At 67.6% G+C, this 55430-nt stretch carries 53 protein-coding genes and 1 pseudogene; 18 read left to right on the top strand and 36 right to left on the bottom strand.

What is annotated here, in order from left to right; genetic code table 11:
• Positions 1-262: 262 nt before the first annotated feature.
• Both ACFOMP_RS10065 and epmA read right to left on the bottom strand, forming a co-directional pair.
• Positions 263-1540 carry a lytic murein transglycosylase gene (locus ACFOMP_RS10065; protein WP_289893558.1) on the bottom strand — a complete coding sequence of 426 codons (1278 nt, stop codon included), beginning with the start codon at positions 1538-1540 and terminating at the stop codon, positions 263-265.
• Positions 1541-1685: 145 nt separating this feature from the next.
• Positions 1686-2729 carry an EF-P lysine aminoacylase EpmA gene (gene epmA / locus ACFOMP_RS10060; RefSeq protein ID WP_379030009.1) on the bottom strand — a complete coding sequence of 348 codons (1044 nt, stop codon included), beginning with the start codon at positions 2727-2729 and terminating at the stop codon, positions 1686-1688.
• Positions 2730-2849: 120 nt separating this feature from the next.
• Between epmA and efp the strand changes: the two genes are divergently transcribed.
• Positions 2850-3416, top strand: a complete 567-nt coding sequence (gene efp / locus ACFOMP_RS10055) for an elongation factor P (protein WP_289893560.1) — start codon at positions 2850-2852, stop codon at positions 3414-3416.
• Between the two features lie 60 nt (positions 3417-3476).
• Here the strand turns inward: efp and ACFOMP_RS10050 are convergent, their stop codons facing one another.
• Positions 3477-3644, bottom strand: a complete 168-nt coding sequence (locus ACFOMP_RS10050; RefSeq protein ID WP_289893561.1) for a hypothetical protein — start codon at positions 3642-3644, stop codon at positions 3477-3479.
• Between the two features lie 114 nt (positions 3645-3758).
• Positions 3759-4787, bottom strand: coding sequence for an N-acetyl-gamma-glutamyl-phosphate reductase (gene argC / locus ACFOMP_RS10045; protein ID WP_289893562.1), 1029 nt, complete (start codon positions 4785-4787; stop codon positions 3759-3761).
• Positions 4788-5254: 467 nt separating this feature from the next.
• On the opposite strand from argC, the gene panB reads away from it, so the two are divergent.
• Positions 5255-6085, top strand: coding sequence for a 3-methyl-2-oxobutanoate hydroxymethyltransferase (gene panB / locus ACFOMP_RS10040; RefSeq protein WP_379030006.1), 831 nt, complete (start codon positions 5255-5257; stop codon positions 6083-6085).
• A complete protein-coding gene (gene panC, locus ACFOMP_RS10035) occupies positions 6082-6930 on the top strand; it encodes a pantoate--beta-alanine ligase (protein ID WP_379030004.1) in 849 nt (282 codons plus the stop codon). The genes panB and panC overlap by 4 nt, the downstream gene beginning before the upstream one ends.
• Before the next feature lie 56 nt (positions 6931-6986).
• Here panC and ACFOMP_RS10030 read toward each other — a convergent pair whose 3' ends face one another.
• From ACFOMP_RS10030 to ACFOMP_RS10020, 3 genes are read right to left on the bottom strand one after another with little or no spacing between them, the layout of a single operon-like run.
• The gene (locus ACFOMP_RS10030; protein ID WP_379030002.1) at positions 6987-8363 is read right to left on the bottom strand and encodes a sensor histidine kinase; all 1377 of its coding nucleotides are present in this window, start codon (positions 8361-8363) and stop codon (positions 6987-6989) included.
• The gene (locus ACFOMP_RS10025; protein WP_379030000.1) at positions 8360-9028 is read right to left on the bottom strand and encodes a response regulator transcription factor; all 669 of its coding nucleotides are present in this window, start codon (positions 9026-9028) and stop codon (positions 8360-8362) included. The genes ACFOMP_RS10030 and ACFOMP_RS10025 overlap by 4 nt, the downstream gene beginning before the upstream one ends.
• Entirely contained in the window at positions 9028-9333 is a 306-nt protein-coding gene (locus ACFOMP_RS10020; protein WP_289893568.1) for a PepSY domain-containing protein, read from the bottom strand. The genes ACFOMP_RS10025 and ACFOMP_RS10020 overlap by 1 nt, the downstream gene beginning before the upstream one ends.
• 224 nt (positions 9334-9557) lie before the next feature.
• On the opposite strand from ACFOMP_RS10020, the gene ACFOMP_RS10015 reads away from it, so the two are divergent.
• The 4 genes from ACFOMP_RS10015 to ACFOMP_RS10000 all read left to right on the top strand — a co-directional run bounded on the left by ACFOMP_RS10015 (position 9558) and on the right by ACFOMP_RS10000 (position 12613).
• Positions 9558-10301, top strand: coding sequence for a calcium-binding protein (locus tag ACFOMP_RS10015; protein ID WP_379029998.1), 744 nt, complete (start codon positions 9558-9560; stop codon positions 10299-10301).
• 154 nt (positions 10302-10455) lie between these two features.
• On the top strand, positions 10456-10830 hold the full coding sequence (locus tag ACFOMP_RS10010) for a YciI family protein (RefSeq protein WP_379029996.1): 375 nt from the start codon (positions 10456-10458) through the stop codon (positions 10828-10830).
• On the top strand, positions 10817-12070 hold the full coding sequence (locus ACFOMP_RS10005) for an RNA polymerase sigma factor (protein WP_289893571.1): 1254 nt from the start codon (positions 10817-10819) through the stop codon (positions 12068-12070). The genes ACFOMP_RS10010 and ACFOMP_RS10005 overlap by 14 nt, the downstream gene beginning before the upstream one ends.
• A 78-nt stretch (positions 12071-12148) precedes the next feature.
• Complete coding sequence (locus ACFOMP_RS10000) at positions 12149-12613, top strand: SRPBCC family protein (RefSeq protein WP_019353364.1); 465 nt, start codon at positions 12149-12151, stop codon at positions 12611-12613.
• Between the two features lie 42 nt (positions 12614-12655).
• Here the strand turns inward: ACFOMP_RS10000 and ACFOMP_RS09995 are convergent, their stop codons facing one another.
• A complete protein-coding gene (locus ACFOMP_RS09995) occupies positions 12656-13012 on the bottom strand; it encodes a Rieske (2Fe-2S) protein (protein ID WP_289893572.1) in 357 nt (118 codons plus the stop codon).
• On the bottom strand, positions 13013-14125 hold the full coding sequence (gene hppD / locus ACFOMP_RS09990; protein WP_289893573.1) for a 4-hydroxyphenylpyruvate dioxygenase: 1113 nt from the start codon (positions 14123-14125) through the stop codon (positions 13013-13015).
• A 123-nt stretch (positions 14126-14248) separates the two neighbouring features.
• Between hppD and ACFOMP_RS09985 the strand changes: the two genes are divergently transcribed.
• Positions 14249-14722, top strand: a complete 474-nt coding sequence (locus ACFOMP_RS09985; protein ID WP_379029993.1) for an Lrp/AsnC family transcriptional regulator — start codon at positions 14249-14251, stop codon at positions 14720-14722.
• A 108-nt stretch (positions 14723-14830) separates the two neighbouring features.
• Complete coding sequence (locus ACFOMP_RS09980; RefSeq protein ID WP_379030021.1) at positions 14831-15841, top strand: lysine-2,3-aminomutase-like protein; 1011 nt, start codon at positions 14831-14833, stop codon at positions 15839-15841.
• A 108-nt stretch (positions 15842-15949) separates the two neighbouring features.
• Here ACFOMP_RS09980 and ACFOMP_RS09975 read toward each other — a convergent pair whose 3' ends face one another.
• The 18 genes from ACFOMP_RS09975 to ACFOMP_RS09890 form a co-directional block, all read right to left on the bottom strand.
• Complete coding sequence (locus ACFOMP_RS09975; RefSeq protein ID WP_379029991.1) at positions 15950-16801, bottom strand: ATP-binding cassette domain-containing protein; 852 nt, start codon at positions 16799-16801, stop codon at positions 15950-15952.
• The gene (locus tag ACFOMP_RS09970) at positions 16798-17634 is read right to left on the bottom strand and encodes an ABC transporter ATP-binding protein (protein ID WP_379029989.1); all 837 of its coding nucleotides are present in this window, start codon (positions 17632-17634) and stop codon (positions 16798-16800) included. The genes ACFOMP_RS09975 and ACFOMP_RS09970 overlap by 4 nt, the downstream gene beginning before the upstream one ends.
• A gap of 3 nt (positions 17635-17637) precedes the next feature.
• A complete protein-coding gene (locus tag ACFOMP_RS09965) occupies positions 17638-18540 on the bottom strand; it encodes an ABC transporter permease subunit (RefSeq protein WP_289893544.1) in 903 nt (300 codons plus the stop codon).
• Complete coding sequence (locus tag ACFOMP_RS09960; RefSeq protein WP_289893543.1) at positions 18537-19544, bottom strand: ABC transporter permease subunit; 1008 nt, start codon at positions 19542-19544, stop codon at positions 18537-18539. The genes ACFOMP_RS09965 and ACFOMP_RS09960 overlap by 4 nt, the downstream gene beginning before the upstream one ends.
• Positions 19545-19616: 72 nt before the next feature.
• Positions 19617-21221, bottom strand: coding sequence for an ABC transporter substrate-binding protein (locus tag ACFOMP_RS09955; protein ID WP_289893542.1), 1605 nt, complete (start codon positions 21219-21221; stop codon positions 19617-19619).
• Positions 21222-21426: 205 nt separating this feature from the next.
• Positions 21427-22233 carry a 5-deoxy-glucuronate isomerase gene (iolB, locus tag ACFOMP_RS09950; RefSeq protein ID WP_379029987.1) on the bottom strand — a complete coding sequence of 269 codons (807 nt, stop codon included), beginning with the start codon at positions 22231-22233 and terminating at the stop codon, positions 21427-21429.
• The gene (locus ACFOMP_RS09945; protein WP_289893540.1) at positions 22230-22415 is read right to left on the bottom strand and encodes a hypothetical protein; all 186 of its coding nucleotides are present in this window, start codon (positions 22413-22415) and stop codon (positions 22230-22232) included. Before ACFOMP_RS09945 ends, iolB begins: the two co-directional genes overlap by 4 nt.
• A 9-nt stretch (positions 22416-22424) precedes the next feature.
• Complete coding sequence (iolE, locus tag ACFOMP_RS09940; RefSeq protein ID WP_379029985.1) at positions 22425-23321, bottom strand: myo-inosose-2 dehydratase; 897 nt, start codon at positions 23319-23321, stop codon at positions 22425-22427.
• Positions 23322-23331: 10 nt separating this feature from the next.
• Positions 23332-25161 carry a 3D-(3,5/4)-trihydroxycyclohexane-1,2-dione acylhydrolase (decyclizing) gene (gene iolD / locus ACFOMP_RS09935; RefSeq protein ID WP_379029982.1) on the bottom strand — a complete coding sequence of 610 codons (1830 nt, stop codon included), beginning with the start codon at positions 25159-25161 and terminating at the stop codon, positions 23332-23334.
• Positions 25158-27086, bottom strand: coding sequence for a bifunctional 5-dehydro-2-deoxygluconokinase/5-dehydro-2-deoxyphosphogluconate aldolase (locus ACFOMP_RS09930; protein ID WP_379029979.1), 1929 nt, complete (start codon positions 27084-27086; stop codon positions 25158-25160). Before ACFOMP_RS09930 ends, iolD begins: the two co-directional genes overlap by 4 nt.
• Positions 27083-27889 (bottom strand): TIM barrel protein, encoded by an 807-nt coding sequence (locus ACFOMP_RS09925; RefSeq protein WP_379029977.1) that lies wholly within the window; start codon positions 27887-27889, stop codon positions 27083-27085. The genes ACFOMP_RS09930 and ACFOMP_RS09925 overlap by 4 nt, the downstream gene beginning before the upstream one ends.
• A gap of 9 nt (positions 27890-27898) precedes the next feature.
• Positions 27899-28909 (bottom strand): Gfo/Idh/MocA family protein, encoded by a 1011-nt coding sequence (locus tag ACFOMP_RS09920; RefSeq protein WP_379029974.1) that lies wholly within the window; start codon positions 28907-28909, stop codon positions 27899-27901.
• Between the two features lie 24 nt (positions 28910-28933).
• A complete protein-coding gene (locus ACFOMP_RS09915; RefSeq protein WP_379029971.1) occupies positions 28934-30046 on the bottom strand; it encodes a Gfo/Idh/MocA family protein in 1113 nt (370 codons plus the stop codon).
• A gap of 3 nt (positions 30047-30049) precedes the next feature.
• Positions 30050-31060: an ABC transporter permease gene (locus ACFOMP_RS09910; RefSeq protein WP_289893533.1), complete on the bottom strand. Its 1011-nt coding sequence runs from the start codon at positions 31058-31060 to the stop codon at positions 30050-30052.
• A gap of 16 nt (positions 31061-31076) precedes the next feature.
• A complete protein-coding gene (locus tag ACFOMP_RS09905; protein ID WP_379029968.1) occupies positions 31077-32588 on the bottom strand; it encodes a sugar ABC transporter ATP-binding protein in 1512 nt (503 codons plus the stop codon).
• A 53-nt stretch (positions 32589-32641) separates the two neighbouring features.
• Positions 32642-33583 carry a sugar ABC transporter substrate-binding protein gene (locus ACFOMP_RS09900; protein WP_379029966.1) on the bottom strand — a complete coding sequence of 314 codons (942 nt, stop codon included), beginning with the start codon at positions 33581-33583 and terminating at the stop codon, positions 32642-32644.
• A gap of 248 nt (positions 33584-33831) precedes the next feature.
• Positions 33832-34863, bottom strand: coding sequence for a LacI family DNA-binding transcriptional regulator (locus ACFOMP_RS09895; RefSeq protein WP_379029963.1), 1032 nt, complete (start codon positions 34861-34863; stop codon positions 33832-33834).
• A 90-nt stretch (positions 34864-34953) separates the two neighbouring features.
• On the bottom strand, positions 34954-35253 hold the full coding sequence (locus ACFOMP_RS09890) for an alkylphosphonate utilization protein (protein ID WP_379030018.1): 300 nt from the start codon (positions 35251-35253) through the stop codon (positions 34954-34956).
• Positions 35254-35427: 174 nt separating this feature from the next.
• Between ACFOMP_RS09890 and ACFOMP_RS09885 the strand changes: the two genes are divergently transcribed.
• Genes ACFOMP_RS09885 through ACFOMP_RS09875 form a run of 3 tightly spaced genes read left to right on the top strand, consistent with a single transcriptional unit; the run spans position 35428 to position 38497 of the window.
• Positions 35428-36300: a YcaO-like family protein gene (locus tag ACFOMP_RS09885; RefSeq protein ID WP_289893528.1), complete on the top strand. Its 873-nt coding sequence runs from the start codon at positions 35428-35430 to the stop codon at positions 36298-36300.
• Between the two features lie 29 nt (positions 36301-36329).
• Complete coding sequence (locus tag ACFOMP_RS09880; RefSeq protein WP_379029960.1) at positions 36330-37757, top strand: hypothetical protein; 1428 nt, start codon at positions 36330-36332, stop codon at positions 37755-37757.
• Positions 37758-37771: 14 nt separating this feature from the next.
• On the top strand, positions 37772-38497 hold the full coding sequence (locus tag ACFOMP_RS09875; RefSeq protein ID WP_379029957.1) for a hypothetical protein: 726 nt from the start codon (positions 37772-37774) through the stop codon (positions 38495-38497).
• Here ACFOMP_RS09875 and ACFOMP_RS09870 read toward each other — a convergent pair.
• Positions 38494-40383 (bottom strand): BTAD domain-containing putative transcriptional regulator, encoded by a 1890-nt coding sequence (locus ACFOMP_RS09870; RefSeq protein WP_379029954.1) that lies wholly within the window; start codon positions 40381-40383, stop codon positions 38494-38496. The two genes, ACFOMP_RS09875 and ACFOMP_RS09870, sit on opposite strands and share 4 nt — an antisense overlap.
• A gap of 143 nt (positions 40384-40526) precedes the next feature.
• The gene (locus ACFOMP_RS09865) at positions 40527-41426 is read right to left on the bottom strand and encodes a DMT family transporter (RefSeq protein ID WP_379029951.1); all 900 of its coding nucleotides are present in this window, start codon (positions 41424-41426) and stop codon (positions 40527-40529) included.
• A gap of 145 nt (positions 41427-41571) precedes the next feature.
• Here ACFOMP_RS09865 and ACFOMP_RS09860 point away from each other — a divergent pair, with 145 nt between their 5' ends.
• The 4 genes from ACFOMP_RS09860 to ACFOMP_RS09845 all read left to right on the top strand — a co-directional run bounded on the left by ACFOMP_RS09860 (position 41572) and on the right by ACFOMP_RS09845 (position 45675).
• Positions 41572-42465 carry an AraC family transcriptional regulator gene (locus ACFOMP_RS09860; RefSeq protein ID WP_379029948.1) on the top strand — a complete coding sequence of 298 codons (894 nt, stop codon included), beginning with the start codon at positions 41572-41574 and terminating at the stop codon, positions 42463-42465.
• A gap of 199 nt (positions 42466-42664) precedes the next feature.
• Positions 42665-44365, top strand: a complete 1701-nt coding sequence (locus ACFOMP_RS09855) for an ABC transporter ATP-binding protein (RefSeq protein ID WP_289893522.1) — start codon at positions 42665-42667, stop codon at positions 44363-44365.
• A 335-nt stretch (positions 44366-44700) separates the two neighbouring features.
• Positions 44701-45288 carry an alcohol dehydrogenase catalytic domain-containing protein gene (locus ACFOMP_RS09850; protein WP_379029944.1) on the top strand — a complete coding sequence of 196 codons (588 nt, stop codon included), beginning with the start codon at positions 44701-44703 and terminating at the stop codon, positions 45286-45288.
• Between the two features lie 165 nt (positions 45289-45453).
• Positions 45454-45675: a hypothetical protein gene (locus ACFOMP_RS09845; RefSeq protein WP_379029941.1), complete on the top strand. Its 222-nt coding sequence runs from the start codon at positions 45454-45456 to the stop codon at positions 45673-45675.
• Positions 45676-45979: 304 nt separating this feature from the next.
• Here ACFOMP_RS09845 and ACFOMP_RS09840 read toward each other — a convergent pair whose 3' ends face one another.
• From ACFOMP_RS09840 to fliK, 7 genes are all read right to left on the bottom strand, one after another.
• Positions 45980-47095 carry an acetate/propionate family kinase gene (locus ACFOMP_RS09840; RefSeq protein ID WP_379029938.1) on the bottom strand — a complete coding sequence of 372 codons (1116 nt, stop codon included), beginning with the start codon at positions 47093-47095 and terminating at the stop codon, positions 45980-45982.
• On the bottom strand, positions 47092-48135 hold the full coding sequence (locus ACFOMP_RS09835) for a bifunctional enoyl-CoA hydratase/phosphate acetyltransferase (RefSeq protein ID WP_379030015.1): 1044 nt from the start codon (positions 48133-48135) through the stop codon (positions 47092-47094). The genes ACFOMP_RS09840 and ACFOMP_RS09835 overlap by 4 nt, the downstream gene beginning before the upstream one ends.
• A gap of 2 nt (positions 48136-48137) precedes the next feature.
• A complete protein-coding gene (locus tag ACFOMP_RS09830) occupies positions 48138-48509 on the bottom strand; it encodes a response regulator transcription factor (RefSeq protein ID WP_289893518.1) in 372 nt (123 codons plus the stop codon).
• Positions 48510-48606: 97 nt separating this feature from the next.
• Positions 48607-50409 carry an MFS transporter gene (locus ACFOMP_RS09825; protein WP_379029935.1) on the bottom strand — a complete coding sequence of 601 codons (1803 nt, stop codon included), beginning with the start codon at positions 50407-50409 and terminating at the stop codon, positions 48607-48609.
• Between the two features lie 241 nt (positions 50410-50650).
• Positions 50651-52606 carry an acetate--CoA ligase gene (gene acs / locus ACFOMP_RS09820; RefSeq protein ID WP_379029932.1) on the bottom strand — a complete coding sequence of 652 codons (1956 nt, stop codon included), beginning with the start codon at positions 52604-52606 and terminating at the stop codon, positions 50651-50653.
• 330 nt (positions 52607-52936) lie between these two features.
• On the bottom strand, positions 52937-53602 hold the full coding sequence (locus tag ACFOMP_RS09815; RefSeq protein ID WP_289893514.1) for a flagellar hook capping FlgD N-terminal domain-containing protein: 666 nt from the start codon (positions 53600-53602) through the stop codon (positions 52937-52939).
• An 8-nt stretch (positions 53603-53610) separates the two neighbouring features.
• Positions 53611-54741 (bottom strand): flagellar hook-length control protein FliK, encoded by a 1131-nt coding sequence (gene fliK, locus ACFOMP_RS09810; protein ID WP_379029929.1) that lies wholly within the window; start codon positions 54739-54741, stop codon positions 53611-53613.
• 126 nt (positions 54742-54867) lie between these two features.
• Here fliK and ACFOMP_RS09805 point away from each other — a divergent pair, with 126 nt between their 5' ends.
• Together ACFOMP_RS09805 and ACFOMP_RS09800 are read left to right on the top strand one after the other, a co-directional pair.
• Positions 54868-55119, top strand: coding sequence for a hypothetical protein (locus ACFOMP_RS09805; protein ID WP_379029926.1), 252 nt, complete (start codon positions 54868-54870; stop codon positions 55117-55119).
• A 63-nt stretch (positions 55120-55182) separates the two neighbouring features.
• Positions 55183-55430, top strand: a pseudogene (locus ACFOMP_RS09800) (hypothetical protein); the annotation flags it as partial.

The following is a 55430-nucleotide window of genomic DNA, read 5'->3' as shown; positions in this document are numbered from 1 at the left end:
CCTGCAGGTTGATCTTGACGATCTTACAGTGACACGACCGATGTTGCGACCGAGCTTTCGGGCATCTTGAGCTTGAGCTTGAGCTTGAGAAGTAGCAGCCATGAAGGCAACGAGACGGTCACGGATTCGGCTTGTTGCGGTTCAGAATAGAAGCTGTCCCGAAAACGTGAATTCTCGTGATAATGGAAATTATGTAAAGTAGATAGCTCCCGACGAGCGACAGCAACACTGCCATCGCTCGCCATTCCAGGACTTGGCTACCTCAGCCGCGACGCAATTGTTCCAGCAACACCGCCGAGGGTTCGCCCGTGACAGGCAAACCGCGCGAGGTCTGATAGGCCTTGATCGCGTTGGTCGTGTTGCTGCCGACATTGCCATCCACGCCTTGCGTGTCGAAACCGCGCACGGTCAGCAGCCGTTGCATTTCCTTGCGTTGCTCGATGCGCAGGCCGGGATGATCGGCCGGCCAGGGATTGGCCAGGCCCGGATAGCCCTTCAGCCGGTCCGCCAGATGCGAGACCGCCAGCGCATAGCTGTCGGCATTGTTGTAGCGCAGGATGGCGTGGAAGTTGCGGGTGATCAGGAAGGCCGCGCCCGAGGGGCCGCCAGGAATGATCAGCTCGGTCGAGGCGCCCGCCGGCGGCAGGGGGCGCGATGTCGCCTGCCGCACGCCCAGCGACTGCCATTCCGAGACGCTGCGGCGCTTGCCCTTGCCGGCAAGCCCGGTGTTGAAGCCGGCGGGCAGCGTGACCTCGACCGCAGCCGGCAAGCCGGCTTGCCAGCCGGATTTCGCCAGGTAATTCGCCGCCGAAGCCAGCGCGTCCGACGGATCGTTCGACCAGATGTCGCGTCGCCCGTCGCCGGTGAAGTCGACGGCATAGGCCAGATAGGTGGTCGGAATGAACTGCGTGTGGCCCATGGCGCCGGCCCAGCTGCCGGTCATATGCGCGGGGTCGATGTCGCCCGCTTGCAGGATGCGCAGCGAGGCCATCAGCTGGCTGCGGAAGAAGTCGCCGCGATAGCCCTCATAGGAGAGCGTCGACAGCGCCTCGATCAGCGGCAGGTCGCCGCGGCGCTCGCCATAGGTGGATTCCATACCCCAGACCGCGGCGACGATCTCCTTGTCGACACCATAGGTCGCCTCGACGCGGTTCAGCACGCCGCCATATTGCGCCAGCGCCGCGCGGCCGTTGTTCTGGCGCTTTTCCGAAACCGCGTTCTCGAGATATTCCCAGAGCGATTTCTTGAACTCGGCCTGGTTCTGGGAACGGCGCACCACTTCTGGATTGTAGGTCACGTCGCGGAAGGCGAAATCCAGCGTCCCGTCACTGATCCCCTGCGCGCGCGCATTGGCCTTGAAGCCCTGGATCCAACCGTTCAGCCCGGCCACCTTGGCAGGCGGCGGATTCTGATTGCGGCCCCATTTGATCTCTTGGCTCTGCTGGGCCACGCCGCCGGGCTGATAGATCCCGCCGGTGCATCCGCCCAGCACCAGCGCCAGAGCCGTCAAGGTGGCCGACACCCGCAATGAAAACCGCATTTCTACCCCTCGCTCGATTGTTTGGACCAGAGTAGCGGGGCCGTGAACAGGCTGGAAGGCGTAATCACAACCGTGGCAACAGCCCGCCCAACAAGCGCCGCCGGGCATTCGCTCCTGCCCAAGACATCCCGGGCCAGCGCCTGCCTTACGAAAGGGACGTCCAAAGAACCTCGTCGATCCGCGGCGCGCCGGTTGCCAGCATCACCAGCCGGTCGAACCCCAGCGCGCAGCCCGAGGCCGGTGGCATGAAGGCCAGCGCGGCCAGAAAATCCTCGTCCAGCGGATAACGCTCGCCATAGATTCGCGCCTTTTGCTCCATCTCCAGCAGGAAACGGCGGCGCTGCTCGACCGGGTCGGTGAGTTCGCCGAACCCGTTGGCGAGTTCTACCCCGCAGGCGTAAAGCTCGAACCGCTCGGCCTCGCGCGGCTCGTCCGCGGCGCGCCGGGCCAGCGCAGCCTCGGCGGCCGGATAGCGGTCGAGGATCAGCGGCCGGCCATGGCCCAGATGCGGCTCGACCTTTTCGACCAGCACCCGGGACAGGATGTCGGACCAGCCGTCATCTTCGGCCAGCCTTATCCCCTGCCCCTCGGCCTGGGCGCGCAGCGCCGCCGCATCGGTCTCGGTCCCGTCGCAGGTCGAAAGCAGGTCGATGCCGGCATAATCGCGGAACGCCTGCGCCACCGTCATCACCTCGGGCGTGGCATAGGGATCGCATTCGGCGCCGCGAAAGCGCAGCAACTCGGTGCCGGCACATTCTGCGGCATGCCGCAGATACTGCGCGCAATCATCGAAAAGGACACGATAATCCCGGCCGACACGATACCATTCCAACATGGTGAACTCGGGACTGTGCAGCGCCCCGCGCTCGCGGTTGCGCCAGACATGGCTGAAGGCGAAGATGCGCTCCTCGCCCGCCGCCAGCAGCTTTTTCATGGCGAATTCGGGGCTGGTGTGCAGATACATCGGCCGAGGCATCCCGTCATTGCCGATCTGCCGGGTCTCGAAGGCGTGCAGATGCGCCTCGTTTCCCGGACTTACCGCAAGGGCCAGCGGGTCGACCTCGGTGAAATCCTGCGCTTCGAGCCAGTCGCGGAGCGCGCGCTGGATGCGGTTGCGGGCCAAGAGCAGCGGCCGGCGCCCGGCATGGCGGTCTCGGTCCCACCACGGGCTTTCAAGGGCGGTTTTCATCGCGAACCTCGTTTTTCGCTGCTTGCGACTGGCGCGAGGCCGCGCGAGGCGCTAAGGGAACTCATCATCGCCGGCATAGCCGGCGCGTCGGAATTTGAAAAGCAGGCAAGGGAAACCGCCTTGAAAGTCATCGCCTCCAGCCTTCGCAAAGGCAATGTCGTCGAGATCGACGGCAAGCTTCATGTCGTCCTGACGGCGACGAACTTCCACCCCGGCAAGGGCACGCCGACCACCCAGGTCGAGCTGCGCCGCATCGCCGACGGCAACAAGGTCTCGGAACGCTGGAAGACCACCGAGCAGGTCGAGCGCGCCCATGTCGACGAACGCGCCTATAACTTCCTCTACGAGGACGGCGAGGGGTTCCATTTCATGGAGCCGGAAAGCTACGAGCAGGTCGTGGTCTCGCCCGACGTGGTCGGCGACGACAAGGTGTTCCTGGAAGACGGCATCAGCGTCTTCCTGCAGGTCCATAACGGCGTCGCCATCGCCATCGAACTGCCGCAGAAGGTCACCGTCGAGGTGGTCGAAACCGAGCCGGTGGTCAAAGGCCAGACCGCCTCGTCCAGCTACAAGCCGGCCATGGCGCATAACGGCGTGCGGATCATGGTGCCGCCGCATATCGGCGTCGGCACCAAGGTGATCATCAACACCGCCGACCTGACCTATGTGGAACGCGCCAAGGCCTGAGGTCTTGTCGATTGCATGACTGACGGGGCGGGGCCGCGGGCCCTGCCCTTTTTCTTGGCCTCAGTCGGCCGTTGCGGCCCCCACCGTGGCCCCGGCCACGGCGCCGACGGGGCCGGCCACGACCGCGCCGCCGATGCCTCCGGTCGCGGCGCGTTCGGTGGCATTGTCGCCGCAGCCGGCCAGTGCCAGCACCATGACGGAAGCGGCGGTCGCAAACAGGCTACGCATTCCCAATCCTCCTCTGGGGGCGGCGACATGCGCCGCCGCTCTGGCAACAAGACGCGCCGAGAAGGCCCGGGGTTCCCGGGAAAATTCGGAAGAATGCGCCGCAGGCCCCTGGGTTCAGGGAAAGATCGGCGCCAGCATCAGCCCTTCGGTTTCCGGCAGGCCGAGCATCAGGTTCGCGTTCTGCACCGCCTGCCCCGAGGAGCCCTTGCAGAGATTGTCGAGCGTCGAGACCACCAGCGTGCGGCCCGAGATGCGGTCCCCGGTCACGCCGATATGGCAGAAGTTCGAGCCCTGCACATGCGCCATTGCCGGCAATTGCCCGAAGGGCAGCACCACGACGAAAGGCTCGTCGGCATAGGCCGCCGTCAGCGCGGCATGAACCGCCTGCGCCTCGCCCTTCAGATAGCAGGACGCCAGGATGCCGCGGTTCACCGGCACCAGATGCGGGGTGAACTGGATCTGCACCGGCCGGCCGGCCAGCAGCGAAAACTCCTGGTCGAATTCGCCCAGGTGGCGGTGCTTACCGCCCTGCGAATAGCCGGCCACATCCTCGGAGCGCTCGGCGAAAAGCATGTTTTCCTTGAGCGAGCGCCCTGCCCCGGACACGCCGTTCTTCAGGTCGCAGATGATGTCGTCGAGGTCGATCAGCCCTGATCCGATCAGCGGCCGCAGCGCGAACTGTACCGTGGCGGCGTTGCAGCCGGTGCCGGCGACCAGTCGGGCGCCGCGGATCTGGTCGCGATAGAATTCGGTCAGCCCGTAGACCGCCTGCGGCTGGATCTCGGGCGCGGCATGGTCAAGCCCATACCATTTCAGATATTCCGCCGGGTCGCGCAGCCGGAAATCGGCGCCCAGGTCGACGATCTTCACGCTTTCCGGCAGTTGCCCGACCAGCGGCTGGCTCAGGCCATGCGGCAAGGCGCAAAACACCAGGTCGATGGCCGAGAAGTCGATCTCCTCCATCCGGACCAGGGCCGGCAGTTTCAGGTGCCGCAGATGCGGGAAGACCTCGGCATAGCCCTGCCCCGCCTTGCGGTCGGCAGAGAGCGCAGCGATCTCGATCCGGGGATGGGTGGCAAGGATGCGGACCAGTTCCGCGCCCGTGTAACCCGATGCTCCAAGGATGGCAGCTTTCAGCGTCATGTCTCGATCCCGAGGAACTGGCCGCAACGCGGCATCTGCGTTCGATGGACCCGCGCGAAGGGGCCTTGCAGCGGACTATGCCCGGGTCGGTTCGGTGTCAAGGAAGGTCGGCACTGCGGTCACGCACAGAACCTACAATTTATCTATGAATATATTATATCTATTTGACATTACTTAAATCATCGTCTGGTCACGCTCTGGCCGTCCGGCGGTTTCCGCCTCTTGCCATGCCGTGGCATCGTGCCGGGATGCAAGGCGAATGGGACGCGGATCTCCTGACCAGAACCCAAGATATTGCGATCAATGCCTTGATATAAAAGGCTTCATCGCGGATCTCCTGCAACCCGGACCAGCTCCTTCTTTTCATGCGCCTGGATCGCGCCCCGCCTCATTTTATTGCGAGACATCCCGGCGCGAATCCAATATTCGGGCACCGGCCGCCGCGGCCGAGGACAAGGGAGAGAGAGATGAGCGCGACCCCTGATCGTAAGGGCCGGCTTGGCCCCGGCGACATCCGTGCCCGCAAGGGCGTCGAGCCCGTGGTCTGCCTGACCGCCTATACCACCCCCATGGCCCGTCTCGTCGATGCGCATTGCGACCTGGTGCTGGTGGGTGACAGCCTGGGCATGGTGTTGCACGGCCTGCCATCGACCCTGGGCGTGACGATGGAGATGATGGTCCTGCATGGCCGCGCCGTGGCGCGCGGCAGCTCGCACGCCTGCATGGTGGTCGACATGCCCTTCGGCAGTTACGAGGAAGGCCCCGAGCAGGCTTTCCGCAACGCCGCGCGGCTGATGGCCGAGACCGGCTGTCAGGCGGTCAAGCTGGAAGGCGGCCGGCACATGGCCGAGACCGTGGCCTTCCTGGTGGCGCGCGGCATCCCGGTCATGGGCCATGTCGGACTGACGCCGCAATCGGTGAACACGCTCGGCGGCTACAAGGTGCAGGGCCGCGGCCATCACGAGGCCGACCGCATCGCCGGCGACGCCGCGGCGCTGGCCGATGCCGGCGCCTTCGCCGTGGTGCTGGAAAAGCTGCCCGCGGCGCTCGGCCGCCGCATCACGCAAGAGATCGCCGTGCCCACCATCGGCATCGGCGCGGGCGTCGATTGCGACGGCCAGGTGCTGGTGGTGGACGACATGCTGGGCCTGTTCTCGGAGTTCCGGCCCAAATTCGTCAAGCGCTATGCCGAACTGGGCCAGGATGCCGAGGCCGCAATCGCTGCCTATGCCGCAGAGGTGCGGGCCCGCAGCTTCCCCGGCCCCGAGCATGTCTTCGGCGAGGGCAAGCCGGAATGAACACGCCGATCGTCCGGCCGCTGGCCGAGCTGCGCGACAAGGTCCGCGACTGGAAATGCCGGGGCGAAACCATCGGCGTCGTCCCCACCATGGGGGCGCTGCACGAAGGGCATCTGAGCCTGGTCCGCGCTGCGAAGGCCGCTTGCGACCGGGTGATCGTGACGCTGTTCGTGAATCCGCGCCAGTTCAACAATGCCGAGGATTTCGCGAAATATCCGCGCACCGAACATGCGGATGCGGCGCTGCTCGGCCCCCTGGGCGTCGACCTGCTGTTCGTCCCGGACGGGAACGAGGTCTATCCGCCCGAGCACGCGACGGTGATCTCGGTCTCGGGCGTCACCGGGCCGCTGGAGGGCGCGCATCGCCCCGGCCATTTCGACGGCGTCGCGACGGTGGTGACGCTGCTGTTCAACATGACCCAGGCCGACCGCGCCTTCTTCGGCGAAAAGGACTGGCAGCAACTGCAATTGGTGCGGCGGCTGGCGCTGGACCTGAAACTGCCCATCGAGATCGTGCCCTGCCCCTGCGTGCGGGCCCCGGACGGGCTGGCGCTGTCCTCGCGCAACCAGCGGCTGACGCCCGAGGGCCGGTCCCGCGCCGCCGCCCTGCCCCGCACGCTGTTCGACGCGGCGCGGCGGATCGAGGCGGGCGAGCCGGCCGCCGGGACGCTGACCGCCGCGCGCGCCGAGCTGGAGGCGGCGGGGATCGGGCCGGTGGAATATCTGGAACTGCGCGACGGCGAGACGCTGCAGGCGCCGCAGCGCGGCCGTCCGGCCCGGCTGCTGGTCGCGGCCTGGCTCGACGGCGTGCGGCTGATCGACAACGTGGCGGTGGTCCTGCCGTGACCATGGGCATTCGGGCAGCGGGAAAACCGCAGGAGTGGTGCCGCGACCGAAGCGAGTCAGGACGGGTCGGGGGACGGTGAAGCCGGGTCGGGCGACAGCGCCTCGAAGCGCAATTCGGCCTGGAAGCCGGGATGGGTGTTGCGCAGCGCCAGCGCGCCCTGCGCGGCATCGACGATATCGGCGACCACGGCCAGGCCGATGCCCTGCCCCTCGCCGCTGGGATCGAGGCTGAGGCCGCGGCGGGTCAGCCCGGCCAGATGCGCCTCGGGCACGCCCGGGCCGTCATCGCTTATGGCGATGCGGATGGCACCGGCCTCTGGCCGGACCCGGACGCGCACCGTGTCGCGGGCGTGGCGCATGGCGTTTTCCAGCAACGCACCAAGCGCCTCGGTCAGGTCGTCGGGGTCGATGCGGGCGCGCAATCCGGGCGCGGCATCGAGCTGCCAGTCGATCTCGGCGCCCAGGGGCGTGCGGCGCAGCACGCCGATCAGCTTGGCGGCGATCGGGCCGGGCTCGGCGCCGGCGGCATTGCGCCCCGACTGGATGCGGGCGCGGGCCAGTTCCCGGTCGACATGGCGGCGCATGTCGGTGGCGACGGTCTCGATGCTGCGGGCGATCTCCTCCTCGCCGCGGGCACGCAGCTGCGCGGCATCGCCCAGCAGCGCCTGCAGCGGCGTCTTGAAGCCATGCGCCAGATTGGCGGCACGCTGGCGGGCGCGGGCCAGTTCCTCGTCCCGGGCGTCGAGCAGCCGGTCGATCTGGCTGGCAAGCGGGACCACCTCGGCCGGCAGATCCTGGCCGATGCGCGGCCGCCCCCCCGAGACCAGCCCCGCCACCCGTTCGCCCACCCGGGCCAGCGGCTGCAGCCCGATGCGGATCTGCAGCCAGCTTGCCCCCATCAGCGCCGCGCCGAGCAGCGCGAGATAGGGCAGCAGGTCGCCCAGGAAACCGCGCCGCGCCAGTTCCAGATCGTCGCGATTCTCGGCCACGATGATGCGCAGCGGCACCGGCCGGTCGCCGCGGCCGACCGACAGGCCCTGCTCGACCGCCAGCAGCGCCTCGCCGCGCGGTCCGGGCAGGGTCCGCACCCGGGTCTGGCCCGGCGGCGGCGCCGGCGCCTCGGCCGGCAGCGTATAATCCCAGAGCGAACGCGAGCGCCGTGTCTCCTCGCCCAGCGTCACCTGCCAGTAATGACCCGAGAAGGGCTGGCTGTAGAGCGGATCCTCGGGCGGCGGCCGCAGCCGGGCGCCGCCATCCGCCTGGGGTTCGACCATGGCCGCCAGGGCCAGCGCCCGGGCGCGCAGGTCGGCGACGGCGACGCGCTCGCCATGGCGCTCGAACAACATGGCCAAACCCATGCCGGACAGCGCCAGCGCCGCGGCGATGGCCAGCGCCCCGGCCAGGACCAGCCGCCAGCGGATCGAGCGGGTCACGCCGCCGGCCCGTTTTCCAGATGATAGCCGAAGCCGCGCCGGGTGCCGATCACGCCCGGCCCCAGCTTGCGGCGCAGCCGGGTAATGATCGCCTCGACCGCATTCGCCTCGCGCGATTCGTCGTCGCCGTAGAGATGCTCCAGCAGCTCGGTCGGCGGCACCGTCCGGTCGCGGTTCAGCGCCAGATAGGAAATCAGCCGGAACTCCAGCGGCGTCACCGGCACCGGGATGCCGTCGATGGCGGCGGTCATCCGGTTCAGGTCCACGGTCAGCCGGCCGATCTGCTGGGTCGCATTGCCCCGCCCGCCGGCGCGGCGCACCAACGCGCGGGCGCGGGCGATCAGCTCCTCCATGCGGAAGGGCTTGGGCAGGTAATCGTCGGCGCCGGCGTCGATCCCCTCGACCCGCTCGGTCCAGGCGCCGCGGGCGGTCAGGATCAGCACCGGGCTTTCGCAGCCCTCGGCGCGCCAGCGTTTCAGCACCGTCAGCCCGTCCAGGCGCGGCAGGTTCAGGTCCAGCACGATCAGGTCGTAATTCTCGGTGCCGCCGCGGAACCAGGCGGTCTCGCCATCGGCGACCGCCTCGACCAGGAAGCCCGCGGCCTTCAGCGCCCGTTCGAGATCCGCGGCGATGCGCGGCTCGTCCTCGACAACCAGCACCCGCATCAGTCCTCGTCCAACTCGAGAATGGTGCCGGTCGCGGCGTCCAGTTCGACGTCGATCAGCCGGCCGTCCTGCGTCACCAGCTCGACCTCGTAGATCAGCATGTCGTCATCCTGCCCCAGTTCGACCTCGATCACCCGGCCCGGATGCGAATCTTGCAGCCTTGCCAGCACCTCGGCAAGCGGCAGGATGACACCCCGCGCCACCGCGTCGCGGGCAAACTCGAAATCCGGGTCCGCCAGATCCTGCGCCTGGGCCGAAACCAGGGGTAGCGACAGGACCAGAGACAGGAGGGCGAGCGTCTTCATGCCGGTTCTGATAGCGCCTGAGAACTGACAACGGCCTGACAAGGCGGGCAAACCCGCCCGAACGCCGATCTGCCGGGCCGCCTGACAATCGCCTGACAGTCCGGGTCAGAACACTGTCAGCAAGCCTGTGCCATCTCCTCATTCATTCCATCCGCGACGGATGCACCGCCGCGATTCCCCATTTCTGCGCGGGTCCACCCCGTCCCATAAAAAGGAACAACACCATGGCACGCAAGATCGGAACCAATTTCGCCGATGTGCTGAACGGCACCAATGCCGCCGACTGGCTGGCGGGGCTGGGCGGCAACGATCGGGCCTTCGGCCTGGCCGGCAACGACACGTTGCTGGGCGGCGAAGGCAAGGACAGCCTGCATGGCGGCCTTGGCAATGACGAGATCGCCGGCGGCAATGGCGATGACGACCTGTTCGGCGGCGCCGGTTTCGACAAGCTGTTCGGCGGGAACGGCCATGACGAGATCGAAGGCGGAAACGGCAATGACACCCTGTTCGGCGGATTCGGCAATGACGAGCTGGAGGGCGGGAACGGCCATGACCGGCTTTGGGGCGGCCATGGCAATGACGATCTGGAAGGCGGCGCCGGCAACGACCTGCTGAACGGTGGCGTCGGCCATGACGAACTGGATGGCGATTCCGGGAATGACCGGCTGTGGGGCGGCGCAGGCCGCGATTCGCTGGATGGCGGCCGCGGCAATGATCTGCTTTGGGGCGGCCAGGGCGCCGATGTCTTCGAATTCGAGCGGGGCGACGGGCTGGACGTCATCACCGATTTCCAGAACGGTCTGGACCGGCTGGACTTCGACGATTTCAGCCGCGCCCAGGTGCAGCAGGTGATCAACACCGCCCAGCAATCGGGCGACGACCTGGTGCTGCGGCTTTCGGCCGATACCACCGTCACCATCCGCGACATGCGGGCGAACCAGCTCGACATGGGCGATTTCGTGTTCTGATCCGGCAGGCATGACCGGACCGGCCGCCGCGGAGCATCCCTTCGCGGCGGCTTTTCCATGCGCAATGCCGGCCCCCGCCCCCTATCGGCGCGAATATTTTGCCTTCAGTGTCGGAACCCGGACGCACCCGCCGTCCTTGGCACAGGAGGACCCGATGCTTTACGCGCTGCTTTGCTACAATGACGAGGCCGTCACCTCGGCCTGGACCCGCGAGGAGGATGCCGCGGTGATGGAGCGGCTGGGCGCCGTGCATCGCAAATGGGCCCGGCAGTTCGGCCCGGTGGCGCGGTTGATGCCGACCAGCGCCGCGACCACCTTCCGCAAGGACGAGCAGTTGGTGCTGGACGGCCCCTATGCCGAGACCAAGGAGCAGCTGCTGGGCTTTTACATCGTCGAGGTCGAGGGGCTGGCCCAGGCGCTGGACATCGCACGCGATCTGGGCGCGGCCAATCCCGGCGGCGCCTACGAGATCCGGCCGCTGATGATGTTCCATCCGGGAGGAGAGGCGGGTGACGATGGACAGGACTGACCCCGGCTGGATCGAGGCGCGGCTGACCGGCGCGCGGCCGCGCGTCATGGCGGCCCTGCTGCGCTATTTCCGCGATCTCGACCTGGCCGAGGAGGCCTATCAGGAGGCCTGCCTGCGCGCCCTGCGCCACTGGCCGCAGAACGGCCCGCCGCGCAACGCCGAAGGCTGGCTGATCATGGTCGGGCGCAACGCCGCGCTGGACCATCTGCGCCGCGACGCCCGGCGGGCCGACCTGCCGCCCGACGAGGCCATGCCGCAGCCCGAGGACGGCCCCGACCTTGCCGAACGGCTGGACGCGGCGGATTACCGCGACGACATCCTGCGGCTGCTGTTCGTCTGCTGCCATCCCGACCTGCCCGCCACCCAGCAGATCGCCCTGGCGCTGCGCATCGTGTCGGGCCTTTCGGTCGAGCGCATCGCCCGCGCCTTCCTGGTCGCCCCCCGCGCCATGGAGCAGCGCATCACCCGCGCCAAGGCCCGCATCGCGCAGTCCGCCCTGCCCTTCCACACACCCGGCCCGTCCGAGCGCGCCGAGCGTTTCGCCGCCGTGATCGCGATGATCTACCTGATCTTCAACGAGGGCTATACTGATGCCGACCCGGCCGGCGAGCGCGCCGCGCTCTGCGACGAGGCGATCCGGCTGGCCCGGCTGATGCTGCGCCTGTTTCCAACCGAGCCCGAGATGATGGGCCTGCTGGCGCTGATGCTGCTGCAGCACAGCCGCCAGCCGGCGCGCTTCGACCCGGACGGCGCGCCGATCCTGCTGGAAGCCCAGACGCGGACCTTGTGGGATCGCGCGATGATCGACGAGGCGCTGGCCATGCTCGACAAGGCGATGCTGCACCATCGGCCCGGCCCCTATCAGATCCAGGCCGCCATCGCCGCGCTTCATGCCCGCGCGCCGCGACCCGACGAGACCGACTGGGCCGGCATCGACCAGCTCTATGCCGCGCTGGAACGGCTCGCGCCTTCGCCGGTGGTCACGCTGAACCGGGCCGTCGCCCTGTCCAAGCTGCACGGCCCCGAGGCGGCGTTGGCCCTGGTCGAACCGCTGCGCCAGCGGCTGGACGGCTATTTCTACCTGCACGGCCTTCGCGGTGCCTTGCTGCGCCAGTTGGGCCGGAACACCGAGGCCCGCGAGGCCCTGTCCCGTGCCATCGGACTGGCCAATTCCGCCGCCGAGGCCACGCATATCCGCCGGCAACTGGACAGCCTGCAGGCGCTTTCGGAAGGATCCTGAAGTTTTTTTCGCGGCCCTTGTCGGATAGCCGCCCCTCCGCCCGTTCCTTGACCAGAACCCAGACCAAGGAGAGATCCCATGACCCATGAACCGAAACACATGCTGGTGTTGGACCGCGTGCTCGACGCCCCCGCGGCCAAACTGTGGCGCTGCTGGACCGAGTCCGAGCTGCTGAAGCAATGGTTCTGCCCCAAGCCCTGGTTCGTTTCCGAGGCGCGGTTGGACCTGCGGCCGGGCGGCGAGTTCTATAGCGTGATGAACGGCCCCGATGGCGAGCGGTTCGAGAATTTCGGCGTCTTCCTGGAGATCGAGCCCGAGCGGCGGCTGGTCACCACCGACGCCTTCCTGCCCGGCTGGATTCCCACCGAGCGCGCCTTCATGGCCGCGCATGTGCGCTTCGAGCCGCAGGGTGACAAGACCCATTACGTCGCCCGCGCCATGCACTGGAACGACGAGACGCTGAAGCAGCACGAACAGATGGGTTTCCACCAGGGCTGGAACATGGCCGCCGATCAGCTCGAGGCGCTGGCAAGGTCGCTCTGACCGCGATGGGGAAGGCGCCGGGGTGGCGCCTTCCCGCCCGGGTCAGGTCGAAGCGATCCTGACCTTGCCGCCGGTGGTGGACAGCGGCACGATGTCGAGCCCGCAATCGGCGCCCGCCACCGCCCGACCGCTGGCGATGTCGAACATCGCGCCATGGGCGGAGCAGATCAGCCGCGCGCCGTCGGCCGAGACCAGCCGATCGCCGCGATAGTCCAGCGGCAGATACTGGTGCGGACAGGCATTCACATAGGCCCGCAGCCCCTCGGGCAGCCGCACCAGCAGCAGCGGAAAGCGGCCATTGCCGCTTTCGACGGTCAGGCAGCGGATATGGCCGATCTCGGTCTCGTCGCAGATCTCGGTCCCGGCGGGCGGGGCCGAGGCATAGTCGGTCCAGGCCATTCAGGCGGCCGGGTCGGCATGCAGCACGCCACGGCGGATCTGGTCCGCCTCGATCGATTCGAACAGGGCGCGGAAATTGCCCTCGCCGAAGCCGTCATCGCCCTTGCGCTGGATGAATTCGAAGAAGATCGGCCCGATCACCGTCTTCGAGAAGATCTGCAGCAGCACCCGGGTCGTGCCGCCGCCCACGACGCCCTCGCCGTCGATCAGGATGCCGTGCCTCTTCATGCGGTCGATGGGCTCCCGATGGTCTTTCACCCGCTTTCTCGACATTTCGTAATAGACATCCGGCGGGCCGGGCATGAACGCCATGCCGGCCGCGGCGATCCGGTCGGTGCCGGCATAGATGTCCTCGGTGGCGATGGCGATGTGCTGGATGCCCTCCCCCTTGTATTCGCGCAGGTATTCCTCGATCTGGCTGCGGTCGTCGGTGGATTCGTTGATCGGGATGCGGATCTTGCCGTCGGGCGAGGTCAGCGCCCGGCTGACCAGCCCGGTCTGCTTGCCCTTGATGTCGAAATATTTGATCTCGCGGAAATTGAACGTGTCGTGGTAAAATTTATACCAGCTGTCCATGTTCCCGCGCACCACGTTATGCGTCAGGTGGTCGAGATAGTAGAAGCCGAAGCCCTCGGGTTTCGGGTCCGGTTCGCCCAGCCAGTCGTAATCGGCATCATAGGCGCTGCCGGCATCGCCGTAGCGGTCGATGAAATACAGCAGCGAGCCGCCGATGCCGTAAACCGCCGGCGCGTCGATGGACTTGCCGCTGCCGGTATATTCTTCGGCGCCCAGGGCCAGCGCGCGCCTCAGCGCCGCCTGCGCATCGACCACCCGCCAGGCCATGGCGGGGGCGCAGGGCCCGTGCTCGCGCACGAAACCGGCGGCATGGCTGTCGGGATCGGCGTTCAGCAGGTAGTTGATATCGCCCTGCCGGTAAAGCGTGATGGCCTTGCGCTTGTGCTTGGCCACCGGCACGAAACCCATCTGCCGGAAGATGCGGTCCAGCGTTCCGGGCTCGGGATGGGCGAATTCGACGAATTCGAACCCGTCGGTGCCGGCGGGATTGTCGGGGCTGATGGTGGCTTTCGGGGCGTCATGCGGGAACGGACCCATGGCGTCTCCTCCTGTTCTGCTCGCGTGCTGGCTTGATCATCGCGCGACAGCCGTGCAATTTCGCTGCAAACTGGGCCAAGGATTCGACCGGAATACACGGATCGCGCATGAAGGGAGTTTATCATGCAAGAAACGCGCATGGACGGGTTCGACATCGCCATCCTCTCGGCCTTGCAGCGCGACGGGGCGATGACCAATGCGGCGCTGGCCGAACTGGTGAACCTGTCGCCCTCGCAATGTTCGCGCCGGCGTGCGGCGCTGGAGGCGGCGGGCGTGATCGAGGGTTACTCGGCCCGGCTCAACCCGCAGAAGCTGGGCCTTGGCCTGCGCGCCATCATCCGCATCAACTTGCGCAGCCACGGCCAGGGCAAGGACGATGATTTCGCCCGCTTCGTCGCGGCGCACCCGCAGATCCGCTCGGCCTTCTCGGTCTCGGGGGATGCGGATTACATCCTGGACGTTCGGGTGCGCGACCTGGAAGCGTTTTCGGATTTCATCCATCGCCACCTGCTGCCGCATCCGCAGGTGGCGCAGGTGCGCTCGGAAATCGTGCTGCGCATCCTGAAGGATGAGCGCAGCCTGGCGCTGCCGGCCTGAACCTGCCCTTGCCAAGCCGGCGGCATGGGCCGATATACCGCATTTCCCCAGCCGCGCGAGTCCGCCTTGTCCGCAGAAAAGCCCCGTCCCATCACCACCGTCGCCGGCATGGTCGATGCCGGGCTGGCCGATGCGGCCAAGGCCGGGACGCTGGAACAGGTCGCGGCCGAGTTCCGCATCCGCATGACTCCGGTCATGCAGCGCGCAGCCGAAGCGGCGCCGCACGGTCCGGTCGCGGCGCAGTTCGTGCCCGATGCACGGGAACTGCTGATCCGGCCCGAGGAACTGGCCGATCCGATCGGCGACGATGCGCACAGCCCGACGCCCGGCCTGACGCATCGCTATCCCGACCGGGTGATCCTGCACGTCACCCGCAGTTGCGAGGTCTATTGCCGCTTCTGCTTCCGCCGCGAGGTGGTGGGCGAGGACGGTACTCTGCCCGAACCGCAGCTGGCCGCGGCGCTGGATTATGTCGCCCGGACGCCGGCCATCCACGAGGTGATCCTGACCGGCGGCGACCCGATGGTGCTGTCGGCGCGCCGCATCGCGGCGCTGCTGCAGCGGCTGGCGGCGATCCCGCATGTCGATATCGTCCGCTTCCATACCCGCATCCCGGCGGTGGCGCCGCAGCGCATCGACGCCGCCATGCTGCAGGCGCTGCGCCCCGAGCGGCTGGCGGTCTGGGTGGTGCTGCACATCAATCACGCCGACGAGCTGACCGCCGAGGCTTGCGCCGCCCTGGCCCGGCTGGCCGATGCCGGTGTCCCGCTGCTGTCCCAGACCGTGCTGCTGAAAGGGGTGAACGCCGACGCCGAAACCCTGGCCGGATTGTTCCGGGCGCTGATCCGCAACCGGGTGAAGCCCTATTACCTGCATCATTGCGACCTGGCGCGCGGCACCAGCCATTTCCGCACCAGCATCGCCGAGGGCCAGGCGATCATGGCGGAGCTGCGCGGCCGGCTGTCGGGGACCTGCCTGCCGACCTATGTGCTGGACCTGCCGGGCGGGCATGGCAAGGTGCCGCTTGGACCGGGCCAGGTCGAGGAAACCGCGCCGGGCCGCTATCTGATCCGCGACTGGCGCGGTCGGATGCACGATTATCGCGATCTGGACGCTTGAGTCCGGGGCGCCTCGCCCCCCGGATCTCCGAGCGTGTTTGAAAAACCAGAGAATCCCGCCAAGGCGGCGGCGGCGCGCGCCTCGGCGGGTTTTGCGCAGCCGGCGGGGTCAGGCGGTCGCGGCGCGCAGAGCCTGGCGGCGGGTCACCCGTTCGCGGATCGCCTCGACATCCGTCACCGGGGTCGCGGCGAACAGCTCGCGCGTATAGGGGTGCCGGGGGTCGGCAAAGACCGCCTCGCGGCTGCCCTGTTCCACCGCCTCGCCCTTGTGCATCACCAGCACCTCGTCGGCGATGTAGCGCACCACCGACAGGTCGTGGCTGATGAACACATAGGCCAGGTCGAACTCCTCCTGCAGGTCGGCCAGTAGGTTCAGCACCTGCGCCTGCACCGACAGGTCCAGCGCCGAGACCGGTTCGTCCAGCACCAGCAGCGTCGGGTTCAGCATCAAGGCCCGGGCGATGGCGATGCGCTGGCGCTGCCCGCCCGAGAACATGTGCGGATAGCGGTTGAACACCTCGGGCGGCAGGCCGACCTTGACCAGCATCTCCTCGGCCCGGCGGCGCCGTTCGGCCGAGGGCGTGTCGGTGTTCAGCAACAATGGCTCCATCAGCACGTCGCCGATCTTCTGGCGCGGGTTCAGGCTGCCATAGGGGTTCTGGAACACCATCTGCACCTTGGAGCGCATCTCGCGCGTCAGCCGCTGCGTGCCGATATCCACCGCCTTGCCGTCGATCAGCAGCTCGCCTTCGGTCGCCGGGTCGATCAGCGCGATGATCCGCGCCAGCGTCGACTTGCCCGAGCCGGATTCGCCGACGATGGCCAAAGTCTTGCCGCAGTCCACCGAAAAGCTGATGCCCTTGACCGCGCGCACCTCGCGCGCCCGGCGGGTCAGCGAGCCGGGAACGTGATAGTCGCGGATGATGTTGCGGCCTTCGACGACATGGGTTCCGGTGCTCATTTCGCGGCCTCCTCGAGGAACGAGCCCACGGTGGGCAGCCGGCCGCCGGTGGCGTTTTCCGGCAGGGCCGAAAGCAGCGCGCGGGTATAGGGGTGCCTGGGCGCCTCGAACAGCGACAGCACGTCGGCCTCTTCCATCTTCTTGCCCTTGTATTGCACCTGCACCCGGTCGGCGGTTTCGGCGACGACGCCCATGTCATGGGTGATCAGGATCAGCGCCATGCCGGTCTGTTCCTGCAATTTCATCAGCAGATCGAGAATCTGCTTCTGGATGGTCACGTCGAGCGCGGTGGTGGGCTCGTCGGCGATCAGCAGGCGCGGGTTGGTGGCGATGGCCATGGCGATCATCACCCGCTGGCATTGCCCGCCCGACATCTGGTGCGGATAGGATTTCAGCTTTTCCTCGGGGTCGGGGATGCCGACCTGGCGGTAAAGCTCCAGCGCCCGGGCCCGCGCGGCGCGTTTCGACAGGCCGGCGTTGAAACGCAGCACCTCCTCGATCTGGTAGCCGGTGGTGAAGCTGGGATTCAGCGAGGCGATGGGCTCCTGGAAGATCATGGTGATCTCGCGCCCGATGATGCGCCGCCGCTGGCGCGGGGTCATCCCAAGCAGGTCCTGGCCGTCGAAGCTCATCTCGTCGGCGGTGACGGTGGCGGTATCGGGCAGAAGCCCCATCGCCGCCAGCATCGACACCGACTTGCCCGAGCCGGATTCGCCGACGATGGCCAGCACCTCGCCCTTGTCGACACGCACGTCGATGCCGTCCACGGCGGTGAAGCTGCCGGTCGAGGTGGCGAAGCGCACGGTCAGGTTGCGGATTGTCAGCAAGGCCATGGCTCAGCTCCGCTTCAGTTTCGGGTCGAGCGCGTCGCGCAGACCGTCGCCCATCAGGTTGATCGCCAGCACCGAGACCAGGATGGCCAGGCCGGGGAAGGTGACGACCCACCAGGCGCGCAGGATGAACTCGCGCGCCTCGGCCAGCATGGTGCCCCATTCCGAGGCCGGCGGCTGCGCGCCCATGCCGAGGAAACCCAGCGCCGCGGAGTCGAGAACCGCCGAGCTGAAGGAAAGCGTCGCCTGCACGATCAGCGGCGCCAGACAGTTGGGCAGGATGGTCTTGAACATCAGCCGCAGGTTCGAGGCGCCCGCGACCTTGGCGGCGGTGACGTATTCGCGCGCCTTCTCTCCCATCACCGCGGCGCGGGTCAGGCGGGCGAAATGCGGCTGGTAGACGATGGCGATGGCGATCATCGCATTGGTCAGGCCCGGCCCCAGCACCGCCACCAGCACCAGCGCCAGCAACAGCGATGGGAAGGCCAGCACCACGTCCATGACCCGCATGATCACCGAGTCGACCCAGCCGCCGAAGAAGCCGGCGACAAGCCCGATGACGATGCCGCCGGTCAGGGCGATGGCAACGACGACGATGCCGATGAACAGCGAATATTGCGCGCCGTAGATCAGCCGCGACAGCATGTCCCGGCCCACCGCATCGGTGCCCAGCAGGAAGCCGGCGCGGCCGCCCTCTTGCCAGATCGGCGGCACCAGCAGCGCGTCGCGATACTGCTGCGTGGGGTCATGCGGGGCGATCAGTGCCGCGAAGACGGCGGTCAGCACCAGCAGGACGAAGACGACGAGGCCGATCACCGCGCCGCGGTTCTGGCTGAAGTAGAACCAGAACTCGCGCAGCATCCGGCGGCGAATGGCTGCGTCCGAGATCTTGACGGTGGTATCGGTCATTTGTGCCGGATCCTCGGGTTGATGAGACCATAGGTCAGGTCGACGATCAGGTTCACGATCATCACGATGGCGGCGATCAGCAGCAGGCCCGACTGCACCACCGGATAGTCGCGGCGCGAGATCGAATCGATCATCCACTTGCCGATGCCGGGCCAGGAAAAGATCGTTTCGGTCAGGATGGCGCCGGCCATCAGCACGCCGATCTGCAGGCCGATGGTGGTGATCACCGGGATCATGGCATTGCGCAGCGCATGCACGCCGATCACCCGGCGCGGCGACAGGCCCTTGGCCTTGGCGGTGCGGACGTAATCCTCGCCCATCACCTCGAGCATGGCCGAGCGGGTCTGGCGCGCGATCACCGCCAGCGGGATGGTCGCCAACACGATCGAGGGCAGGATCAGGTGGCTCAGCGCCGAGGCGAAGGCGCCCTCCTGACCGGAAAGCAGGCTGTCGATCAGCATGAAGCCGGTCACCGACGGGAAGAAATACATCAGCGAGATGCGCCCCGAGACCGGCGTCCAACCCAGCACGCCCGAGAACAGGATGATGAGCAGCAGCCCCCACCAGAAGATCGGCATCGAAAACCCGATCAGCGCCCCGGTCATCGAGATCTGGTCGAACCAGCTGCCGCGCTTGATCGCGGCGATGACGCCCACCGGCACGCCGATCAGCGTGGCCAGGACGATGGCGACCAGCCCCAGTTCGACCGTGGCCGGGAACAGCGCCAGGAACTCGGCCAGCACCGGTTTCTTGGTCACCAGCGAATTGCCCAGGTCGCCCTGCAGCAGGTTGCCGAGATAGTGGAAATATTGCTGCCAGACCGGCTTGTCATATCCGAGCTGCGCCGCGATCTGGGCGTAGCGTTCGGGCGAGACGCCGCGCTCGCCGGCCATCAGCAGCACCGGGTCGCCGGGCAGCAGCCGGATGAAGCCGAAGGCCACCAGCGTGATCCCGATCATCGTCGGGACCAGGTAAAGCAGTTTCTTGAGGATGAATCTGAGCATCGAACCCTGACCTAAGGGCCGTGCAGGGGGCTTCCCCCGCACGGCCGCACGAGTATCAATCCGGGGCTGACCTTATTCGGTCAGGTCCACGGATTCGAAGGTGTAATCGCCCAGCGGCGACTGCACGAAGCCGGTCACGTTCTTGGCCATCGGCACATACTGCGTCGAATGCGCCAGCGTGGCCCAGGGCGCCTCTTGCTTGAAGATGACCTGCGCCTCTTCGTAGAGCTTGACCCGCTCGTCATGGTCCGAGCTGGCCTTGGCCTTGGCCAGCAGGTCCGAGAACCCCTGGTTGCACCAGAAGGCGCGGTTGGCGCCGCCCGGGGTGGCCGCGGCACAGCTGAGCAGCACCGACAGGAAGTTGTCGGGGTCGCCGTTGTCGCCGGTCCAGCCCAGGATGACGGCACCCTTGCGGCCTTCCTCCATCGACTTCTTCAGATATTCGCCCCATTCGTAGCTGATGATCTCGACCTTGACGCCGACCTTGGCGAAATCGCTCTGGATCATCTCGGCGGCACGGCGGGCGTTGGGCATATAGGGGCGCTGCACCGGCATGGCCCAGACTTCCATGGTCAGGTCCTTGACGCCCGCATCCTCGAGCATCTTCTTGGCGGCCTCGGGATCGTACTTATCGTCCTCGATGGCGTTGTTATAGGACCACATGGTCGGCGGGATCGGGTTCTTCGCCACTTCGGCGCTGCCCTGATAGACCGCCTCGACCAGGGCCTTCTTGTCCATGGCCATGTTCAGCGCCTTGCGGACCTCGGGCTTGTCGAAGGGCGCGACGGTGGTGTTATAGGCCAGATAGCCGACGTTCAGGCCCGCCTGCTCGTCCAGCTTGAGATTGGGGTCGGCCTTGATCTCGGCCAGGTCGGCGGGGGCCGGATAGGGCATCAGGTGGCATTCGCCGGCCTTGAGCTTCTGCAGCCGCACCGAGGCGTCGGGGGTGATGGCAAAGACCAGATCGTCGATCTTGGGCGCCTCGCCCCAGTAATCGGCGTTCTTCTGGTAGCGGATCACCGCGTCCTTCTGATAGGCGACGAACTTGAAGGGGCCTGTGCCGATGGGGGCGTTGTTCAGGTCTTCCTTGGTGCCGGCGGTCTCCAGCGCGTCGGCATATTCCTTGGACACGATCGAGACGAAGGGCATCGCCACGTTGGCCAGGAATGGCGCCTCGGGCTGATTCAGGGTGAATTTCACCGTGTGGTCGTCGACCTTCTCGATGGACTTGATCAGCTTGTCCATCTCCATCGAGGAGTAATATTCGTAGGTGATGCCGGGAATATATTCGTGCCAGGGATGGTCGGCCTTGGCCTGACGCTCGAAGGTGAAGATCACGTCATCGGCGTTGAAATCGCGCGAGGGGGTGAACTTGTCGTTGGAGTGGAATTTCACGCCCTGGCGCAGGTGGAAGGTATAGGTCAGCCCGTCCTCGCTGACCTCCCAGCTTTCGGCCAGCGCCGGCTCGATTTCGGTGGTGCCGGGCTTGAACTGCACCAGGCGGTTGTAGACCGCATGGCCCGAGGCATCGAAGGTGGTGCCGGCCGTATAGGGCGCCGGGTCGAAGCCTTCGGGAGAGCCTTCCGAGCAATAGACGAAGGTCTTGGCGTGCAGCGGCGCCGCAGCCATCAGCGCAAAGGCCGACGCCGCAAGCATGCGGGTGGAGAAGAACGACATAATGCCTCCCATGTCTAGAGATATTCCCTGCCCTGATGCAAACGAATCTGCCTGACAGGTCAAGTGCTCTGCCGGGGCTGACTGTCACTTTGCTGGAATGACGCAGCGAAACGCCGAAAAATCCGGCAGGATTCTGTCGTTTCGCCAGCCAGACCCGGGGGAGAAAAGGCAGCCCTTGCCCGCCGGAACGGCCGGCGCGCGGCGCTCAGGCGTTGTCGCGCTGCCAGATCCAGTCGTGATCGGGATGATTCTCGTAACGCCATTTGCGGATCGGGCCGGCCATGACGTTCAGGTAATACATCTCGTAGCCATAGGGCACGCCGCAGGGGTGGTGGCCGCGCGGCACCAGCACGAGATCGTGGTTCTTGACCGCCATGGTCTCGTCCAGGCTGCCGTCCTCGGTAAAGACCCGCTGGATGCCGTAGCCCTGCGGCGGGTTCAGCCGGTGGTAATAGGTCTCCTCCAGATAGGTCATGCGGGGAAAGTCATCCTCATCATGGCGATGCGGCGGATAGCTCGACCAGTTTCCAGCCGGGGTGAAGACCTCGGTGACCAGCAGGCTGTCGCAGAAATCCTCGGCCTCCATGGCGATGTTGTTGATGAAGCGGGTATTGGCGCCCTGCCCGCGCTGGGTCAGCGCGATGCCCTCGGGTCCGATGCGGCGCGCGGGATGCCCGCCCTTGCCGGGGGCAAGGCAGACGGCCAGCGTCAGCGGCGTCACGGCCTCGGCCCGCCAGTCGCTGCCATCGGGCAGATAGAGGCAATGCGGCGGCGTCTTCTCGAACACGTCCAGCCGCGCGCCCATCTCGCCCCAGTCGCGGCCGGCGCCGCCGATGCGGGCCTTGCCCTCGACGATCACCAGGATCGCTTCCATGCCGCCGGTATGGCCCACGGCCACTTCTCCGGGCGCGAGCCGCCAGAGGTCGAAGCCGACATAGGACCAGCCCGCGGCCTCGGGGGTCAGGTGATGGACAAGACCGTGCCGGCCGGCCGGCTTGCGCAACAGGTTCATGGCTCCTCCTTGCGGATGATGAACAGCGCCACGACAAGATAGATCCCCGCCGCCCCGAACAGGATGGCCCAGAACAGGTTCCCGGTCGCCAGCTCGACGCCCGCCCAGGCAAGCGGCAGCAGCGCGCAGAGAATGCGGACCCAAAGCGGGCGGAAGAACGGGTGTTGGGGATCGACCAGCATGGCGACAGGTTAGTGAAGACCGGCGGCCCGCGCCATATCCTTCAGCGCCTTCAGGCCCAGCGACTGGTATTCCAGCGGGTTGCGCTTGTCGGGATCCTGCTCGGCCTCGATCACCAGCCAACCGTCATAGCCGGCCTCGGCCAGGATCTTCAGCAGCGGTCGGAAGTCGATGGCGCCTTCGGGATCGCCGGGCACGGTGAAGGCCCCGGCAAGCACGCCCTGCAGGAAGCTCATGTCCCGGGCGCGCACTTCCTCGGTCACGGCGCGCCGGATGTTCTTGGCGTGGAAATGCGCCACCCGGCCGACATGTTTCTTCAGCACCGCCTCGGGGTCGCCGCCGCCGAAGGTGCAATGCCCGCTGTCGAACAGCAGATGCGTCGCCGGGCCGGTCGCGGCCATGAAGGCGTCGATCTCCTCGGGGCTTTCGACCACGGTGCCCATGTGGTGGTGATAGGCCAGGGTGATGCCCTGCCCGGCCAGATACTGGGCGAATTCCTCCATCCTGCGGCCGAACTCGGCCATTTCCGCGGCGCCCAGGCGCGGCCGGGCGTTGACCGGCACATCGGGCCGCCCATGCACGGTGTTCGAGCATTCGCAGACGATGCAAACCTTGCAGCCATTGGCCTTGAGCCTGGCCAGGTGCTCTTGCACCGCCGCGCTCTCCTCCTCGACCGAGCGGGTCAGCAAGGCGGTCGAATACCAGCCCGAGACGAATTGCAACCCGTAGCGGCCCAGAAGATCCTTGAGCTGCTGCGGGTCCGAGGGCCAGCGATGGCCGTTCTCGATGCCGTCGAAGCCGATGACTTCGCCCGCCTCGTGCAGGATCTGCTCGGTCGGGATATGGGCGCCGATCGACCGGTCGTCGTCATTGGCCCAGGCGATGGGATTGGTTCCAAAGCGGATCATGGGGATTCCTTCAATTGACGAGCGTCTGGTTGCGGCGGTTTTCGATGTATCGGGCATAGGCGTCCTTCAGCCTGTCCGAACCGCCGGCCTGCGGGACGGCGACGTCCCACCAGTGGCCGGCCCCTTGCAGCCCATCGCCGGGGCCGGGTTCGGCGGTGGTGTCGATGACGATCACGGTCGGGATGTCGCGGGGCCGCGCCTTGGCGATCTGCGTCTCCAGATCGGCGATGTCCCGGGCCTTGACGGCATGGGCGCCCATCGACGCGGCATGCGCCACGAAGTCGATCTGCGGCTGCGTCTCGACATTGCAATCGGCATACAGGTTGTTGAAGGCCACGCCGCCGGTGCCGGCCTGCAGGCGGTTGATGCAGCCATAGCCGCGGTTGTCGGTCAGCACCACTGTGAAGGGCACGCGCCGCATCACCGCCGTCGCCAGTTCGGAATTGGCCATCATGTAACTGCCGTCGCCGACGAAACAGATCACCTCGCGCTCCGGGCGGGCGAGCTTCAGCCCCATGGCGCCGGCGATCTCGTAGCCCATGCAGCTATAGCCGTATTCCATGTGATAACCGCCCTGCGCCGGCTGCCAGAGCAGCTTCAGCGCGCCGGGCATGGTGCCGGCCGCGCACATGGCGATGGCCTCGGGGCCGGCGGCGCGCTGCACCGCGCCGATCACCTGCGCGTCGGTCGGCAGCGCATTGCCCTCGGCCGGCGCCGCGCAATGCAGGTCCACCGCCGCCAGCCATTCGGTGCGGGCCCGTCCGTCGAAAGCCGCGCGGTAATCCCCCAGCGCCGCCGTCAGTTCCTCCAGCGCCACGCGGGCATCCGCGACCAGGCCCAGCGCGCCATGCTTGGCTGCATCATGGCCCTGCACGTTGATCGACACGAGCCGCCCGGAAAACAGCGTGCGCGAGCCGGTGGTGAAGTCCTGCAGCCGGGTGCCGACACCGATCACCAGATCCGCCGCGGCCAGCGCCGCATTGGCCGCCGCCGAGCCGTCGACGCCCGAGGCCCCCAGGTTCATCGCATGCGCCTGCGCGAGCGCCGACTTGCCGGCCTGGGTCTCGGTCACCGGGATGCCGTGGCGGCTGGCGAAATCACCCAGCGCCGCCTCGGCCCCGGAATAGATCACGCCGCCGCCGCAGACGATCACCGGCCGCACGGCGGCGCGGATCAGCGCCGCAACCTCCGCCAGTTCGCCGGCATCGGGCCCGGGCCGGCGGATCCGCCAGACCCTGGGGGCGAAGAACGCCTCGGGCCAGTCGTAAGCCTCGGCCTGCACGTCCTGGCAGAAGGCCAGGCAGGCGGGGCCGCAATCGGCCGGATCGGTCATCACCCGCAACGCGCGCGGCAGCGCGGTCAGCAATTGCTCGGGCCGCTGGATGCGGTCGAAATAGCGGCTGACGGCACGGAAGCAGTCATTGGCGCTGACCGTGCCGTCGTCGAAATCCTCGACCTGCTGCAGCACCGGATCGGGCCGGCGGTTTGCGAAGACATCGCCCGGAATGAACAGCACCGGCAGGCGGTTCACATGCGCCAGCGCCGCCGCCGTCACCATGTTGGTCGCCCCCGGGCCGATGGAACTGGTCACCGCCTGGCAACGCCGTCGGGCATGACCCTTGGCATAGGCGATGGCGGCATGCGCCATGGTCTGTTCATTCTGGCCGCGCCAGGTCGGGAAGGCGTCGCCGATGCCCTGCAGCGCCTCGCCCAGGCCGGCGACGTTGCCATGGCCGAAGATCGCCCAGACGCCCTCGATGAAGCGCTCGCCCTCCCCGGTCCTCTGCACCGACAGCCAGCGCACCATCGCCTGGGCTGCGGTCAAGCGGATGGTGCTCATACCAGTTCCTCCTTCTTGGCCATGGCACGCGCCTCGTCCCAGATACCGCTCAGCCGCGCGAAGCGACCGGCCATCTGAGAGACGGCCTCCTCGTCCGACACTTCACCCTTCAGCCAGCGCCGCGCCACCTCGCCGAAGATCGTCCGGCCGACGGCGAAGCCCTTGACCAGCGGAAAGGCCGCCGCCACCGCGAAACTGGCGCTCAGCGCGGCCTCGGGCGCGTCGAGCCCCAGCACCACGATGCCACGGGTATAGCGGTCGTGCTCCTCGATGGCGGCGATGGCGTTGGACCAGGCCGCGCGGGTCCGCATCGGCTCGAGCTTCCACCAGTCGGGATAGATGCCGATGGCATAGAACTGCCGGATCAGCGTGGCGGTGGTCGCGTCATCGATCGGCCCGACCTTCGAGGGAATGATCTCCAGCAGGAATTCCAGCCCGTTGCGACGCGCGGCGGCGAACAGGCGCTTGACCGTGGCCTCCTGCGCGGCGCGCGTCTCGGCATCATCCTCGGGATGGCAGTAGCACAGCACCTTGACCACGTTCTCGCGCGCCCATTCGGCCAGCGCGCCGCAATCCGGGCCCAGCTCCGGCTCCAGGTCCAGCGGCCGCGAGCCCGGCCATTCGCAGGGCCGGCCGATCCACAGCCCGGTCCCCGAGGCCCGATGCAGCGCCCGCCGGCCGATGCGGTTGTCGCAAAGGATGCCATGGCCCGGCCGGCCATCCGCCACCTGCAGCGCCGCCTGCAGGCAGAGTTCCTTGAAGGTCCCGCCCTTTTCCGGCGTGTAGCCCGGCATCTCCTCGAGCTGCGCGCGGTGGTCGAAGGCAAAGACCCGGATGGTGGACCAGTCGCCCGCGCCGGGATTGCTGCGGTTGGTGGCCCAGTGGACCTGTTCCAGTTCCGCATCGTTGCGCAGGTCCGGCCGCAGCACGCCGCGTTTGAGGAAAAACTCCAGCTCCACCAGCGACGGATAGGCCGGGGTGCAGCCGTGGCGCGAGACCGCGAAGGCGCCGCAGGCATTGGCGTATTCCAGCGCCTTCGGCCAGTCCTTGTCGTCCAGCCAGCCCTTCATCAGCCCCGAGAAGAAGCCGTCGCCGGCGCCCAGCACGTTGAACACCTCGATCGGGAAGCCGGGGCCGGTCTGGCCGTCATCGAGGCTGTCCGGGATTGCGCCCTCGATGGCCACCGCACCGGCGGCGCCGCGCTTGCAGACCAGCGTGGCGGTGCTGACCGCGCGCACCGCACGCAGCGCTTCGATGGTGTCGGTGCTGCCGCCGGCGATGTGGAACTCCTCCTCGGTGCCGACGATCAGGTCGAAAAGCGGCAGTGTCGCCTGCAGCCGGGCAGTCACCGCGGCGCTTGCGACGAAGCGGCTCTCTCCCTCGCCATGCCCGGCCACGCCCCAGAGGTTCGGCCGATAGTCGATGTCCAGCGCCGTCCGCGCGCCGTGCTTGCGCGCCAGGTTCAGCGCCTTCAGCACCGCCGCCTCGGTGCGCGGATGCGACAGATGCGTGCCGGTGGCCAGCACCGCGCGGGCCTCGGCGATGAAACCCTCGTCGATATCCGCCTCGCTCAGCGCCATGTCGGCGCAGTTCTCGCGATAGAAGATCAGCGGGAAGCTGTCCTCGTCGCGGATGCCCAGCAGCACCAGCGCCGTCAGCCGCTCGGGGTCGGTGGCGACGCCGCGCACATCCACGCCCTCGCGGACCAGTTGTTCGCGGATGAACCGGCCCATATGCTCGTCGCCGACCCGGGTGATCACCGCCGAGCGCAGCCCCAGACGCGCCGTGCCGCAGGCGATGTTCGTCGGAGAGCCGCCGATATATTTGGCGAACGATCCCATGTCCTCCAGCCGGCCGCCAACCTGCTGGCCGTAGAGATCGACCGACGAACGGCCGATGGTGATGACGTCCAGCGTCTTCGTCATGCCGGGCTCCCCGCAGATACCGCGACGGAGTTGCGCAGGTGCTCCATGCTGGCGCGCAGCGCGGTTTCGATATCCTCCAGCGCATGCACCTCGGGCGCGAAGGGCTCGAAGCTGACCGGGCCGTCATAGCCGTCCGCCAGCAGCGCCTGCAGCTGCGCGACGTTCTCTAGCCGGTCATCGGCGTCCACCAGCGCGCGATGGCCGTCCAGCATCGTCGCGACCGCCAGCGCCGGATCGGTCACGCCCGAGACATGCACGAGGCCGGTGCGATGCGGGAAGTATTCCGTCTCGCCCGCCAGATGATGGTGAAACGTGTCGTGCAGCAGGCGGAAGGCGTCGAAACCGCCGGCCTCGGCGATGGCGGCCACCGCCTCGGCCTTGCGGCGCAGCGAACTTTGCGGAAAGCCCAGCGGCTCGACCAGCCCGGTCAGCCCGCGCGGCCGCAGGATGTCGCGCAGCCTGTCCAGCGCCGCCACCGTCCGGGAATGCGCGATCTCGGTGCCGTCGTTCAGCGGGCACAGCACCAGCGCCCCCGCCCCTGCCCCGGCGGCGAAATCGGCCAGCCGCTCGGCGCGGGCAGCCAGATCGTCGCTCCACCGGTTGAAGGGATAGAGCGCGTTGACCGACAGGATCGCGACGCCGGCATCGGCGGCCAGGCGGGCGACCTCGGCCGGGGCCTGCCCGGTCACGTCGGGCAGGTCGTTGCGGATCTCAACCTCGGTGCAGCCCAGGCGGCGGGCCAGGGCGAAGAACTCGGCCAGCGGCAGGCGCGGGGCGACGATATGGTTCAGGGCGAAGCGCATGGCGGAACCTCAGGCGTAAAGGGCGGGACGGGCGGGCAGGTCGATGGCGACGGCCTCGCCCGCGGCGTCCTGGGCGGCGACGCAGGCATCGGCGGTGACGGCGGCGACATAGCCGTCCCAGGCGGTCGGGCCAGCGGCGGTGCCCTGGGCCGCCGCCTTCAGGAAATCGGCCAGTTCGTAATCGTAGCTGTCGATGAAGCGGTCCTTCCAGTCCATCAGGATCGGCTGGCCCAGCACGGCACCCGAGCGGGTCTGGATGCCCATCGGCTCGGGCAGCCGGGCGATGCCGTCCTCGCCCACGATCTCGCATTGGATGTCGTAGCCGTAATGGCAGTTCACGAAGACCTCGACGTCGATCACCACGCCGCCGGCGGTCTCCAGCACCACCACCTGCGGGTCGCGCAGGTTTTCATGGGCGCGGGGCGACTTGCGCGGAAAGAACACCCGGGCGCTGACATAGTCGTCGTCGAGCAGCCAGCGCAGCACGTCGATCTCGTGGATCAGCGTGTCATGGATCGCCATCGGCGTCAGGTAATTCTCGCCCACGCGCGGGTTGCGATGCGCGGCATGGACCATCAGCGGCGCGCCGGTCACTCCGGCGACCGCCTTTTTCAGCGCCACATAGCCCGGATCGTAGCGGCGCATGAAGCCGACCTGCACCAGCCGCCTGCCGGCGGCCTGCTCGGCCTCGACGATGCGCTTCGCGCCCTCGGCGGTGGTGGCCAGCGGCTTTTCGCAGAAGCAGGGCTTGCCGGCGGCAATGGCGGCCAGGACATAGTCCTCATGCGTCTGGCCCCAGGAGCAGACCAGGATCGCATCCACATCCGCATCCTTGATCAGCGCATGCGCGTCGTCGAAGATCCGCGCCTCGGGGGCGTGGTCGCGCTGGCAGGTCTCGGCATTGGCGCGGTTCACGTCGTTCAGCGCCGTGACCCGGGCGCCCGCCAGCACCCGGTTGATGCGCCGGGTATGGTCCTGGCCGATGGCGCCGGTGCCGATGACTCCGATCTTCAAGATCATGGGGATATGCTCCGATAGGGTGTTTCAGAAGACCACGGCGCGGCCGATCTCGGCGGACCGGGCCATGCCGTGGATGATGCGTTCGATGGCGAGGCCGGCGGTAAAGTCGGGCCAGGCCGGGCTGCCGGTCTCGATGGCCTCGCGCAGCAGCTGCGCCTCGACCACCTTCTGTTCGTTGAAGCCGAAATTATGCCCGCCCGCCGGGCAGAAGGCGGCGAAGCCGGGCTGCGCCGGGCCGGTCAGGATGCGGCGGAAGCCGTCCGCCTGCGCCGCGCCGGGCTGGTAGAGCCACAGTTCGTTCATCCGCTCCTGATCGAAGCGCAGCGTGCCTTCGCTGCCCTGCACCTCCCAGGCCAGGCGGCAGCGATAGCCGCGTGCCACCCGCGAGCAGGAAAACTCGCCCGAGGCGCCCGAGTCGAAACGGATCAGCGCCTGGGCCTGGTCCTCGTTCTCGACCCGCGCCGTTCCGTCCTGGTGCGGACGTTCGGCGATCACGGTATCGGCCTGCGCATAGACGCGGGCCACCGGCCCCATCAGCGCCAGCATGGCCGAGACCAGATGGCAACCCAGATCGCCGAGCGCCCCCAGCCCGCCGTCCTTGCGGGTCAGCCGCCAGCTCCAGGGCAGGCCGGGGTCGGCCATGTAATCCTCGTCATAGACGCCGCGGAAATGGAGCCTTCGGCCGATGGCCCCTTGCGCCACCAGGTCCACGGCGGCGCGGAAGGCGGGCGAGCGGGTGTAGTTGTAGCCCAGCATCGTCACCCGCCCCGAGGCGCGGGCGGCCGCCTCCATCGCCTCGGCATCCGCGACGGTCAGGGCCATGGGCTTTTCCAGCCAGACATGCTTGCCGGCCGCCAGCGCCGCCTCGGCCATCTCGCGATGCAGGCCGTTCGGCGTGGTGATGGACACCACGTCCACCGCCGGATCGGCCACCGCCGCCCGCCAGTCGCCGCTGGCGCGGGCAAAGCCCCATGATGCGGCCAGGGCTGCGGCCTTGTCGGCGGGCGTGTCGGCCAGGATCTCCAGCCGGGGCGGCTGGCCGCCGAAGGCGGTGGCGAGGTTGCGCCAGGCCATGGCGTGGCATTTGCCCATGAAGCCGGTGCCGATCAGCGCGACACCCAGGGAAGCGCGGGCCATGGCTCAGACCTTCTTGCGCTTCTTCTGGCGATAGACATCGGCCACCACGGCGGCGACGATGATCACGCCCTTGATCATTTCCTGGTAATAGGCGTCGAGCCGCAGGAAGGTGAAGCCCGAGATGATGACGCCGAAGATCACCATGCCGATCATCGTCCCCAGGATCGAGCCCCTGCCCCCGGTCAGCGACACGCCGCCGATCACCGCCATGGCGATGGCGTCGAGTTCGTACATGGTGCCCATGCCGGCCTGCGCCGTCAGGCCGCGCGCCGCCACCACGATCCCGGCCAGCGCCGACAGAAGCCCGGCGATGGCATAGATCTTGACCAGCTGCCTTTCGACATTGATGCCCGAGACGCGCGCCGCCTGCGGGTTGGCGCCGATGGCATAGGTGAACTTGCCATAGCGGGTGTATTTCAGCGCGACGTGGAAGATCAGCGCCACCACCAGGAAGATGAAAACCGGCGTCATGCCCTTGCCGATGGCGGCGAAGCTGTCCGAGGGGAAGCTGATCGGCTGGCCTTTGGTATACCATTTGGCAAAGCCGCGCGCCGTCACCATCATGCCCAGCGTGGCGATGAAGGGCGGAATTTTCGTATAGGCGATCAACGCGCCGTTGATGATGCCGCAGATCAGCCCGAACAGCAGCCCGACGGCCAGCGGCACCAGCACCGGCAGGCCGGTCAGCGCCGGATAGACCGCGCGTTCGTATCCCGCCGCCTGCGCCAGGCTCATCGAGACCATGGCCGTGGCGCCGACGATCGAGCCCGACGACAGGTCGATGCCGCCCGAGATGATCACCTGCGTCACCCCGATGGCGATGATGCCCACCACCGAGACCTGCAGGATCATGATCGACAGCCGCTGCCAGTTGCCCAGGAAACTTTGCCCCTGGGTGATCCAGCCCAGGATCTCGAAGGTCAGGCTGATGCCGACCAGCACCAGCAGGATGTTGAGTTCCGCCATCATCGGGCGGTGGCGGCGCTGCGGCGCGGCCATGCTTGCGTCTGACATGAGGCCTTCCTTCCCGTTACTTCGCGGCCAGCGACATGATCTTGACCTGATCGGCCTCGGCCCGGTCGAGGAAGCCCGACACATGGCCTTCGTGCATGACCATGATGCGGTCGCTCATGCCCAGGACCTCGGGCATTTCCGAGGAAATCATGATGACGGCCACGCCTTGCGCGGCCAGCTTGGTGATCAGGCGGTGGATCTCGGACTTGGCGCCGACGTCGATGCCGCGCGTGGGTTCGTCCAGGATCAGGATGCGCGGCTCGGTCAGGAGCCAGCGCGCGATCAGCAGCTTCTGCTGGTTGCCGCCCGACAGGTTCTCGACCGTCTCGTGCAGGCTCGGGGTCTTGACCCGCAGCGTCGCGGCCATCGCCTCGGCCTTGGCGGTGATGGCCTTCTGGTCGATGAAGCCGTTCTTCACATGGCCGCGGGTGATCAGCGCCGACTGGATGTTTTCCAGGCAGTCGAGGATCAGGAAGCAGCCGGTCTCCTTCCTGTCCTCGGTCAGGAAGGCCATGCCATGCGCCATCGCGTCCGAGGGACAGGCGATGCGCGCGTGCCGGCCGTCGATCAGGATGTCGCCGATGGGCGCGGGATGCACGCCGAAGATCGCCTCGGCCACGTCCGAGCGTTTCGAGCCGACCAGCCCGGCGATGCCCAGGATCTCGCCCTTGCGAACGCTGAAGCTGACGTCGTGGAACACGCCCGGCAGGGTCAGGTTGCGGACCTCGAGCACGGTCTCGCCGATCTCGCAGTCGATCTTGGGGAACATCTCGGTGATCTCGCGGCCGACCATCATGCGGATGATGTCGTCGCGGGTCACGCCGCTGGAGGGATGCGTCCCGACATATTTGCCGTCGCGGAACACGGTGAACTCGTCGGCGATCTCGAACAGCTCGTTCATCTTGTGGGTGATGTAGACGATGCCGATGCCGCGCGATTTCAGGTCGCGGATGATGGCGAAAAGATGCGCGACCTCGGTCTCGGTGATGGCGCTGGTCGGCTCGTCCATGATCAGCACGTCGGAATCATAGCTGACCGCCCTGGCGATCTCGACCATCTGCTTCTGCGCCACGGTCAGCTCGCTGACCTGCTGGTCGGGGTCCAGCCGGATGTTCAGCCTGCCCAGCAGGTCGGCGGTCATCCGCCGCATCCGGCCGTGATCGACCAGGCCAAGGCGGTTCAGCGGCTCGCGCCGGATCCAGATGTTCTCGGCCACCGTCATCCAGTTCATCAGGTTCAGCTCCTGATGGATCATGGCGATGCCCGAGTTCAGCGCGTCGAGCGGGGTCTTCACGCTCAGCGGCTGGCCGGCAAAGCGCACCTCGCCGCTGTCGGGCGTATAGACCCCGGCGATGATCTTCATCAGCGTCGATTTGCCGGCGCCGTTCTCGCCCATCAGCGCGTGGACGGTGCCGGGGCGGATCTTCAGCTGCACCCCGTCCAGCGCCTTCACGCCCGGGAATTCCTTGGTGATATTGTCGACTTCCAGAATGAACTCGCCCTGCCAGGCGTTGGTGCGGTCAAGCATCGGCTTCCCCCCTGTCTTGATCCGGCGGGGCCGGCGCGGCCCCGCCGCAAGGCTCAGTTCCTGGACAGGAACTGGTCCAGGTTCTGGGGCGTGACGAGCTGGAAGGGCACGTAGACCTTTTGCTCGACCGCCTCGCCGCGGGCGAGTTTCAGCGCCGTATCGACGGCGCCATGCCCCTGCCCGGCGGCGTCCTGGAACACCGTCACGTCCAGGTCGCCGGCCGTCATCGCCGCCAGCGCGTCCTGCGTCGCGTCGACGCCGCCGATCACCACCGAATCCATGTCGCGACCGGCCGATTTCAGCGCCTGGATGGCGCCGATGGCCATTTCGTCATTGTTCGAGATCACCGCGTCGAACTCGGTCCCGGCGGACAGCCAGTTGCTGACCAGATCGGCGCCCTGGGTGCGTGACCAGTTCGCCGTCTGCTCCTGCACGATGGTGATGAAGCCGCATTCCGGCGTCGCCAGCACGTCCTTGATGTCCTGGGTCCGCATCCGGGCCGCCTGGTTCGACAGCTCGCCCATCAGCACCACGGCCTTGGCCTCGGTCTTGCCCTGCTCTTTCAAGAGCCGGCAGATCTCCTGCGTTTCCAGCGTGCCGGATTCCTTTTCGTCCGAGGCGACGAAGGCCTGCTTCTCGGGCAGGCTGTCCAGGTTCACCGGCTGGCGGTTGACGAAGACCAGCGGGATGCCGGCATTCTGGGCCGCGGCGCTCATGGCGATGGTGGCATCGGTGTCGACCGGGTTCACGATGATCGCATCGACGCCCGAGGCCACGAAATTCTCGATCTGGTTCAGCTGCTTGCCGACATCGTTCTGCGCATCCTCGACCTGAAGCGTCACCCCGTCCAGCGTCGCGGCGTGCTCCTGCATGCCGTTGCGCAGCACGGTCAGGAAGTTGTCGTCGAACAACGCCATGGAAACGCCGATGGTCTCGGCCGCAGCCGCCCCCGAAAGCGACGCGGCGCAGGCCGTCGCCAGCAGAAATCTCTTCATCACTATCCTCCCCATTTCCGGTTCATGCGGGCGCGACCCGCTTCAGCCGGGGCATCGGCTGCCGGGCCTGCCACAAGGCATGCACGGGCGCCGCGTCCCTGTCTTGCTGCCGGTCCGGGGCTCCTCCTCCCCGGGACCGTGCAGAAGCATTCGGGCAGAACACGATTCACGTCAAATGCTTTGGGAGGGAGTTCCCATCATGAATGATAGAAAGAGAGCCGAAAATGATGGTTTTCCATCATTCCCGATCACAGGCTTTCCGGCGTTACCACCAGCGCGTTCACGAAGCGCTGGCCGGGGTTCTCGGCCATGCCGTGTTCCAGCACATGCCCGACCGCGCTGAGCACATCGGCGGAAAGCGGCTGCAACGGCGTCGCCAGCACCACCGAGACCACGCCCTGCATCAGCCCCTGCCGCGATTCCGGCGTCAGCTCGTGCACGATCAGCGCCACCTTGCCGCCCAGCCCCAGCTCCTGAATGGCGGCGATGGCGCCCTCCATGCCGCCGCCGGCGCAATAGATGCCGGTCAGGTCGGGATGGCGGGCCGCGATCTCCAGCGTCGTTTCATAGGTCAGTTGCCGGGTCTCGAGATTGATCATCGTGTCGAGAAACGGGATCTCGGGCGCGCATTCGCGGAAATAGCTGCGAAAGCCGGCCTCGCGCAGGTCATGGCCGTGAAAGCGGTGCCCGCCGATGAACAGCGCGATCTTGCCGGATTGCTGCATGATCCGGTGCATGAGCCAGGCGGCGGTCCGGCCGGTTTTCAGGTTGTTGGTGCCCAGATAGGCCTCGCGCACGCCGGCGGCGAAATCGGACAGCATCGAGAAGACCGGGATGCCGCGGCCGCGCAGCATCGCCACCGCCGAGGTCACGTCATGATGGTCAATCCCGGTCGCGGCGACGGCCTGCACCTTGCCGGCCATGCCGGCCATGGTCTCGGCGAAATCGGCCGGCGACTGGCCGGGCGAGAAGCGGACCGTCAGCCGCCAGCGCCGCAGCGGGTCCAGGCGGGCCGCCGCCTCCAGCCGGCCGGCGAAGTCCTGGTAGAAGGCATGGCGTTCCTTTTGCAGGACGATGCCCAGATGCAGCTCGGGCACATGCGCCAGCGCCCGGGCCCGGATGGCCGGGGCGGCATGATAACCCACCGCCTCGGCGGCTTCCGAGACCTTGCGCGCGGTCTCCTCGCGCACCCGGGCGCGGCCGTTCAGCACCCGGTCCACCGTCGCCACGCTGACGCCGGCGGCGCGGGCCACATCCTCGATGGTCGAACGTCCCGCCATGCTTCCCTCATCCCATTGACGGGAAGCGTGATGGAAATACGTCAGGATTGCAATGCCCGGCGGCGGCGGTGCCCGCCCCTGCCCGGCGGCTCAGCGCTTGCGGACGAATTCGGTGCGTAGCACCAGTCCCTTGATCGACTCGTGGCGGCAATCGATCTCCTCGGGGTTGCCGGTCAGCCGGATCGAACGGATGACCGTCCCTTGCTTCAGCACCTGGCTGGTGCCCTTGACCTTCAGATCCTTGATCAGCGTCACCGAATCGCCGTCGGCCAGGACATTGCCGGCCGCATCGCGGGCGACGGGCAAGGCCGCCTCGGCCGCCACGGCCATTTCCGAGGCCGGGCGCCACTCTCCGCTCGCCTCGTCATAGACATAATCCTCGTCGGCCATGACCCGGCCCTCCTGCCACTGTTTCAAGGCCGTCGTAGCGATCACGGCCCCTTGCGGCAAGCCGTTGCGGAAGGTGAAGCGCCCGGCGCCGCCCGCCGGCCAAAATTCACGCCGGGATCACAGCCAGTCGCTAGGTCGGAGGAAGCCGGGACTTGAAAGGACATCTGCAATCCGATGGAACAGCTTTGCCGCCGCACCGAGGATCTGACCGACAGCTGGCAGCGCCACGATTGGCGCGAAAGCTTCTTCGCCCCGGGCCTCGTCATCCTGCAGGCCCTGACCCGCGACGGCCGCACCGCCAGCGGCGCCGGATCGACCAGGGACGAGGCCTTCGACCGCTGCCTTGGCGAAACCGCCGAGATCCACGCCCTTGCCGAATGGCGACGACGGGGCGGCGAGTTCGAGCCGTGGCGCGACGGGGTGGCGGCGCATCCCGACCCCGCCCTTGCCTGCGAGACCGCCCGCAACGAGACCTGCGAGCGCGAGGCGGTCGCCGACTGGTGGCTGGGGCGCCAGCCGGCCGCGCCGGTCTCGGACGCATGGATCGCGCAGGCCGGCCTGGCCGCGCGCCTGGAGGACATGCGCCGGGGCGCGGCGCTGCGCCGGCGCACCGACTGGTGGCAGATCCGCAGCAGCTGCGAGCCCTGCGTCATGGTCTGCCGCAGCATGAGCCTGGAGGGACAGGACCCGGTGCTGGGCTTCGGCTGCCATGACGACCCCGTGGCGGCGGCGGACAAGGCGCTGCGCGAGCTGCTGCTGATGGAGCTGACCCTGATGGAGCTGCTGGCCGCGCGCTCGACCGGCGACGAGGCGGCGCTGGAGTCGGTGCGCGCGCGCATCCGCGGCTATGCGCTGCACGCGCCGCGACTGTTTCCCGATGCGGCCGAGGTGTTGCCCGCCGCGCCCTGCGCCCTGGTGCCGGAATTCCGGCCCCAGCCCGAATGCCGCGAGATCTCGCCCCCCCATGCACCGGTCAGCGTCTGGATTTGTCAGCCCGGCACGCCATCCCCCCTTTTCACGACGCAGACTGGCCTGCCATATTTGTAGTGATTCCAATGCATGAGGATGGGACGGCCATGACGGCCCAGGAACCCACAGCAAGCCAGGCCGGCTGTCCGTTCGGATGCGCGCCGGTCCGGGCCGGGCTGCGCGCCACGCGCAGCCGCGAGATGGTGCTTGGCATGGCGGCAGAGGCCTCGCCGCTGCCCGGTCAGGACGACCGCGCCGATATCGGCCAGCGCATCCCCGAGATCCTGATGCGCACCAGCCTGGAATGGCGCGGCGCCTGCCTGCGCCAGGTCGGCCAAATTCCCGCCGGCTATACCTATCTGGCGCAGCTCATGGGTCATGACATGGGCAGCAGCGTCCAGGCCGAAAGCGTGCCCTGGTCCCGCAGCGACGACGATCTCGTCGGGACGCCGGTGCGGCGCTACAACCTGATCGACAATCCGCTGACGCTGGAAACCGTCTATGGGCCCGGCCCGTCGATGCTGGCGCATGTCTACGACCCCGAGACCTGGCTGTTCCGGCTGACCCCCGGCGCCCGGCTGGCACGGATCTATGCGCGGGGCCTGACCGCGGTCTCGGACACGGATCCGCAGCCGATCCGCGCGCTTTATGACGAGCGCAACCGCGATTCACTGATGCTGCATGAGCTTTGCGTGGCCTGGATGCAGTTCCACAACCGCAATGCCCGCGCCCTGATGCAGCGCGGCCATGCCCCCTATCGCGCCTATGTGCTGGCCCGCGCCCATGTCGTGCGCTGCTGGCATGCGATCCTGCTGGGCGATCTGCTGCCGCATTTCCTGCATCCCGTCATCGCCGGGCTGCAGAAGGAGTGGATGGCGCGGGCCTGGGCGCTGGACGAGACGACGCTGCTGCACGGGCTCTGTCGCGCCTTCCATGCGCTGCCGCTGGCGGCCTATCATCTGGGCCGGTCGGGGATGCACAACCTGGGCACGCTGCTTAAGCGCGGCTACGCCGTCAGCGAGGCCGAGACCGACTGGCGCATCGACTGGCCGCTGTTCTTCGGCGCCGAGCGCGGCGGCCCGCTCAGCGGCATTTCCGCCAGCGTGGCGCCCGAGCTGCGCGCGCCGGTGACGGCGGCGGCGGTGATCGCGCTGGACAACCGCTCGGCCGCCGAAGCGCGGCCGCTGCGGCCCGGCAATGACGACATCGTCAAGGCCATCGCCGCCCTGCCCGGCGACTGGCCCGCCCGCCTTGCCCCCGTGCGGCTGGCGAGCGATTTCGCCGCCGCCCATCCCGAGGCGCCGATCCGCCTCGACCACCAGATGCTGGAATGGGGTCCGCTCTACCAGTTCCTGATGGTCGAGGCGCAGCTTCACGGCCAGAGCGGCGGCTTCGGCCCGCTGGGCAGCGCGCTGCTGCGCGGCTCGGTCGAGGGCTCGATCCGCCGCGTCGTGCTGGCGCCCGAAGACGCCGCGACCGCCGGGCTGCCCCGGCCCGCGACCATGCTGGAGCTGATTACCCTCGTGAGAGAATGAAGGGAGCAAGAGCCATGACAGGGAACCGCAAATACATCATCATCGGCGCCGAGGTCGACCAGGCCGAGGCGTTCCTGCACAAGGACGGCACCATCACCGCCCGAAAGGGCCGCGACGGCGAGCCGCTGAATGTCGAGTTCATCGGCCGGCTGATGGTCGAGCTGTCCCAGCGCGGCAAGGCCGCCGTGCCCAAGGCCGAGCTCGACGCGCTCGAGGAACGGGTGAAGAATGCTTTGATCGTGCAGGATTTCTCGACGCAAAGCGGCGAGGCGGCGCTAAGCGATGCCGAGCGCGAGGAGATCCTGAAAAGCACCACGGTCCGCATCGAGTTCGAGAGCCGCCGCCGCGGCCGCAGGAAGCCGGACCGCAACACCCGCATCCTGGTCGTGCCCTCGGACCAGACCCTGGGCATCGCCGATGCCATGCTGCGCGCCCAGGGCGCGGCCGAGGGCTTCCGCCCGCCGCTGTCCTACGAGCTGGACCGGGCGCTGATGCTGGCCAGCATGAAGACCGAGATCCTCGAGATGGTGCGCGAATTCGCCGCCCGGGCGCATCCCGACTGGACCTCGGACCTGCAGGCGGCGCTGGAGAGCCACATCGAGGAGGCGATCCGCGACCGCAGCCAGTTCAAGGATCCGGCCGGCCAGCCAGCCGAGGACGTGAAGAACGAGATCATGAACAGCCCGCTGCGCGCCTTCCACCGCTCGGTCGGGATCTACGCCACCAACATGTGCCGCTAGACCAGGAAGCGCAGCCGCGCGGCCGAGGCCTGCTCCAGCGTCTCGCGCAGTTCCTGCCGCCATTCCTCGCGCCGCAGCGGAAACACCGACAGGAACCAGTCAAGCCGTTGCGCGTCCGTGGCCTCGGCCTGACCGTGCCACTGCCCGCGCAGGTCGGCCAGATAGGCGTCGAAGCGCCGCGCCGCCGCCTCGGTCTCGCCCAGCCGCCACAGCGCGGCGCTGTGCCAGCCGCCCACCGTCGGCATCAGGCCGCCGCGGTTCTCGCATTGCCGGGCGGTGGCCGCGTAATCGCCGCAAAGATAATCCACCGCCGCCAGATAGATCTGGTGGAAGGGCTCCATGACCTCGGCATGGCGCCGGGTCTCGGCGGCGAGGTCCGCGGCCTTGCCCAGATCGCCGGCGAAGGCGAAACCCAGCGCGCAGGAGGCCAGCGTCAGCGGGTTGTTGCGGTTGAGCGTCAGCGCCTGGTCGAAATGGAACTCGGCCAGGTCGAAATAGCCCAGGTGGCAGAAGCACCAGGCCAGCACCCGATGCGCCCGCGTGTCCAGCGGGTCGGCCGAAACCGCGACGATGGCATGGTGCATGGCGTCGCGTTTCAGATCCTCGGTCTGATAGGTGCCGGGCAGCAGCACATGGCGCACGTTCAGCGCCCCCGCCAGCTCGGCATGGGCGGCGCCGAAACGCGGTGATTCCTCGGTGATCTCGCGCAGGATGGCCAGCGCTTCGGCCTCGGTCTCGGGCGACCAGCGGTCCAGCAGCGCCTGCGCCTTCAGCCAACGGTCATAGATGCCCGATCCGGAATCGGCCAGCGAGCGGTCCGAGACCACCACCGACAACGCATTGGCGATGTTGGAGAGCAGGATGCGGACCTTGTATTCCCAATCGGTCTGCGGCTGCTCGATCCATTCCGACCAGACCAGCTGCCCGCCGGCGCCGCGCTTGACCTCGACGAAGAACCGCAGCGCCCCCATCAGGTAAAAGGGCTGCAGCGTGACCCGCACCTGGGCCGGCACGGCGCTTTCCTCGGTGATCGACCATTCGCGGAAGCGGGCCATGCGCATGCGCAGGTCGGCAAACAGCACGTTGGTCATGCTTTCCAGCGCCCCGCCCTCGCCCTCGGCCGGCAGCAGCGACACCGACAGGCCGACCTGCGGCGCCCGGTCGCCCTGCGGCCGCTGCCGCCCGCCGCCGGTCGGGTCCAGCTTGATCGCGGCCAGCAGCTCCACCGTCTCGGCCTCGGGCTCCTGGTCGAAGGCCTCGTCCAGATGGGCGTAAAGCGCATTATAGCGTTCGATCGCACGGGTCGAATGCCCGGCCCGCCAGTCCAGCCGCATCAGCAGCCGGGTGGCGCTTTCGTTCGAGGGTTCCAGCGCGATGGCGAATTCGGCCAGCGCGCGCGGACCGCCGCCCGGATTGTCGGCGGTCTCGGCCAGCCGGCGGTCCAGCACCTGGCGCAGCGCCGCCAGCAGATTGGCGCGGGTGATCGCCAGCCAGCTGTCGAACGAGGCGCTGATCCCTTCGAGCTGCACGGTCTGGTCCACCAGCAGCCGGATGCGGTCGGCCTGCTCGGGGTCCCAGTCCGGCCGGGCCAAGCGGGCGGCCAGTTCCTCCTGCAGCGCGAAGCTCTGCGGCAGGCGCAAGGCGACCTCGCCGGCATTGGTCTCGAGCCCGAAGCCGGGAAACCCCTCCATGGCGCGGCGGATATGCTTGACCGCCTGCCGGTAGGAGGCCGCGGCCTTGTGCTCGTCCGAGTTCTGCCAGAACAGGTCGGTGACCTTTTCCGTGCGATGGACGGGGGTGCGATCGGCCAGCAGGAAATACAGCAGCGCCCGTGCCTTGCGCAGCCGCAACGCATCGAGAAGCCGCAAAAGGTCGTCGAGCTGCATCCGAACCCCTAGCCAGACCCGCGGCGCCGGTGCCGTTGCGCCGCAAATCGTTAGACATCAGGTTCTGGGCATAACGCAACGGTCAGCAGCGGTCCATTGCAGTGCAGCATCGGCAAACCGGGCGCGCGCCTTCCTGCCGGGGCTCAGGGGCCGACCGGCCGGCCGCCGGCACGCAGCCGCAGCGGCGGCGCGAACATGACCGCATTGCCCAGCAGCGCCAGCCCCAGCCCCAGAAGGCCGGTCCAGTGCCAGCGATAGCCCTCGAAGACCGTCGAGATCGTCAGCGCCACCACCGGGAACAGCACGGTGGCATAGGCGGCGCGCGACGAGCCGATCCGCGCCACCATCAGCAGATAGGTGGTGAAGCCCAGCACCGTGCCGATCCCCGCCAGGTAAAGCAGCGCCGCCAGATAGGTGGCATCGGGCGGCGCCGCCATGGGGGTGCCGGTCAGCGCGATCAGCCCGGCCAGCACCAGGGCGCCATAGCCCATGCCCCAGGCGCTGGCGGTGCTGGGCGGGATGCCGGCCGCGCTGTTGCGCCGCGAGACCATATTGCCGAGCGAGAAGAACATCGTCCCCAGCGCCGCCAGCGCCAGGCCGCGCAGCGTATCGGCGCCCTGGGCCTGGACCAGGTCGGGACCGAACAGCAGCGCCACCCCCGCCGCACCCAGCAGCGCCGCCAGCACCGTCCGCCCCGAGATCGGGTCGCCGAAGAAGACCCGCGCGTTCACGGCGTTGAAGATCGAGGCCAGCGAGAACACCACCGACAGCAGCCCGGACGGCACATGGCCCGCCGCCGCGTAGAAGCACAGGAAGTTCAGGCAGAACAGGCAAAGCGCCTGGGCGAGGATCCAGCTCTGGTCCCGGGCGGCGGGCAGGCGCAGCCGGCCCAGCACCGCGAGCAGCGCCAGATACAGCACCGCCGCCGCGGCGAAGCGGTAGAAGACCGAGACGAGCACCGGCACCGGCCCGACCTGCAGGGCGATGGCGATCCAGGTCGAGCCCCAGATCAGCACGGTCAGGACGAAAAGCAGCAGGTTCATCGCGGGCTCCGAAATGGCTGGCCTCGTTCCTAGCCGGTTCGCGACCGGCCGGATTGCACGATCTTGCTGCGATCCGACGCGGATCGGTGGCAGAGGCCCTGCGTCCCGGCTTTCCGCCGCGCGTCGGCTGGCCTAATCTCGGGCCATGTCCGGTCATGCCCTGCCCATCTCGACCTATCTTGCCCGCTCGCCCCATGCACAGATGCTGGGCCATGTCGGGCTGGGCTTCGGCTGCTCGGCGACGCTGTGGCGCAATCGCGACGCCCGCATCAGCTATGACGACCCGCAGGGCCACACGCTGAGCTTCTACACCCGCGGCGGCCAGGGCACCCGACGCCTGGACCGGCGCGGCGAGGCGGCGCATGGCTGGCCCGGCGCGGTCTGTCTGATGCCGCATGGCCATGCCTCGAACTGGGAGATCACCGAAAGTTTCGAGTTCATCCACCTGCACCTGCCCGATGACGAGCTGCGCCGCAGTTTCGCGCAGATCTGCGACCGCGATTCGCGGCTGATGCAGCTGGCCGACCTGACCTATGTCGAGGCGCCCGAGCTGGCCGCGCCGTTCCAGGCCCTGCATGGCGCCACCCGCCGCGCCGACCGGCTGGCGGCCGAGGCGGCGATGCACGAGTTGCTGGGCCGGATCTTCACCGGCGGTCGCTACGTCACCCCCGACCGCAGGGTGCTGACCGGCGGGCTGGCGCCACGGCGGCTGCGGCTGGTGCTGGATCATGTCGAGGCCAATCTGGCCGAACCGATCCAACTGCGCGAGCTGGCCGCGCTGGCCGGGCTCAGCGAGTTCCATTTCCAGCGCAGCTTCCGCGCCAGCTGCGGGGTCTCGCCGCATCGCTGGATCACGGCGCGGCGCATCCGGCTGGCGGTGCGGCTGATCGCCGCCCGCCAGCCGCTGGCCCAGGTGGCGCTGGCCTGCGGCTTCGACAGCCAAAGCCACCTGACCCGCGCCTTCAAGGCGGCGATGGGCGTGACGCCCGGACGCTATCGCGCCGAGATCCTGGCTGGCGCCGGCCCCGAGCAAGGCTGAAGCCTTGGCCGCGCCTGGCGCCTCGGGGCCAGATGCTTTCCCTTCGTTGCGGAATGTGTCACGGACGGCACCGCAGCACCGCCACCGTCCTGCCCGGGCCGGGTCGGCGATCATTTCGGGCGGCAAGGCGCGGCTGCTGCGGCGCGAGGGTGGCGGCCGGTCGCCAGCCCCGCCTGTGGAAAGTCTGGAGGGGGTCGGCTTGTTGCGCGCGTTCTTCACCTATTACCGCCCCTGGATGGGGCTTTTCTGGCTGGATTTCGGCTGCGCGGTGCTGTCGGGCCTGCTGGAGCTGGCCTTTCCGCTGGCCGTCACCGCCTTCATCGACCACCTGCTGCCCCGGGGCGACTGGGGGCTGACCATGCTGGCGGCGGCAGGATTGCTGGGGCTTTACGCGCTGAACGCCGGGCTGATGGCGATCGTCACCTATTGGGGCCACAAGCTGGGCATCAATATCGAAACCGAGATGCGCGCCCGCGCCTTCGACCATCTGACCCGGCTTTCCTGGCGCTGGTATGACCGCGCCCGCACCGGCAAGCTGGTGGCCCGCGTGACCCGCGACCTCGAGGAGATCGGCGAGGTCGCCCATCACGGCCCCGAGGACGCCTTCATCGCCATCATGACCTTCTTCGGCGCCTTCGCGCTGATGTTCGCGATCAACGCGCAGCTGGCGCTGATCGTGGCGCTGGTGGTGCCGGCGATGCTGGCGCTGGTCATCGTCTATGGCGGCCGCATGACCCGGACCTGGCAGGCGATCTATGCCCGCGTCGGCGATTTCAACGTCCGGCTGGAGGAGACGCTCGGCGGCGTCCGCGTGGTGCAGGCCTTCGGGAACGAAGCGCATGAGACCGGGCTTTTCGCCGCCGACAACCAGCGTTACCGCACCGCCAAGCTCGACGCCTATCGCATCATGGCCGGATCGCTGGCGCTGCAATACATGGGGCTGCGGCTGGTGCAGGTCGTGGTCATGGTCGCCGGCGCCGGCTTCGTGCTGGCGGGCGAGCTGACCACCGGCGGCTTCGTCGGCTTCCTGCTGCTGGTCGGCGTGTTCTACCGGCCGCTGGAAAAGATCGCCGCGGTGATCGAGACCTATCCGCGCGGCATCGCCGGCTTCCGCCGCTATCAGGAACTGCTGGCGACCGAGCCCGAGATCCGCGACGCCCCGGACGCCCTGCCCGCGCCGGCGCTGCGGGGCGACATCCGCTTCCAGGGCGTCAGCTTCGCCTATGACGAAAGCCGCCCGATCCTGCAGGGCATCGACCTGCAGATCCGCGCCGGCGAGACGGTGGCCTTCGTCGGCCCTTCGGGCGCCGGCAAGACCACGCTGCTGGCGCTGCTGCCGCGCTTCTACGAACCGACCGCCGGGCGCATCGCCGTGGACGGGATCGCGCTGGACCGCATGCAGCTGCACAGCCTGCGCCGGCAGATCGGGCTGGTCAGCCAGGACGTGTTCCTGTTCGGCGGCACGCTGCGCGAGAACATCGCCTATGGCCGGCTGGGCGCCTCGGAGACCGAGATCATGCAGGCGGCACGGCAGGCGCAGCTCGGCCCGCTGGTCGAGAGCCTGCCGGACGGGCTCGACACCATCGTCGGCGAACGCGGGGTGATGCTGTCGGGCGGACAGAAGCAGCGCGTCGCCATCGCCCGCGCCTTCCTGAAGAACCCGCCGATCCTGATCCTGGACGAGGCGACATCGGCGCTGGACAGCCAGACCGAGCGCGAGATCCAGTCGGCACTGGACGCGCTGGCGGTCGGGCGCACGACGCTGGTGATCGCCCATCGGCTGGGCACCATCCGCCATGCCGACCGCATCGTCGTCATGTCCGGCGGCCGCATCGTCGAGGTCGGGCCGCATGACGGGCTGATCGCGCAGGGCGGCGTCTATGCCCGACTGGCGGGATGAGCAGGCCGGCCGCGCGGCTTCTCGGAGCGGTCGTCGCGTGCTGGCCAAGCGGATCAGACGCTGCGCGGGACCACCGGCTTGCAGTTCCGCGCCGGCGGCAGGGTGGATCGCGGTGATGCACGGCCGAACCTGACCGCGTTTTTGCCTCGCACCCCATGCTGATATGCGGCGGCTCGGCGCGGCTCTGGAAAGCGATATCCGGGTGCTGCCCCATGCCGCGCGCGCGGGCCTGCGACCCAAGGCCGCGCCGGGATTTACAGGCACGGGCCGCCATCGCCATACTGCCCCTGACCGGCGTCGGGCCGGCCGCGGGCGGAGGTGTCGGGATGCACGCGATGGTCCTTGAACAGATCGGCGCGCCGCTGGTCTGGACCGAATTGCCGGACCGCCGGCCCGGGCCGGGCGAGATCCGCGTCAGGGTTTCGGCCTGCGGGGTCTGCCGCACCGATCTGCATGTGGTCGATGGCGAACTGCGCGACCGCCACCTGCCGGTCATCCCCGGCCACGAGATCGTCGGCCGCGTCGACGCGCTCGGCCCCGGCGTGACCGGGCTGCGACTGGGCGAGCGCGTGGGCATTCCCTGGCTTGGCCATACCTGCGGCGCCTGCCCCTATTGCCGGGCCGGGCAAGAGAACCTTTGCGATGCGCCGCAGTTCACCGGCCATACCCGCGACGGCGGCTATGCGACCGCGGCCATCGCGGATGCACGATTCGCCTTTCCGCTGGGCGAGGCGGGCGAGGACGTGGCCCTGGCGCCACTGCTCTGCGCCGGGCTGATCGGCTGGCGTTCGCTGATGATGGCAGGCGAGGCGCGGCGGCTTGGGCTTTACGGTTTCGGCGCCGCGGCACATATCGTCGCGCAGGTGGCGAAATGGCAGGGCCGTCAAGTCCAGGCCTTCACGAAACCCGGCGACCGGGCCTAGCAGGAATTCGCGCTGAGCCTCGGCGCGGAATGGGCCGGAGGCGCGGACGAAGCCCCGCCCGAGCCGCTGGACGCCGCGATCATCTTCGCCCCGGTCGGCGATCTGGTCCCGGCGGCGCTGCAGGCGGTGCGCAAGGGCGGCCGCGTGGTCTGCGCCGGCATCCACATGAGCGACATTCCGGCATTCCCCTATGCGCTGCTGTGGGAGGAGCGCCAGCTCGTTTCGGTGGCGAACCTGACGCGGCAGGACGGGCTCGATTTCCTTGGCCTCGCGCCGCGCATCGGCATCCGAACCCGAACCACCGCCTATCCGCTGCGCGACGCCAACCGGGCACTGGCAGACCTGCGGGCCGGCCGTTTCGACGGCGCGGCGGTGCTGGTGCCATGATCCGATCCCCCAACGCGTGTCGGCATGACCTAGAATGCGACCGTTCCGACCGACGCGCCCGCCTTCAGACCGCAACGGCACGACCTGCCATGCCAAGGCCCGCATGCCCGAGGTGGCCACGGCGCGGCTGAACGCCGGCGGTTCGTTTGCGGTGCAGAACCTGCGGAAGCCGATCTTTGCGGCGGGCACCGAACACGGTCACATTACGATCACGTCGCGCCGTGGCGATCGCCCTGCCAGATCCGCGATCCGGCCGATACCGAGCCGACCTTTGTGCCGGCCAGCGCCGGGCGCGATGTCGGGATCATCCGCCCGCCGCCTGGCTCAGTGCGATGGCCTCCATGGCCATCATCCGCTCCTCGTCGGCGGGGATCACCAGCGTCTCGAACCGGCCGAGCGGGGCCATGCGGCGCAGGATCGCCTCGCGTACCGGCGCGGCGTTCTCGCCGATGCCGCCGGTAAAGACCATGGCGTCGATCCCGCCCAGCGACACCGCCAGCGCCGCGGCGGCCTGGGCGCATTTCACCGCGAAGAAGTCCAGGGCAAAACGCGACTCGGGCGTCCCGTCCGCCAAAAGCGCCGCGACATCGTTCGACTTGCCCGACAGGCCCAGCAAGCCCGAGCGGTTGTAGATCAGGTCCTCGATCTCCTCGACCCGCATGCCGAAGCTGCGCTGCATCAGCAGGATCGCACCGGGATCGACGGCGCCCGAGCGCGTGCCCATCGGCACCCCATCCACCGCCGTCATGCCCATGGTGGTATCGACGCTGCGCCCCCCGCGCATCGCGCACAGGCTGGCGCCATTGCCCAGATGCGCGGCGATCACCCGGCCCTGATGCAGGGCCGGGTGCTGCTTGGCCAGCACATGCGCCAGCCATTGATAGGACAGGCCGTGAAAGCCGTAGCGGCGGAGGCCTTTGTCGTAATATTTGGGCGGCAGGGCGAAATGCGTGAAAAGCGGGTCGCGCCCGGTATGGAAGGCGGTGTCGAAACAGGCCACGTCCGGCACCGCGCCCACCAGCCGGCGCGAGGCGGCAATGGCGGCCAGGTTGTGCGGCTGATGCAGCGGCGCCAGCGGGATCAGCGCCTGCAGATCCTGCAGCACCTGCGGCGTGATCAGCGTCGAGCGGGTGTATTTCGTCCCGCCATGCACGATGCGATGCGCGACCGCCCGCATCCGCCAGCCGTCGTCATGCGCGTCGACGAAATCCAGCAGCGCCTGCAGTGCGGCGGCATGATCCGAGCCGCGCGGCAGGGCCAGCCGCGTCTCGGGCCCGTGCGTCAGCGCGGCGCGCAACTCGGCTTCGCCGCCGATGCGGCTGACCGCGCCCCGCGCCAGCAGGGCAAGACCATCATGGGCGAAGACCCGGAACTTGAGGCTGGACGACCCGGCATTCAGCGTCAGGATCGTCGGGATCACTTCACCAGCCCCCTGGCGCGGGCATCGGCCATCAGCACCGCCAGCGCGCAGGACAGCAGCCGCGCCCGCACGGAATCGGCGCGGCTGGTCAGGATGACCGGCACCCGCGCGCCGAGCACGATCCCCGCCGCGTCGGCGCCGCCCAGAAAGATCATCTGCTTGGCCAGGATGTTGCCGGATTCGATGTCCGGCACCAGCAGGATGTCCGCCTGACCGGCGACCGGGGACAGGATGCCCTTTTCGCGCGCCGCCGCGGCGCTGATGGCATTGTCGAAGGCCAACGGCCCGTCCAGCACCGCATCGGTGATCTGGCCGCGATCGGCCATCTTGCAAAGCGCGGCGGCATCCAGCGTGGCCTGCATCTTGGGGTTGACCGTCTCGACCGCGGCCAGGATCGCGACATTGGGCCGGGCGGGCCCCCAGAGCACGCGCCAGAGCCCGACGGCGTTCTGCACGATATCGGCCTTCATCGACAGGTCCGGCGCGATGTTCACCGCCGCGTCGGTGATGATGAAAGGGCGCGGATAATCCTCGGTCAGCATCAGGAAGGCGTGGCTGATCCGCCGCTCGGTCCGCAGCCCGCATTGCGGGTGGATCACGGCGCCCATCAGCTCGTCGGAATGCAACGAGCCTTTCATGATCGCGCCGACCTGCCCGGCTGCCGCCATCTGCGCAGCCCGGGCGGCCGCGGCGTGGCTGTGCTCGGTATCGACGATCTCATGGGCGTCGGGGGGCTGGCCGGCCTCGGCCAGGGCGGCAGCGATGCGGGCCGCGGGGCCGATCAGCACCGGCTCGATCAGCCCGGCGCGGACCGCATCGGTCAGCGCCTCGAAAACGGTCGGCTGCACCGGATGGACGACGGCGGTGCGCAGCGGCGGCAGACCGGCGCAGCGGTCCATCAGGGCCTGATACTGGTCGGTCATGCGGGCTTCCTTTTCTGGATCGGCGCACCGGGTGCCGCGGCAAGGACGATAGGGATCGAACGGGCCGCGGCAACCGTCAGCGCGCCGTCGGGTCGAAAATGTCGCGGCCGGTTGGATGATCAGCAGGGTGCCGCCAGCAACCGGGCCATTTCCGCGCGCAGTTCGGACAGTTCGAAGGGCTTGGCGATGAACCCGTCGGCGCCCATGGCCAGGCCCTTGCGCCGCTCGACCACCGAGCCGCGGGCGGTCATCATCAGCACGCGCACACCCTTCAGTGCCGGATCGGCGCGGATCTCCTGTACGATCTGGTAGCCCGAGACATCGGGCAGCATCACGTCCAGCAGCACCAGATCCGGCTGCATGTCGCGGATGCGCGCCACCGCACCGGTGCCCGTCGCCATGCGGTCATGGCTGTGGCCCTCGCGCGTCAGCAGGAAGTCCAGCACGACGGCGATATTGTCCTCATCCTCGACCACAAGGATCCTGGCCATGTCTGACCTCCCCGGGGATGGAGCGGCCGCGTCGCAGGGACGCGGCCACCATTGTCGCAGCTTGGCCGGGCGGATCGCGCCGCCCGGGGCCGGATGATCAATCGGCGAAGATGTCTTTCTTGTGGGTGCCGCCCGGCACGAACAGCGCGCCGATCACCACCGTCATCACCGCCACCGCGATGGCGTACCACAGGCCGGCATAGATGTTGCCCGATTGCGCCGAGATGGCGAAAGCGGTCGCCGGCAGCAGGCCACCGAACCAGCCGTTGCCGATATGATAGGGCAGCGACAGGCCGGAATAGCGGATGCGGGTCGGGAACAGTTCCACCAGCATCGCCGCGATCGGACCGTAGACCATCGTCACCAGCAGGATCAGATAGGTCAGGATCACCACGATCATCAGCTTTTGCGGGGTGAAGATGTCAAGGAAGTGATTCGCCTTGGCCACGGTGTCGTTCTTCTCGGCCACCAGCGGATAGCCGGCCGCGTTCAGGGCGTCGTTCACCGACTTCTCGAAGCCGGCCTTGGTGGCGGCCAGTTCCTCGCCGGACAGGGCGGCAGCGTCGTAGGAGGCGATCACCGTGTCGCCGATCTTGATCTCGGCATTGGTGCCGGGCTCGGCCGCCACGGTCTCATAGTTGACCGAGGACTTGGCCAGCATCGCCTTGGCGATGTCGCAGGGCGAGGTGAACTTGGCGGTGCCGGTCGGGTTGAACTGGAACGAGCACGTATCCAGATCCGCCGTCACCGTCACCGGCGTCTGCTGCGCCGCATAAAGCGCCGGGTTCGCGGTCTTGGTAAGCGCGTGGAACACCGGGAAATAGGTCAGCGCCGCCAGCAGACAGCCGCCCAGGATGATCGGCTTGCGGCCGATCTTGTCCGACAGCGCGCCGAAGAACAGGAAGCCGCCGGTGCCCAGGATCAGCGACCAGGCCACGAAGACGTTGGACGAGAAGCTGTCGACCTTGATGACGTTCTGGATGAAGAACAGCGCGTAGAACTGGCCCGAATACCAGACCACGGCTTGACCCGCCGTCAGGCCCAGCAGGGCGATCAGCGCGATCTTGCCGTTCTTCCAGGTGCCGAAGGCCTCGCGCAGCGGAGCCTTGGACTGCGCGCCCTCTTCCTTCATCTTCTTGAAGGCCGGGCTCTCGTTCATCTGCAGCCGGATATAGAGCGAGACCAGCAGCAGGAAGATCGAGCCCAGGAACGGAATCCGCCAGCCCCAGAGGTCGAAGGCCTTGATCATCTTGGCCGTGCCGTCGGGGTTCAGCACCGCCTGGCCGGCGGCGTCCAGAACCGGCGTCGGCTCCCAGTTGCCGTTGACATAGCCCTGCACCAGCAGGATCACGATCAGCGACAGCAGCAGGCCCAGCGTGGCGGTGGTCTGGATGAAAGCGGTGAAATAGCCGCGCTGCCCCTGGGGCGCGTGCTCGGCCACGTAGACGGCGGCGCCGCCATATTCGCCGCCCAGCGCCAGGCCCTGGGCCATGCGCAGTGCGATCAGGATGATCGGCGCGGCGACGCCCCAACTGTTGTAGCTGGGCAGCAAGCCGACCAGGAAGGTCGAGCAGCCCATGATCAGGATCGTGGCAAGGAAGGTGTATTTCCGCCCGATCAGGTCGCCCATGGCGCCGAAGACCAGCGCGCCGAAGGGACGTACGATGAAACCGGCCGCAAAGGCCAGCAGGGCGAAGACGTTGCGCGTCGCCTCGGGAAAGGCGGTAAAGAACTGCGCCCCGATGATTGCCGCGAGCGAGCCGTAAAGGTAGAAGTCATACCATTCGAAGATGGTGCCCGCGGAGGAGGCAAGGATCACCTTCTTCTCCTCCCGCGTCATCGGGCGAGAGCGCACCGATGCGATATCCGTCTGGTTATAGGCCATATGGTTCCTCCCCATTATGCCAACCTTCGGCTGGCAGATGCTGGGCATGCAGGGACACGGCCCTTTCGACGCGCGGTCGAAAGAGTGGGCGGAAGGCAGCGCCCTTCCCCGATGCCGGTATCCGCCCCCGTGGGCGGCCTTTCCTCCGCCGAGCCCGGCGATGATCGTCCGGGCGCGGCGTCTCCCCTTTGCTTCGGTCCCCGCGCGGGGGCCGGGTGGTGCCGCGGATGGGTTTCTCCGCGGCGACCGGTGATCGTCAGGCCCGGTTCATCCGGTTTTCGATCAGTTCATCCACGACGCCGGGATCGGCCAGCGTCGAGATGTCGCCCAGGGCGCCGAAATCGTCCTCGGCGATCTTGCGCAGGATGCGGCGCATGATCTTGCCCGAGCGGGTCTTGGGCAGGCCGGGCGCCCATTGGATCAGGTCCGGCTTGGCGATGGGCCCGATCTCGGTGCGCACCCATTTCTCGAGGTCGGCGCGCAGCTCGTCGCTGGGCACGACGCCGTTCATCAGCGTGACATAGGCATAGATGCCCTGCCCCTTCAGCGGGTGCGGATAGCCGACCACCGCAGCCTCGGCGACCTTCTCATGCGCGACCAGGGCCGATTCGACCTCGGCGGTGCCCATGCGGTGGCCCGAGACGTTGATCACGTCGTCGACCCGGCCGGTGATCCAGTAATAGCCGTCCTCGTCCCGGCGGCAGCCGTCGCCGGTGAAGTAATAACCGGGATATTGCTGGAAATAGGTCTCCATGAAGCGCTGATGGTCGCCCCAGACGGTGCGCATCTGCCCCGGCCAGCTGTCGGCGATGCACAGCACGCCCTCGGCCGGGTTCCCCTCCTGCACCGCGCCCGAGGCGGCGTCGAGCACTGCCGGCTTGATGCCGAAGAACGGCAGCGTGGCCGAGCCCGGCTTGGTCTCGATGGCGCCGGGGATCGAGGTGATCATGTGGCCGCCGGTCTCGGTCTGCCACCAGGTGTCGACGATCGGGCAGCGGCCCTTGCCGACATGCTTGTCATACCAGATCCAGGCCTCGGGGTTGATCGGCTCGCCCACCGTGCCCAGCACCCGCAGGCTGGACAGGTCGTGCTTCTCGACCCATTCCGGTCCCTGTCCCATCAGCGCGCGGATCGCGGTCGGCGCAGTGTAGAACTGGTTGACCTTGTGCTTCTCGCACACCGCCCAGAAACGACCGGCATCGGGCCAGGTCGGCACGCCCTCGAACATCAGCGTGGTGGCGCCGTTGGCCAGCGGGCCGTAGACGATATAGCTGTGGCCGGTGACCCAACCCACGTCGGCGGTGCACCAGAAGATGTCGCCTTCCTTGTAGTCGAAGACATATTCGTGGGTCATCGCCGCGAAAAGCAGGTAGCCGCCAGTGGAATGCACCACGCCCTTGGGCTTGCCGGTCGAACCCGAGGTGTAGAGGATGAACAGCGGATCCTCGGCATTCATCGGACGCGGCGGGCATTCCGGGCTGACCTGTTCCATCATGGCCAGCACGTCCACGTCGCGCCCGTCGATCCAGGTGGTCTGGTCGCCGGTATGCTTGACGACCAGGCAGCGCACCCGGTCCGAGCAATGCAGCAGCGCCGCATCGGCATTCGATTTCAGCGCCGTGCGCCGGCCGCCGCGCGGTGCGGTGTCGGCGGTGACGACCAGCTTGGCGCCGCAATCGTTGATGCGGTTCGCCAGCGCGTCAGGCGAGAAGCCGGCGAAGACGATGGAATGGATGGCGCCGATGCGGGCGCAGGCCAGCATGGCATAGGCCGCCTCGGGGATCATCGGCATATAGATCACCACCCGGTCGCCGCGCATCACGCCCTGGCTCAGCAGGACATTGGCCATGCGGTTCACCTTTTCCGAAAGCTCGGCATAGGTGATGTGGCGCGCCGGCATTTTCGGGTCGTCCGGCTCGAAGATGATCGCGGTCTGGTCGGCGCGCTTGGCCAGGTGCCGGTCGATGCAGTTGACCGAGGCGTTGAGGATCCCGTCCTCGAACCACTTGATCGACACGTTGCCCATGGTGAAATCGGCATTCTTCACCGTGCTGTAGGGGTGAATCCAGTCGAGGCGCCGGCCTTCCCGACCCCAGAACCCGTCCGGATCCGAGATCGATTCGGCATACAGGCGGGCATAATCGGCCGGTTGCAGATGGGCATCCTCGAAACCGGCGGGAATGGGGTGTTTCGCAACATTTTCAACAGACATGGCGGGCCTCCTTTACTCGCGATGCGGTGGGTTCCGGGCGCCCGCACTCTCCTCAAAGTGCCGCAACCGGGCGTCGGAGCCCCGATTGCCGGGATGTTAATATGATTTCAAGTTTTCAGTAAACCATTTTTTGAAAAGGATATTTTTGTGAATAAATTGACGAACCATCCGGATATCTTGTAAATATTTCACACCCAACCGCCAGAACCGCATCGCTGCGCCTCGCAGTCAATCCGGTCTTCGCCCTCATTCCTGGCCAACCTCAGGTTTATCGGGCCGATGAGCTTCCTACCGGGCCGGCTCTCCTCCAGCGGCGTCGCAGCCCGCATCCTATTCCCGCAAGGCGCTGATATCTTCCACCGTGGCCACGCCGCCGCCGAGCAGCACCAGGCGCGCGCCGTCGGCCGCAAGCTCGACCCCGGTGACCCGGGTATAGGCCCCGACATTCCGCGTCGACAGGACCTCGCCGTCTTTCGTCGCCTCGACGCGGAAGCTGTAGAGCCCGGCCGGAAGCAGCTCGCCATTCGCCCGCTTGCCCTGCCAATCCACTTCCCCCGATCCCAGGCCGATGCTTTCCCGCAGGATCTCGTTGCCCTGCTCGTCCAGGGTGACCAGCGTCATGGCCTCGGCATTCGCCACCCCGTCGATCTGCAAGGTCAGGGGCGAACGGTCGAACCAGACCGGTGCGCTGGTCCGCACCTCCCGGCCGATCCAGTCGGAAAGCCGGCCCAATTCGCCGCCGCCCGAGCCTTGCAGCAGTTGCTTCAGCAGCAGGTTGGTCTGCACCTGCTGCTCGACCCCCGAGAAGGTCGCGAGCTGCACGGCAAACTCCGTCCCCTCCATCGGGTTCAGCGGATCCTGGTTCTTGATCTGGGTGGTCAGCATCTTGAGAAAGGTCTCGAACTGGCTTGCCGCCTCGGCCTGCGCCGTACCGGAAGGCAGCGTCGGTTGACTGGAGGAATACCCCAGGCCGGACGTATTGGTTATGCTGGTCATGATCATCCCTAGATTCTGATGTCGATCTGCCGAGCCATGCCCGGTCGGACCGCGGGTGCGGCGCCCGCCGCCAGAAAAGCCGTGTCGGCAACGCAACTCGGATTTGCGCCTCTGCCCATCGTGACTGCCTGTCGCTCGCGCCGCTCGCCCCCGCCCGAGAAAGAGAGGTCGGCGCCCGGCAGACCAGCCTCGCGCAGTTCCTTTTGCAGCGCATCGGCATTTCTCCTGAGCAGCTCGAAGGTTTCCAAGCGTTCTGCATGGACCGCGACCGAGGGCTTTTCCCCCGCCACGATCACCAGGCGAACCTTGCCCAGTTCCTCCGGCGACAGCGTGATCTCGACAACATCCTTCTGGCATTCGGCCAACTTGTCCGAAATCTGGCCCAGGACATTTTGCGCATCGGCGACCGCGGTCCTGACATGCCGGTCCGGCAAACCATGCGCCGGTTCCGACGGCGGCCGCCCGCTCAGCAGCGACACGCTGACGGTTCCCTGATCCGGCAGCCCGGGATCGAGGCGGCTTTCGGCGCCATCCGCAAGCCGACCCTGATCATCCGACACTGGGACGGCGAGCGCGGATTCCTCAATCGCACCCTGATCAGCAACGTCCCGGACCGGAACCTTGGATTTTGCATCATGCTCCTGGCCGCGCGGTGTTTCGCCGGCCGCGAACCGATCCCTGCCCTCAAGATCGCCCGCCTTCCCGGCGTCGTCCCTCGCCGAAGCCTGCCTCTCCGTTTCGGACATTTCGTCCACTGGCTGGCCCTGCGCAGGATCCGCATCATGCGGATGTCTGCCCGTATCCGCCCCGGAATCCGCCTCGGACAGGTTGGTCTCGCCCCTGCGGAGACGAAAATCGGCCTCAACGAGAACCAGTTCCTTTTCCGCCTCAGGCGCAGGGGTCTCGGCCATCGCTACGGCTGGAGGACCGGGCGTCACCACCTCTGCGTCCCGCTCTGGCGCATCGGCATCCAGCAGGTCCGACAAAGCCAATTCGAATTCTCCACCCTGCGCAATCTCCTCGGCAGCAGGCAAATCGACCAGTTCAGCGAACGCCCCGGCGCCCTGGCCGTTCGCTTTGTACGTTTCCGTCGGCAAGCCGACCGCAGGGCCGCCAGTCTGTTGGCACGCGATTTCCATCCGGTTTCCTCATTTCCTGCACACACCCGACCTGATCGGACCATGCCACAACAGGATTACCAAATATTTACCCATGCAGCGTAAAGTCCGGTATCGAGAAAGTTTTCATGAACAGGAGATGAAAAAATGAATGTATCTTCAATCGCCGCCGGCAGTCCGACCAACCAAAACCCAAGGCGAGAACTTTCGGATGGTCTTGAACAGGCATTTCTTTCCGAAATGTTAAAATATGCCGGGCCGCGCGAATCGCAGGGGGAATTCGGTGGCGGCATCGGTGAATCGCAATTTTCCAGCCTCATGAACGACGCCTATGCCGAGACCATGAGCCGAACCATGGACATGAGTTTTCTTTCCGGAACCGGTGTGAAAAATGACTGAAGCATTACTTCTTCTCGATCAGGCGAGGCGACCGCGTCCGAGGCCGATCTCGCCTTGGAAAAGATGCAGCGATTCGAGAAATTGCTTGCCGCGGGGAGCTTGCCGAAGAGCGGCGTCGAGGCATGCGCTGAAGCGTTGCAGGCGATCCGGGCGCTGGCCGAAGCCGCGCGCGAGGGGATCACCGCCGCGAAACGTCAGATCGCCGAAATCACGGCCATTTCCCGAAACCTGGATACCTATGATCACCAAGGGGCTCTGTTGCACAAATCGCGTGAGGGATTCATCTCGCGAATCCAGGGTGGTAGCTGGGA

The sequence above is a fragment of the Paracoccus simplex genome, from assembly GCF_042648325.1.
Classification (GTDB): Bacteria; Pseudomonadota; Alphaproteobacteria; order Rhodobacterales; family Rhodobacteraceae; genus Paracoccus; species Paracoccus simplex.
This window is presented reverse-complemented; position numbering and strand designations above follow the sequence as displayed.

Excerpts from the sequence above, each read along its gene's own strand:
- ACFOMP_RS09825 (WP_379029935.1), bottom strand. The coding sequence starts at position 50,409 with ATGGGGAGGAACCATATGGCCTATAACCAGACGGATATCGCATCGGTG.
- ACFOMP_RS10015 (WP_379029998.1), top strand. The coding sequence starts at position 9,558 with ATGGCACGCAAGATCGGAACCAATTTCGCCGATGTGCTGAACGGCACC.
- ACFOMP_RS09920 (WP_379029974.1), bottom strand. The coding sequence starts at position 28,909 with ATGATCTTGAAGATCGGAGTCATCGGCACCGGCGCCATCGGCCAGGAC.
- ACFOMP_RS09960 (WP_289893543.1), bottom strand. The coding sequence starts at position 19,544 with ATGCTCAGATTCATCCTCAAGAAACTGCTTTACCTGGTCCCGACGATG.
- ACFOMP_RS09910 (WP_289893533.1), bottom strand. The coding sequence starts at position 31,060 with ATGTCAGACGCAAGCATGGCCGCGCCGCAGCGCCGCCACCGCCCGATG.
- ACFOMP_RS09955 (WP_289893542.1), bottom strand. The coding sequence starts at position 21,221 with ATGTCGTTCTTCTCCACCCGCATGCTTGCGGCGTCGGCCTTTGCGCTG.
- ACFOMP_RS09890 (WP_379030018.1), bottom strand. The coding sequence starts at position 35,253 with ATGGCCGACGAGGATTATGTCTATGACGAGGCGAGCGGAGAGTGGCGC.
- ACFOMP_RS10065 (WP_289893558.1), bottom strand. The coding sequence starts at position 1,540 with ATGCGGTTTTCATTGCGGGTGTCGGCCACCTTGACGGCTCTGGCGCTG.
- ACFOMP_RS09830 (WP_289893518.1), bottom strand. The coding sequence starts at position 48,509 with ATGGCCAGGATCCTTGTGGTCGAGGATGAGGACAATATCGCCGTCGTG.
- argC (WP_289893562.1), bottom strand. The coding sequence starts at position 4,787 with ATGACGCTGAAAGCTGCCATCCTTGGAGCATCGGGTTACACGGGCGCG.
- ACFOMP_RS09985 (WP_379029993.1), top strand. The coding sequence starts at position 14,249 with ATGCAAGAAACGCGCATGGACGGGTTCGACATCGCCATCCTCTCGGCC.
- ACFOMP_RS10025 (WP_379030000.1), bottom strand. The coding sequence starts at position 9,028 with ATGCGGGTGCTGGTTGTCGAGGACGAGCCGCGCATCGCCGCGGATCTC.
- panC (WP_379030004.1), top strand. The coding sequence starts at position 6,082 with ATGAACACGCCGATCGTCCGGCCGCTGGCCGAGCTGCGCGACAAGGTC.
- ACFOMP_RS09870 (WP_379029954.1), bottom strand. The coding sequence starts at position 40,383 with ATGCAGCTCGACGACCTTTTGCGGCTTCTCGATGCGTTGCGGCTGCGC.
- ACFOMP_RS09845 (WP_379029941.1), top strand. The coding sequence starts at position 45,454 with ATGAGCGACATTCCGGCATTCCCCTATGCGCTGCTGTGGGAGGAGCGC.
- ACFOMP_RS09895 (WP_379029963.1), bottom strand. The coding sequence starts at position 34,863 with ATGGCGGGACGTTCGACCATCGAGGATGTGGCCCGCGCCGCCGGCGTC.
- ACFOMP_RS09965 (WP_289893544.1), bottom strand. The coding sequence starts at position 18,540 with ATGACCGATACCACCGTCAAGATCTCGGACGCAGCCATTCGCCGCCGG.
- hppD (WP_289893573.1), bottom strand. The coding sequence starts at position 14,125 with ATGGGTCCGTTCCCGCATGACGCCCCGAAAGCCACCATCAGCCCCGAC.
- ACFOMP_RS10005 (WP_289893571.1), top strand. The coding sequence starts at position 10,817 with ATGGACAGGACTGACCCCGGCTGGATCGAGGCGCGGCTGACCGGCGCG.
- panB (WP_379030006.1), top strand. The coding sequence starts at position 5,255 with ATGAGCGCGACCCCTGATCGTAAGGGCCGGCTTGGCCCCGGCGACATC.
- ACFOMP_RS09945 (WP_289893540.1), bottom strand. The coding sequence starts at position 22,415 with ATGCTGGTCGATCCCCAACACCCGTTCTTCCGCCCGCTTTGGGTCCGC.
- ACFOMP_RS09925 (WP_379029977.1), bottom strand. The coding sequence starts at position 27,889 with ATGCGCTTCGCCCTGAACCATATCGTCGCCCCGCGCCTGCCGCTGGCC.
- ACFOMP_RS09805 (WP_379029926.1), top strand. The coding sequence starts at position 54,868 with ATGAATGTATCTTCAATCGCCGCCGGCAGTCCGACCAACCAAAACCCA.
- acs (WP_379029932.1), bottom strand. The coding sequence starts at position 52,606 with ATGTCTGTTGAAAATGTTGCGAAACACCCCATTCCCGCCGGTTTCGAG.
- epmA (WP_379030009.1), bottom strand. The coding sequence starts at position 2,729 with ATGAAAACCGCCCTTGAAAGCCCGTGGTGGGACCGAGACCGCCATGCC.
- ACFOMP_RS09995 (WP_289893572.1), bottom strand. The coding sequence starts at position 13,012 with ATGGCCTGGACCGACTATGCCTCGGCCCCGCCCGCCGGGACCGAGATC.
- ACFOMP_RS09915 (WP_379029971.1), bottom strand. The coding sequence starts at position 30,046 with ATGGCCCGCGCTTCCCTGGGTGTCGCGCTGATCGGCACCGGCTTCATG.
- ACFOMP_RS10010 (WP_379029996.1), top strand. The coding sequence starts at position 10,456 with ATGCTTTACGCGCTGCTTTGCTACAATGACGAGGCCGTCACCTCGGCC.
- ACFOMP_RS09930 (WP_379029979.1), bottom strand. The coding sequence starts at position 27,086 with ATGACGAAGACGCTGGACGTCATCACCATCGGCCGTTCGTCGGTCGAT.
- iolD (WP_379029982.1), bottom strand. The coding sequence starts at position 25,161 with ATGAGCACCATCCGCTTGACCGCAGCCCAGGCGATGGTGCGCTGGCTG.
- ACFOMP_RS09900 (WP_379029966.1), bottom strand. The coding sequence starts at position 33,583 with ATGAAGAGATTTCTGCTGGCGACGGCCTGCGCCGCGTCGCTTTCGGGG.
- ACFOMP_RS10050 (WP_289893561.1), bottom strand. The coding sequence starts at position 3,644 with ATGCGTAGCCTGTTTGCGACCGCCGCTTCCGTCATGGTGCTGGCACTG.
- iolB (WP_379029987.1), bottom strand. The coding sequence starts at position 22,233 with ATGAACCTGTTGCGCAAGCCGGCCGGCCGGCACGGTCTTGTCCATCAC.
- ACFOMP_RS09980 (WP_379030021.1), top strand. The coding sequence starts at position 14,831 with ATGGTCGATGCCGGGCTGGCCGATGCGGCCAAGGCCGGGACGCTGGAA.
- ACFOMP_RS09875 (WP_379029957.1), top strand. The coding sequence starts at position 37,772 with ATGACAGGGAACCGCAAATACATCATCATCGGCGCCGAGGTCGACCAG.
- iolE (WP_379029985.1), bottom strand. The coding sequence starts at position 23,321 with ATGATCCGCTTTGGAACCAATCCCATCGCCTGGGCCAATGACGACGAC.
- ACFOMP_RS09860 (WP_379029948.1), top strand. The coding sequence starts at position 41,572 with ATGTCCGGTCATGCCCTGCCCATCTCGACCTATCTTGCCCGCTCGCCC.
- ACFOMP_RS09850 (WP_379029944.1), top strand. The coding sequence starts at position 44,701 with ATGGTCCTTGAACAGATCGGCGCGCCGCTGGTCTGGACCGAATTGCCG.
- ACFOMP_RS09865 (WP_379029951.1), bottom strand. The coding sequence starts at position 41,426 with ATGAACCTGCTGCTTTTCGTCCTGACCGTGCTGATCTGGGGCTCGACC.
- ACFOMP_RS09880 (WP_379029960.1), top strand. The coding sequence starts at position 36,330 with ATGACGGCCCAGGAACCCACAGCAAGCCAGGCCGGCTGTCCGTTCGGA.
- ACFOMP_RS09975 (WP_379029991.1), bottom strand. The coding sequence starts at position 16,801 with ATGAGCACCGGAACCCATGTCGTCGAAGGCCGCAACATCATCCGCGAC.
- ACFOMP_RS09970 (WP_379029989.1), bottom strand. The coding sequence starts at position 17,634 with ATGGCCTTGCTGACAATCCGCAACCTGACCGTGCGCTTCGCCACCTCG.
- ACFOMP_RS10020 (WP_289893568.1), bottom strand. The coding sequence starts at position 9,333 with ATGAAGACGCTCGCCCTCCTGTCTCTGGTCCTGTCGCTACCCCTGGTT.
- fliK (WP_379029929.1), bottom strand. The coding sequence starts at position 54,741 with ATGGAAATCGCGTGCCAACAGACTGGCGGCCCTGCGGTCGGCTTGCCG.
- ACFOMP_RS09815 (WP_289893514.1), bottom strand. The coding sequence starts at position 53,602 with ATGACCAGCATAACCAATACGTCCGGCCTGGGGTATTCCTCCAGTCAA.
- ACFOMP_RS10000 (WP_019353364.1), top strand. The coding sequence starts at position 12,149 with ATGACCCATGAACCGAAACACATGCTGGTGTTGGACCGCGTGCTCGAC.
- ACFOMP_RS09885 (WP_289893528.1), top strand. The coding sequence starts at position 35,428 with ATGGAACAGCTTTGCCGCCGCACCGAGGATCTGACCGACAGCTGGCAG.
- ACFOMP_RS09905 (WP_379029968.1), bottom strand. The coding sequence starts at position 32,588 with ATGCTTGACCGCACCAACGCCTGGCAGGGCGAGTTCATTCTGGAAGTC.